The organism is Halovulum dunhuangense (genome assembly GCF_013093415.1).
Lineage (GTDB): Bacteria > Pseudomonadota > Alphaproteobacteria > Rhodobacterales > Rhodobacteraceae > Halovulum > Halovulum dunhuangense.
Genome location: NZ_JABFBC010000007.1, coordinates 1 through 51010, shown reverse-complemented (window position 1 = coordinate 51010; position 51010 = coordinate 1). Strand labels below are relative to the sequence as shown.

Genomic DNA, 51010 nt, shown 5'->3' with positions numbered 1-51010 from the left:
ACCATTCGGCACGCGCGAACTTCGTGCGAGAGTATCCAGCGTTATCCGGCGTCTGAACACACGGCGTCATGTGGCAAATTCGGATTTGCCCGCTACCGTCTCTCCTTCGCCGATTGAAGGGCCGACCCTGCATCTTGAGAACTGGACGATCGATCTTAACGAGAGAGTTGTATTTGACACCGGCAAGAACGTCGTTCACCTGACGCCATCAGAATTTGATCTGTTAAAATACTTTTTGCGCAACGCTGGTCGCGTTGTGAGTCGCGCTGAGATCGTAGCTGCTATCCGGGATGGCAGGAGCGTTGCAGATCTGAGAATCGTGGATGGGTTGGTCGTACGTCTGAGGCGGAAGCTTGTACGTCCCGACGGGACCCCGATCCCCATCAGAAGTGTCCGTGGATCAGGGTACGTCCTCACCATGAAAGGCTTTCGATAGGTAAAGCTCTCAACTGCATTGCCCCTGTTTTAGCCGGTCACTTGTCGATCAGCCGACGACCCGTCTGGAGAAGAGCTCTATGACGACCGCGAGGTAGACCCAGCCTTGCGCCGTCCAGATGAAGGAGATGTCAGCGTCGTTGCATTTCCGGTCTGGTTGCACAGACCGGAAGTTCTACGAGATCAGGTTTGGCGCGACAGGCCAAGCATGTTCGCTGTCCGTGGTCCGCTTAAGCCGTCGTTTCTTCCTTGCCATAAGCGCGTTCTTGCGCGTCAGCCGGGCGGTGCTGTGACGGCCGATCTGATTGAATTCGTCGACCAGCTCTCATTGCATCCGTGGGCTGCAATAGGTGCGGTTCGACATGGCAAATACATTGCGAATGTGGGGGGATTGAGAGGTCCTGTCTCTGGCGCTGGCAGGCCGGACGATCTCGCCAGGCGACGAACTCGCTCTGGTTGACATCCGGCACCCGGCACATGCGGCTGATCGGAAAGCTGGCCTTCTCAGCATCAATAAAGGCAAAGCTCATCGACTTGCGTTTTTTGCGAACAAGGCCGCGGCTTCTTCACGATGCCGCGCACCCGTTTTGGCGCCGCGTTCTACCGCGGAAGCCGTTTTGGTTCGGCATGCAAGTCGGTCGATGCTTAAATAGGCTCTCGACCAGCCAATCCGATGAATGGGTTTACAGCCATCTTCGCGGACTCAGCGGCACTCCCCAGATGAAAGGCTGCCGCCAACAATCAGCTTGTTTGCAAGTACGCGGGTAATTATGGCCTGGGCCTCGCCGATTGCTGGGCCTATTGCGGAAGACGCGTCTATGAGCTTTATGGGGCTGCTAACAGCCACGTTGCCACCGCCACGGTCGAGCGCATGCCTGATCTTTGAGAACTCGAGGCCGAACTGCGGGGTGAAGGCACTGAGGCGCGTGCCGCCGTGTAGCAGGCCATATCGACTCACATCGTTGCCGGGCTGTTCATCCTCTGGCAGCACACCCTCCCGCGCATCTCCGGCAAGTCTAGGCAAACTGAGGCCATCCGCTACGCCAAGGCCCGGTACGAGATTTTTGAACGCTTCCTCACCGACGACCTCTTTGACCCCTAATCCGACATCGTCGAGCCGCCCGCGCCCCCTCGATCCCAGACCATCACGCGCAAGGACAGCCTGTTAGCATGATCGAAAGACGGGGGGCGGAGATCGGCAACCAGCGCCACTCTCCAAGAGACCTGGAAAATGAATAACGTCAAAACAAAGTTTGTCACCGCTGTCTACGACAATATAATCATCGTGTATTTTATAATGATAATTGTATTTTACGATATAAATCTATTAAAAAAATCTGCAATTTATGATAAAGTATTTCATTATATTTCAAAAAATCTGTGAGATTTATATTTATTTTTATAAAAAATTAAAAATAATTTTGCATTCCTATTAGAATTAAAAATAATCGCACTAAAACTTAAGATATTTGATCTCCAAGTCCGATTTTCTTTTCTTTTCAATTGCATATGGTTTTCGAAAAATAGGGAGGATAAGTGTTGACGAATGTAAAAAATATATCTATGCGGTGTAAAAACTACCGTCACAGTTCGCGGGGGGGGGGCGGCCGTTCGTTTTACACCTGGGATGAAAATATATGTGGCCAGAAATGCCGAACGCTCCAACTGTTCTTACGCTGGATGATCAGGAGCAAATTACCACCCTTATAGAAAGCGCTTTGAAGCTTGACGGGTTGAAAGTTTTTGTCGCGAATACAGTGAGAGAGTTTGAAAAAATCAGGTTAAGTGAGCCTATAGATATATATTTATTAGATCTTGTTGTTCCGGAATTTCAAGCACTTGTTGCGGTCAAAGAGATTAGAGAGCTCGAGGACGCCGGAATAATCATGTTGAGTGGGCACAGCTCGGAAGTGGATGTGGTGCTTGGTCTCGAGCTTGGGGCCGACGATTACATAGCCAAGCCCTTTCGCCTTCGCGAATTGCGGGCAAGGGTGGCGGCTGTTCATCGAAGGCGGAAGGAAAGCGCCTTATCGCTAGGGGCCGCAGCCCCAATAGCGCGTGATGCGGTACAGACCACTGATGACGTGCTCAAAATAGGAGCATGGTCGATTAATATTGCGGCGCGTCGTGTCAAACATCAATCTGGTAAGGCGGTTGCACTTACGACATCAGAATACGACGTGTTGGTGTATCTTGTCAAAAATAGAAACAGAGTTGTAACAAGAAATCAAATCATGGATGCCCTTAGGGGCGAAAGTTGGGCGTCATATGACCGCTTGATAGATGGATTTATCTCGAGGCTTCGTGCAAAGTTGATTTCAGTAGATGAAAGTTTCGACTACATCCAAACAGTTAGGGGCGTGGGTTACTGCTTTTCTCACGAATGAAAGAGTGCAAGGCCCGGCAATCTTCCAATATTCGGTTGTAACGTCCAAGTATTCGAAGTCAGAAGTGGCTTGCTTCACAGTTCTCCCTTGTTCCGAAGTTTAGTCTTTTTTCGGTTGCGTGGCATCCAACTTGGATGACTGGAGGCCGGATTCTTTCGGTGCAACACTCCTTTATTGATCTGGCCGCCAACAGCATTTCTAGCCACAGTGGTGGGGGTATGTGAGGCGCATTGCTGCAGCGGATAATGCCCAAAGCGGAACACAGGCCAAAACCTATACGACAATTGTTTAATCCTCCGTTTGGTCTTGTTTTTCCGCCACGCCCAAGACCTCGCGGATCTTTGCGGCCAATTGTCCGCGCCGATATGGCTTGCTCAGCAGCATGACGCCCGGGTCCAATCGTCCTTGGTGGACGATCGAGTTTTCGGTGTAGCCTGATGTGAACAGCACCTTCAGGCCTGGTTGAAGCTTGCACGCTTTATCTGCGAGTTGCCGTCCGCCCATGCCACCGGGCATAACGACGTCGGTGAACAAGAGGTCAATCTCACTGGTCTGGCTCAGGACTTCCAAGGCCTCGGCGCCAGTGGCAGCTTCAAGTACATGATAGCCCAACCCTTGAAGCTGAGCGGTCGCAAATTCGCGCACAGTGTTGTCATCCTCAACCAAGAGTATAGTTTCGGTTCCGCCAGCTATCCTTCGCCCGGGGCTGATTGCTGCAACGCTTTTCCGCTCTGTCTGGCTGCGCGGGAAATACATCTTGGCCGCAGTCCCTTCGTTCAGCTCCGAGTAAATTCGGATATGCCCTCCGGATTGCTTGACGAAGCCGAAGACCATGCTCAATCCCAGCCCGGATCCCTTGCCCACCTCCTTGGTTGTGAAGAAGGGTTCGAACACCCGGGCGAGTACGTCGGGCGGCATTCCAGTGCCAGTGTCAGTCACAACAATCACCACATACTGCCCGGCTCTGACATCCGGTTCCATTGCTACGTAATCGTCATCAAGCTTGGCATTGGCCATCTCGATAGTCAGACTGCCTCCGTCGGGCATGGCATCGCGGGCGTTCACGGCGAGGTTGAGAAGCGCCGCTTCGAGTTGCGACGCGTCGGCCTCAATCTTCCATAGGCCGCCTGACCGGACGATCTCTATATCGATGTTCTCGGGGAGCGTGCGACGCAGCAGTCCGTCCATGCCCTGGATCAAGTGCGCGACGTCGATGACCTTGGGGTCCAAAGGCTGCTTGCGCGAAAAGGCAAGCAAGCGGCTGGTCAAAGCCGCACCGCGGTCGGCGGCGTCCAGAGACATCCTCGCCAGTTTCTGCAGATGCGGTAGATCGCTTAACTCACCTTCAAGGATTTCTGCATTACCCAGAATTATCGTCAGCAAGTTGTTGAAATCATGTGCGACACCGCCGGTCAGGTGGCCGACCGCTTCCATTTTCTGGGCTTGACGCAATCGCTCTTCAAGCAGTTTCTGTTCCGAAATATCGGTCATCGAGCCGAGAACACGGTATACCCTCCCCGCTTCATCGCGCAGGGCGAAGGCGTTATCCTGGACAACCGCCCAGCTTCCATCGGCACGTTGAAAACGGTATTGCAGGCGCAGACTAGTATCTTTGCCTGTCTTCAGGCTACTGATCGCCGCATCAACCCGCGCCACGTCATCGGGATGGACAAACCTGCGCCAGATGGTTGGCACTGCTCCAGACGGATCCACTTCGTGCCCGAATATGTCTTTTAGTCCATCGCTCCACGACAGCTTGTTTGCGGTCGCGTCCCAGTCCCAAATCGCGCTGCCTGCCGCCTTGGCTACGAGGCGAAAGCGCTCCTCGTTGTTTTGCAACGCCAGATCGGCCTGCTTACGTGCGGTGATGTCGCGCTCTACGGCAATCCAGTGAGTGAACCAGCCCTTCTCGTCAGCCAGCGGCACGATGTCCAATTCAAGCCAGAACTCTTCGCCTGACTTGGTGTAATTTATGAGCTCGGAACGCACCGGTTGCCAATTTTCCAGCGCGTGCCGAATCCGATCAAGCTCGTCACGCTGGGTCTTGGGACCCTGCAGGATACGCGGGGTCCGACCCAGCACCTCTTCGCGTGAATACCCTGTGCGCCGCTCGAAGGCGTCATTGACATAAATGATCCTCGGGCCGTCGGGGCTACTGATAGGTTCGGCCTCTGTTATCACCAGGATGTCATTTTGGTGCGAAACCGCGGTTTCAAGCAACCTGAGATGGGCTTCCTGAGCGCGTTGCCGTGTTACGTCCCGGAAGTAGACCGCAAGCCCTGCAGGAGTGGGGTCCGCGCTGATTTCGAACCAGGTATTTAATGGTGGATAATATTCGTCAAAACGAACCAATCGTTTTTTGTAAAGCGCGAGTTCGTAGTGTTTTTTAATATTTCTGGATGCTTCAGGAAATTCATCCCAAGCCACGCGCCCGAGCAGTTCGTCCCGCCTACGTTGGAGAAGCCTCTCCGCTTTCGTGTTGACATATTGGAAGCGCCAATCGTTATCCAACAGATAAAAGCCATCATGCATTCCTTCCAACGTAGCATGGAGGCGCTCGGACAACTGGGCTGCCTCGTCCCGTATCGCAATGAGATCGGTGAGGTCTTGAAATGCGCCTTCGACGGCGACAATCTCACCATCTTCGTTGCGGATAGCTTCGCCGAGCGCGCGCACCCACACCCGCCGCGCCTGTGCTGTCTTGATTTCGAGGGTGTCGTCGAAGGGTCGACCTTTTGTTGCGCACGCCTCGAACTGTGCGCGAATGCGTTCGCGATGCTCGGGGATATAGTAAGCGATTGCCTGCTCCAGAGTCGGCGAGAAGCCTTCAGGCTCGTCGTGAATCATAGCTGTTTCTTCGCACCAAAAGACGTGGGAGCTTCGTAAGTCCACGCTCCAACTTCCCAGACGGGCCAAGTGACCGGCAAGCCTTCGGCGCCGGGCTTGGCGCATCAACGCTTCTTCGTTCTGCTTGACGGCCGTTATGTCCTGCACGAAGCCAATTACTATCTCCTGGCCGTCCACCTGATGTCGCGCGCCGACGCCACGAATATAGGATATTGTGCCATCGGCCCGGATGATCCGGTGCTGGAACTTGATTTCAGGTGCGTTGGTCTCGAAGAAGTGGGCGTAAGTGGAGACCATTTCCTCACGATCGTCGGGGTGAACGAGCGCAACGTAGCCATCGAAGTCGAGTGCGTCCCTGTCACGCGGGACCCCGTAGATTTCGAATACGCGGTCAGACCAGGTCAATGCACCTCGCGCAAACTCGTATTCCCACGACCCTAGATCCAGCAGCATTTCTGCAGTTTTCAGACGCGTCTCGCGTTCCTTCAAGGCGAAGAGAGCGGTGCGCGCCTCAGCCAACTGCAACGACCGGGATTCTGTCGCGTCCAAAGTATCCTTTGCCGCCACGCTTTGGCTGGCTAAAACCTCGGTTACGTCCTCGACCCGGTGGACGATGTAAATAACGTTCCCATCGGCATCAAGGATGGGCTTGTTCCGCGGGAGCCAAAAACGCTCTTGGAAGGTGCCGTCAGCCTGTCGAATCGGATAGCGCTGTGTGTTCATTACATCCGCCACACGCAATGCCTCAACACGTCTAAGCGAGGCTCGAAGATTCCCCGCACCGTCAGCCTGTGGCTCGGCCGGATTGTCAGGAAACAGGTCCAACAAGCGTCCTTTCAGCAGTGTGTTACGATCCACCATGACTGCTTTTGCATATTCATCTGTCACCGCGACGATCTGATACTCACCCGGCGACAGGACCACCATCTTTCCTGGCAGCCCATCTAGCAGGCTGGAGAGATGCGCTGCTGAAAGGCTGGCCTTATGGCGCAGTTTCTCGTTCTCCTTGTTCAGGTTATCTGCCAGCACTTCGACTTTGATGATCTGCGTAATGTCGCGAATGCTCGCGACGATAGCCTCAGCCCCTTCAAAAGTCACCTTGCTCCAGGTGAAGGATGCGGTGCGATGTTCGCCGGACCGAGAAATTATGGTCCAGGTTCCGGCATCGGCCTGGGTTCCATCGAAGCGGCGTATTTGTTCGACGACCCTCGCTTGGTCGCCTTCGGGGCGCAATTCGGCGATTGTCATTTCCTGCAATGTAAGCGCGTCATACCCGACCCAATGTTGCGCTGCCGCGTTCGCGCTCAGAATGCGAAGCGTCTCCGTCGAGAAAACCCAGACCGGGAACGACAGCTGATCATAGGCTTCGATAGCCGTGCGAGACAGTGCTGGAAATTTGGTCATGACATCCTCGCGTGGCTAGTGACGATACATACTCTTTCCGGATATTGACGGAATTCTAGTCATGCAAGTAGCTTCAACCGAAAGCGTGCCGAATAATGGATGTACACAGCAAGCGATGTCAGCTGTGCTTGCGTTCTGCCATGAGGAGCCATGGGTCCGGCGTTAGAGATCGCCGCTCGCACAACGCCGCCGATCAACGACATCTCGATCGATGCTGAAGGCCCGCGCACGACGGCCTACAACCGCTACAACAGATGGGCGAAAGCGGACGCCTGCCTGCTCATCTTCGAGGCACTTGCAGAGAAATCCCCTGGCTCGCTGCCCCGGATCGACAGGTCCATCGTCCGCGCCCACCAGAACCGCCGCAGGCGGAAGTTGGAGGGGCCAGAAAACCGTCCAGTGGGCGGTTTGGGGGTCAGGGCGCCGATGGCGTTCCCGCAAGGGCCGAACCAGCGCCTGAGCCGTGGTTTTGTCTCGGATTATCTGAGCGATGGTCGCCGGTTCCGGATCCTGTGCGTTAACCTTCGCAATTGTCGATTGGGCCGATGGCGCTCCAATGGCTCATCTTCAGCCGGGAATGCCTGGCAAGAGTCGGGAAAACCTTGCTCTCCGGTCACCGGGGCGCCCAGGAGGTGAATCGGACCGTCGAGTGCAGAGGGCGCCCCTGCATGGTGAAAGGCACCGAGCTGACATCGAACGCCATGCCGAAGTGGCAGGAGGAGCGCTAGGTAGAATGGCACTACATTGCGCAGGGAAAGCCGATACGAACCACGGCTTCGTCGAGAGCTTCAATTGCCGCTTAAGGGACGAGTGCCTTAACGAGCACCTGTTCACCAACCTACGCCGCGCCCGCCGTATGATCGCCGTTTGGCGCGAGGACTAGAATCATCACTGCCCCCACAGGAACTTCGACATGCTGACACCGTGGGAGTATCATCAGCTGTCTAAACAGGACCAAGACCGGAACGGTGCTAAACTATAAGCGCGTACTCCAACGGGAGCAGGTCAACGCTCGACCGGCGCGGCTGCATCGGGATTATATGGAACTACATGATCCGGACTCGGTCGGCACGTTGGATTGGTCTCTTGCCAGCGCTTGCAATCGCGCTGCATTCGCTCGGATAATACGCCTCGTCGTTTTCAGAACCGCAAGAAATTCAAGGTAATGAGAGTCAGCTTCAGGACATTGAGGAAGCCCCACCGCACCCCACCGTTCGATTTCCAATGTGTGGGGGTCCAGAAAGGCGGTACGACCTGGCTTTCTCAAAACTGCGCGCAGCATCCTGAGATACGGGTTCCGTTGGTGAAGGAGGTGCAATACTTCTCGCACAAGCACCTTCAGACCTATTATCCGGGGCTTGCGCGCAAGCATGCAGATTTGGCATCGAGGCGGGCGGCCCGGCTGAGAGAGCAAGGGAGGCAAAAACTTGCTGAGCGCTACCAAGCGATCGCCGATGGCTGCGAGCGTCCAACCGAGGAATGGTACCGACAGGTGTTCTCGGTATTCCCCCCGAAGTTCAAGACTGGCGAATTCACACCCGACTACTTTTGCCTCGGTCCGGAAGGCGTTCGCGATCTTAAGCAGATGAACAGAAGCGGCTGCATTATCATCTTCGTCAGGGACCCGAGAAGCCGGATCATTTCCTCGCTCAACATGTCACTTCGGAAGAACCCTGACATTCAGCAAAGTGCCGTGGTCGGCAAGCCGCTGTTTCTGGAGAGAGGGAATTATCTCAAGCACATACCGATCTGGGATGATACTTTCGGGGATCAGGTTCTGTACATTCCCTTCCGCGACATCGCCAAGCGCCCCGAAGATACGATGCGAAGTGTTGAGAAACACATTGGGGTTGGAGAATACAAAAATTACAAAATGATAGATAAGAAATACAATAGTTGGTCAGGAAAATTCAATCTGGATTTTACTGTCATGGATTGGCTTGAAAATCACATCGAGGAGCAAGAAAAATTCCTAGAGAAGCGGTTTGGTCGTGTTTTCTGCAGCCGGATCTGATTTTCGGATAGATAATTAATGCGTGAAATAATCGACTAGAAAACTCTCCGTCAGTCTTGAAATGGTGCGGTTGTAAAAGTGCAATATTATCAGAAACATGATGGGGCATTTTTTGACTACAAGATCACGGAGTCCTTGGGGCACTTGCACCGTGGTCCACTCGGCATCAGCTCGACCGCAAAAATCATCGCGATAGGATCGGCCCACACTTTTGGCCGGTTCAGCCCATCGCCTTACACATCCATAATGACGGAACAGTATGATCTTCCCACCGTGAATTTCGGGATGGGAGGAAAAGGCCCGGCTTTCTTTTTGCGAGAAGAGATCATCGAGGCGGCTTCGAAATTTGAAACCGTCATATATCAACTTCCCTCTGGCCGGTGCGTATCAAACTCATATCTCTCCGGCGACAGCATAATGATGGCAATCACGAAGGGCGGCATGAGGATTCCGAAGGAATCCATCGCCATACTCTTCAGCCAACTGACAGGGCAAGATCTCCAACCCGGAGATCCAGTGCCACTGAACATTCCCGTTCGATCCGAGGTCGCCTACACGATCTTAAGGGCGAACCTGTCAAGCTGGCGTTTCGGGTCATTGCTTCTGGAAACCCGGAGGAACTACGTGAAGTTTGTTCGCGAATTTCTTTCTGCGATGCCTGGGAGGACGATTGTCCTGACACTGTCCGCGCGGAACTTGCCAGCCGGGGAGCTATTGAGCCGCCCTAGGAAACTTGGAAAGTTTCCTGAGCTTCTGACGGAAAGAATGCTGCAAAAGATCAACGCGCAAGCAGATCATTCGATAAAAATCATCGGGGATGAAGGCCTACCAGTCCGTATAGCGCCTATCAAAATAGCCGACACTTGGCCGCCGGGGGCCCGGGAGGGCTTAAATCGTTACTATCCATCAACCTCTCTGCATGCAAAGGTTGCGTCGGAATTGCATCGGGTTATCAACGGTTAATGTTGATAGACTGACTGCGACGTGTGCGAGAATTTGGTGACGTGGGACATCAGCAGTGCAGCAGCGGTGATCGCCTTCACTCCATATTTCCACGCTTTCTGGCGAAATATCGCGCCACCTCGACATCGCCTCTGATGAAATTGATGCGGCGCGCATTCGGATCCGTCCAGAACCGATCGTAGTCCCGCGGCTCCTTTCCATGCCGTTCGGCAAAGCGTGCAGCCACTGACCTGCCTGCACTCTGCTTGCCCTCTGCGGCCCTGGTCTCGATAGGCTCGAAATAAGACCGCACGGCACTCTCCCGCAGCTGCGGCGCGAAGTGGCTGTATGTCATCATCACTGTTTCCGGGCCGTTGTGTCCGAGCTGCTCCGCTACGACACCCATGGCAACTCCAGCTTCGACGAGGCGGCTGGCATAGGTGTGACGCAGACCATGAAAGGTGAAGTCATCCGCGAGATTTGCGCGCGCAACCGCCCGCTTGAAGCGTCCGGCGAACTGAGCCGAGTAGCTTCGTCCGGTGGTGGTGTCGAAAACGAACTCCTCCTCCCGCTTTCCCTCGATCAGGTCGAGGAAGAAACCCATCCCGTCTTCCGACAGGAAAACGAAGCGGGGCCTGTACGTCTTCACCGGGCAGACGTAGATCCCGAAGCCGTCTTTCGCGACATCCTTGACCTGTATCTTCAGGAGCTCGGAGGCTCTGCAGCCGGTGTAGAGCGCTCCACGAACCAGGTTGGCGAGGCTCGGATCGCAGGCGTCTATCAGGGCCCTGACTTCGGGACGGGTCAGGTAGAGCAAGCGGCGACGCTTCACATAGGGCACGAAGCGTAAACCTCGCCAAGCCCGCTCATCGTCGATCTTTCCGTCCTCCCAAGCCATCCGTAGAGCGCTTCGCAAGAGCCCGATCAACATGTTCAGGGTACGCTTGCGTTTTGACAGGGTGACTTCGTCCAGGTCCGCCAGTGATACCCGGGTTTTCGGCGGGACAGAGCCGTTCGCTGCAGGTACCTCGAAGAACGCCTCGATGAATTCCCTGAGCCGTTCGCGCGTCATTTCCGCTGCGGGTAGCTGGCCCAGATGCGGTAGGAGATAATAATTACAGCGGGTTCGAACGCCGAGGTAGTGGGACCACGCGCAAGCGATCCTCACCCATTCCGCATAATCGGCCAGCGCATGGCCTACGGTGTAAACGTTACCCCACGGACAGTATAAGAGATCAAAGCGTCTCTCGAGGTCGCGGGCCTCTGCCGCTATCGAGACGATCGCAGGGTCACTCAGTGCCGCAAGCGCCTTTTCAAGAGCTTGCTCATAGCACAGGCCACCGGTTCCGGCATTTGAGAAGCCTGCGACCGGACCCAGAGGGAACCGCTTGTAGTCGCCGTTCGGCAGGCGGTAGCGCGCCACCCAGTAAGCCTTGTCCAGCTCCGGACGACGCATGCCGATACCGCGGTTGACCTTGAGAGGATGCCAATACGGCGCTTCGCGGGGCGGATGGCTACGGCGCTTTTCATCGGTGGAAAGATCGTAAATGCGGAGCGTCTTCATTTCAGACGCTTCGGATCAGTAGTGATCGCGGAGTAACTCCCAGTGCATCCGCAATCGCGTCGATCCTGTCGACACGGACCCTAGCGGAGCCCTGTTCGTAGGCGGCCAGCAATCGGGCAGGGATCTCTGCCTTTTTCGCTACTTCATCGATGCAAAGGTTTTTGCGCCTTCGGTGCAGGCGGATCGTTCTTCCGATCGAAGCGTCGTCAAGGAAGAACTCTTGCCTCTTACCAAAAACTTGCACGGACGCACCTCGCTGTTACCCCGAAACAGCATGCTTGACGATGGGTTAACAGAAGGTTAACGGGCGTAATTCCCGCCTTATACTTTCAAAATTCATAGTGTATAATTTACCCTTAGATCTTAGTCAGAGCTTGAGTGGGTAGTATCAAATGCTGGAGAAAATGTTTGGTGTGAAGATCTTCAAGCGCCGCCGTTCGGCTGACCCAATCCATTTTCTACACATAGGCAAATGTGCCGGGTCCCAGATAGCGCTACTGTCTAGGCAGATAAATCAAATTGAGGGCAAGAGGCTTATGGTTAAACACTAGCATGATGTATTTCTTAGAAATATACCGAGTAATGCAAGATATTTCTTTAGTATAAGGAGTCCTATAGATCGATTCTATAGTGGATTCTATTCTCGAAAGAGAATGGGAAGGCCTCGCTTGACAAGCAAATGGTCAGAGTATGACAAATATGCCTTCACAATATTTCCAGAGGCCAATGACTTGGCTGAAGCTCTATTTGAAAGCAGCGCTCGGGGCCGTGATGCAGTAGCCGCGATCAAGTCGATACGCCATACGGCCCAAAATCAAGTGGATTGGTTCTATAACAGAGGCTCTTTTCTTCAAGTGCGCCCACCAGTATGGATCATTAGACAAGAGAAATTTGAAGAAGATTTTTACCAATTTCTAGACAAAGCTGGCCTTCATCACCTGAAAAACCGGATAGAGATTGAAACAGATCCCGTCCGCGCTCATGTCGGTTCATATAGCGAGTCTCCAAAACTTACCGAGAAGGCAATTGACAATCTAAGGTGCTGGTACTGTCAGGATATTTGTTTCTATGATATGTGCGAAAACTGGTTAAGTTCGCAATTGTAATCTTGAGCTAAACTTAAGTCTCCCGATAGAGCATCTGCCTTCTCTCTCCGGCTCCACGTTATTCCACTTTACCACCTGGCGGCATTGCTAGTTTACATCTGCATGTGGCGGGTGCCGCTGCCGCGGTGAAACATGCGGGTTGGCGCCCTAGCTTGCCCGGGCGCCTGCCCTGAACTCGTGTTCTAGTTCCAATCATGCGGCCTGCACTATCTCGGAGATCTGCGGACAGAGTAGGGTAGGTCATGACGGTCAGCAAATCGAAAAGGGAGGCGGGGGCAAGAAAACGCATGCTATAAGCCTAGTGGTGCCGATCCCGCCTTATAATCCCATGGCATCTGACCTGAGCCTCACCTTGTTTCCTGTTACTCGGGAAGTCGGCGGGTTGTTTGGGCCGACTGACCTGAGCCCCGCATCTTCTTCTAGTTTGAGGTAGGATCCGCTCCAAACGACGAGACGGACGATGAAGCGGTCAATGTTCAGCGAGGAGCAGATCATCGCGATGCTGAAGGAGCAGGAGGCCGGGATGCCCACGGCTGATGTCTGCCGCAAGCACGGTGTGAGTTCTGCGACCTTGTACAAGTACAAGGCGAAGTATGGCGGGCTCGAAGTTTCGGATGCCCGGCGGCTGAGGACGCTCGAGGAGGAGAACGGCAAACTCAAGAAGCTCTTGGCCGAGGCGATGCTCGACAACGCCATCCTGAAGGATGTCGCGGCAAAGAATGGTAGCGCCCGGTGTGAAGCGGGAGGCGGTGGCGCATGTCGTGGCGGTCCACGGAGTGAGCCAGCGCCGGGCGTGCCAGGCCCTGGCTGTGGATCGGTCGAGCGTGCGCTATCGCAGCGTCCGCCCTGACGATGCCGAGGTAAGGAAGGCTATGAAGGCTGTTGCGGCCGAGCGACGCCGTTTCGGCTACAGGCGCATCCACGTCATGCTGGAGCGGCAGGGGATCGTGATGAACCTCAAGAAGCTCAGGCGGCTCTACCGCGAGGAGAAGTGTCAATCGGCACGCAATCTTGACCCCCTATCGGCGTCCAAAAATGACCCCCTTGGGGCGCACGGTAGCTGGCCCGATGCGGTGTAGCCCCCATACAGCGCAGCCGTATCGGGCCAGCGTGGGTGTCGGTCATTCTCGGGTCTTGAAGCGCCAGCTCTCGTTGCCGGTTTCGACGATGTCACAGTGATGGGTCAGGCGGTCGAGCAGCGCAGTGGTCATCTTCGCGTCGCCGAAGACCGAAGGCCATTCCCCGAAGTCGAGATTGGTCGTCACGATGATCGAGGTGCGCTCATAGAGTCGGCTGATGAGATGGAACAGCAGTTGGCCGCCGGTCTGAGCGAAGGGGAGATAGCCGAGTTCGTCGAGGATCAGGAAGTCGAGGCGGCACAGCAGGTCTGCGGTGCGCCCCTGTCGATCGGCACGGGCTTCGGCATCGAGCTTGTTCACCAGGTCCACGACGTTGAAGAAGCGCCCTCGCTTGCCGCGCCGGATGCAGGCCCGGGCGATGCTGACGGCAAGGTGGGATTTGCCGGTCCCAGTGCCGCCGATGAGGACGACGTTACGCTGATGCCCAAGGAACTCCCTGGCGGCCAGATCGCGCACCAGCGTCTCGTTGACCGGCGTTTCCTCGAAGCTGAACTCGTCGATCTCTTTCGCCAGCGGCAGCTTTGCGATCGTCATCTGGTATTTGATCGAGCGCGCCTGCTTCTCGCTGATCTCGGCGTTCAGCAGGTCGCCGACGATCTGTTGCGGTTCGTGCTGACGCTTTACCGCCGTGGTGATGATCTCATCGTAGGCGGCCTTCATGCCGTAGAGCTTCAGCTGGCTCATCGCGTCCAGCACCTGTGATCTTTCCATGGTTGGGTCTCCTGAGGCTGTCGTAGCGTTTGCAATCGGCCACGGGCTCGCAGGTCAGTCGCAATGCGGCCGGCGTATCGATGGTCAGTGGCGGGGTCGGCTCCCGATGTCGGGCCAGGATGTTGATGACGACCGAGGCCGCGGGAACCCCTTCGTTCAGGGCCTCGGCACAGGCAGCGTCCACCGCATCCAGTCCATCGATTGGGATCATGCTCAGGATCTGGACCATCTGTCGGTCGCCGTTCGGGACCTTGCCAAGCTTGCGCTGCACGCGCCTGATCGATGGCGGCAGGTCCCAGTCCTTGAAGGGCGCGCCATTCTGGAGGGCACCGGGCTTGCGAGCCAGAACCGGAATGTAGTGCAACGGGTCGTAGATGGCCTTGTCGCGCCCGAAGGCTCGGGCGTGCTGCCCCACGATCTTGCCGTCCTGCCAGAACTCGACCCGCTCGGCATAGGCACGGATCTCGACAGGTCGACCAACGGCGCGGCCATCCACGGAGTAGCGGTTCTTGTCGAACCGGACGAGACAGGTCTTCGAGACCGACGCCGGCACGGCATGGAAGCCGTCGAACGGGCCGACGTAGGGCACAAGACTCGCGCGCTCTTCCTGGAACACCTCCCAGATCGTTCGATCCCGAAGCTCCTGATGCGGACTGGCCTTGGCCCAGGCAACGCAGCGATCCTCGAGCCAGGCGTTGAGCTCGGCGTAGCTCTTGAACTTCGGCCGGGGCACGAAGAACCGCCGTCGGACAACGCCAACCTGGTTCTCGACCTGTCCCTTCTCCCAGCCGGATGCCGGGGTGCAGGCGACGGGATCGACAAGGTAATGCCCGCACATCTGCTGGAACCGGCGGTTGTAGGCGCGGTCGCGGCCGACGAAGATCGTGTCTACTGCGGTCTTCATGTTGTCGTAGATGCCCCGCGCGCAGGCTCCACCGAAGAAGGCGAAGGCCTTATCGTGCGCATCAAACACCATCTCCTGCGTCTCGCGCGGATAGGCCCGCACGAACAGCATCCGGCTGTGGCAGAGGCGGACGTGCGCCACCTTTACCGTGGTCGTCGCGCCGTCGATCACTACGATCTCGTGGCTCCAGTCGAACTGGTAGGCCTCTCCCGGATCGAAGCTCAGCGGCACATAGGCGGCGGCAGACGCCTCCTCTTCCTCCTTGGACCACGTCGCCGCGTATCGCCGGACCGCATCATAGCCACCATCATATCCTCGAACCCGGAGTTCCTCGAAGATGCGGATGCGGGTCAGTCGCTCGCGCTTGGGCTTCCGCGCGTTCACCGCCAGCATCTCGTCGAGCATGTCTTTCCAGGGCCCGATCTTCGGCAACGGCTGAATGGTCCGCTCGTAGGTGAGTTCCGTCGCACCGGACCGGATCACCTTGCGCACCGTGTTCCGCGATACCCGCAGCTCCCGGCAGATCTGCTTGATCGACTTCTTGTCCTGAAAATACGCCCGCCGGATCTTCGCTATCGTCTCCACGACCAACATCCCACACTGTGCTCCCCGATGACCTCGGGGGCATCATCCACATCAGTGTAAGGGGGGCATTTTTGGACGCCGATCACCCCGCTACGGGGTCAAAATTGCACGCCTGTTCACAGCCTCGGGCTGAATTCTCTTGTGAAAGCTATCATCGGCACTATGGCGGGGTGCTGTGTTGTCCAACGCGAAACGAATTTTCACACAGTGGCATCTGAAAGTCCAAATCCAAGCGAATAGGCATTCTCGGAACGCTACCCATCTGATCAAGGCCGTCGCCTGCAAGGCGGTTTAGGTGTTCAGTATGCTCTCCATCCAAAGCTTCAAACCAGTCCGGATTGAAAAAAACGTTCTCAACATGCTTCACCACCAACTGGAGGCACGCTGATGCCCGTTCCTCTTCCGCCAGTGCCCAAAGTTGCTCAGCAATAACCTTCCCAGGAGCGCCGTCGCGACTAATCCAAGAGACACAGATCATCGCTCTTTCTTCGCCAGCGAACGAGGAAAAAAATACCTGGTCCAGAACCTCGTCGACGTATCCATCTTGGAGTTTCCCACCATAGAGGTCGGTGAAAGGCGACCACGCTCCAGCAAACATGAATGGCAGGGACGCCGCAGATTCGAAGACTACGGAACTGAGTGCATCAGGCCGTGAATCGACCACCGCTTTGGTCAACACATCATATGTCGCCTTTAGCTCGCGTCGTGCAGCCTCGTTGCTTACGTCGATTTTATCAAGCATCCTTTGCAGCATGACCTGCTCGAAAGTTCCAAAGCCTTTATCGGCGCTGCGCAGGGTTTCACGCAGGTGACTTCCGGCATCCTTCCCATAGAGTTCCCGGCTCATTGTGCGGTATGCTACAGTTAGGCATTGTTCAGGACGACCGGCAAATGCTTCATTCTCGATGCACGAGAAGAGCTCTCGGTCATGCTTGTTGCAAAAACCTTGGAAGACCGATGCATCCCTGATCCCGATCTTCTTCAAAGATAACTTACCGCCGTTCTTTTTCATGTCCGGAATGTTCGCAGCATATTGTAGGACATGTCCATGTTTGGCTATTTTTGAGAGGTTAGAACCGCGTGAGACGGTGTGGGCTCTTATCACACTTCCCTCGCAATCACCCAAGCCTACGCCTCGCGCGCAACACTTCTTCTGAGAAAAAGCCTTTCGGATTACATCAACAGCTGCCCAAGGATTTTCCTTCGCTTGCGCAACCCGACCAAGATGGCATTTCTTATACTTCTTGCCAGACCCGCACCAGCACGGGGCATTTCGGTCTCGTCCTTTCATAATACACTTCTCATCTCAACACAGGGCCTTAGTAGTCAGTGATGGAAATTTCTCGGATCTCGCGAGCTCATCTCGTTCAGGTTACACCCGCTCATGAAATACTTGGCATTGGCCAATTTTGACATGATGCTACTTTTCGATGCGCTTCTTTCGGATGGCCTAGTCGAAAGCCTCTGCGACCACGAACCGTCTGAACGCATATCGCATCACGATCGTTGCCAGTAACCCAATTGACATCAGTGTTAACCAACTGGCCACACCCGCCAGGATCAACGTCGTTCCTAGCGTCATGAACGCAAAGGCTCCAACGCCAAGCGCCATCGACACGCCGAAGAGGATGATGACCGTCTTAACTATGAATTCGATCAAAGCACGACCGAGGAATTCGAAGTCCGCCCGCCCCATCGGTACGAGCTTTGCCGGGAACAGCAAGAAAATCGTGTTCTCGACCGCGTAAATGAGGAGGGTCACCGGGAGCGCGAGCATTCCCAGCGCCACGGCAATGGGGGCGGTGACACTGTCTTCGAAGGTCAGCGCGCTGACGATCATCATGAGCGCTACGACATAGGCCAGGAGCACCTGAACCACGAGTTGACCGGCGCAGATGCGCCACGGTGCGATCGGCAGCATCTTGTATGTTTCCATCCGGCCGAGGTCGCCGCGAAAGTCGCATATCAACGTGCGCGGAAGGATGAATAAGAAGAAGAAGAGGATAATCGCCAAGGCTCGGTCATCCGTGAGCGGTATGCCGACCACTGAAGCAAGAGGTGCCGCGCAGGCGGCGATGACCATGAATACGGCGATGACCTTCGACGAGTTGCGGACCGCCTTGATGGCTTGGCGCCAGGCGATCGGCCCCATGCCTCCCAGCGTGGGGGCCGTTCGGATCGAGCGAACCTCGACGCGCTCGGTGGCCCAGAACGACCCCCCCTGCTTCATACGCTCCCAGCGGTCGCTCAGTCGGGTGCTTTCGCTCAGCGAGCGCTCGGACGTGCGACCGTCTAGCAGGATCACCGCCCACAGCAGCGCGGCGTTGACGAGGACCGCGATAGTCGCCCAAAAGGCCAGATGCGGAAAAAGATTTTTCGCCAGAAAGAGTTCGGTGAAAACGATGTAGGGCATCAGGATGATGGTACCGATCAGCGAGTGGCGCGCGTCCGACAGAAGGTCGAAGACGGTGCGGTCGGGGACGGTCCAGGCGTGGATCAAGGCAACGACCGCAATTACGACGACCATCGCAGTTGCGGGCCACTTTATCCGCGCAAGCCGATTGCCTTCGAACGCCTGCCAAGCCATGCCAGCCGCCGCGCTGTTCAACTGAACAAACAAGAGCGTCAGAAGCGTGGCGGTAAAGGCAGAAAGGCCTGACCCCGTTTGCGCTTGCGCGAAGGGTGCGACGAGTGCAGCGCTCAGGGCGGCGCCGGCCGCATAGGCGATGAACTTGTATATGATCAGGTCGCGCCGGCTGAACGGTCCGACAAAGAGAAAATTGATCTCGGTCGGCGAAAAATGAAACGAAGGCCCCGTCGTCAGCAGCACCGTCAGCAGCGTCATCCCGAGCAGGCTGAGCGGCATGAATGTGTCTATTTGAGCGCGCATGGCCTTTGGATCGAGCTTTGCGACACCGAACAACTGCGCGTTCGGTGCCGGCCCCTCTGCTGCCATTAGCAGCCAGATGATCCCACCGAGCACAAGGAAGAACAGCGCGCCGCGCAGGCTTATTACCTGCATCAGGCGCAGGCGAAGCCCGCCGCGCATGCGCATTGCGAGAAGGCGAAGAAGCGCTGCGTCCATACCTCAGACGTTACCCATCGCTTTGCCTTGCGTGATCGTGAAATAGGCCGCTTCAAGGGCCGAGTTGCTGTCGGATTGACCGAATTCCGCAAGGACATCGCTCATTGTGCCAAACCGGCGGCATTCGCCCAAGTTCAGCACCATGACATGCGTGCACAAGGTCTCGAACAGGCTCAGGAGATGAGAGCTTATGATGATGGCTGCGCCGTCGCGCGCGCGTTCACGTATCGCCTGCTGAATGCCGCGGATACCCTGGGGATCGAGCCCGGTCAGGGGTTCATCGAAAAGGATCGCTTTCGGGTTGTGCAAGAAGGCACAAGCGATGGCCACTTTCTGACGCATGCCGCGTGACAAGTTATGAACGAGCGTGTCGCGCTTTTGCGAAAGCTCGAATGACTCAAGAAGCGCTTCGGCACGTTTCTCAAAGTCTGCGACCTTGTAAGCGGCGGCTGTGAAGGCCAGGTGCTCCCAAACCGTCAAAGTGTCGAACAGCCGTGGATCGTCAGGAATATAACCAAGGTTTCGTTTGGCTGCGATGGGGGCTTTGACGATGTCATGGTTCGCGATCGAGAGGTGCCCGGATGTGGGTGGAACAATACCGCATAGGGCACGCAAGGTCGTCGTCTTACCCGCCCCATTCGGCCCAACCAGTCCAAGGATTTGGCCGGGCGCTACCGTGAAGCTTAAATCCTTGACGGCCGCGAAACCGTTGTAGTGCTTGCTGAAGTTCGTGACTGTGATCATCGCTGTTTGCTCGATAGGCGGTGCACCGCAACATTAACCGCCTGGTGTGGTTTCCAACACTGCTAATGTGGGGATCGAGTTGCCGTACCACCGCATATCGGCAGACGACCCACTCTGACAAATTGCTCGGCCTGCACCTGCGTCCTGCTTGGAAGGGGGCCGAGGGATGAAAGGACTGACGGAGTTGTCGGGCAGATGTCAGTTTCGCGCTATCTGCTACTGGACAGCGAGAAGGTGCGCGAGGGTCTGAAGGAGATCCTGCTCGGGCCGGGACGCCTGTGGGAAGTCTTGCAGGGAGTTGGAGCCAGTCACTAAGGGCGGAAAGCCGCCTGATGGCGGTGCGGCGCAGCAGCTGCAGCAATCTTGGAATAGCGGTCGTTCGCACGGGTCTCAGCGAGATGTCTGAACATGAGCGTCGATGACCTTCGCATCAGTGGAAACTGGCCAGACTCTGATGAAGGCTGAGCTGATCGTCTCCCCGCTCAGATTCTTTCGCAGAGCGGTGCGGGCGGACAGCTTGGTTTCACTTGCTCATGGGCTTTGGGTCGAGACGCGCCAGCAGAACTTCGATGTCCCAACGATCCTTTTCTGTCTCCTGCGTGATCGCGATTTGGCGCTCCATTGGCGCGCGCTTGCGGAGATCCTCGATCAGCGCCAGCAGTTCGTCGCGCAGCGCCGCCAAGGTCGATGGTGCGCACAAGCTCATGTTGGCTGAGGGGTTGGCCTGGGCATGTGCCTTCCCCGCCGGACCGACAAAGACGAGGCCGAGAATGGTGTGGTCGGGATAGGTCTGCGCCATCCATTCGAGATGGTCATGTCCCTGCGAAACGTCTTTCTTGAAGTAGGTTGCCGGATCATTCTTGTCGGTCTTCAGTTCGAACCCGAGCTGGCGCTGCTTCGCGTCATCGCACCACAGTACGTCGGGTCCGGTGTGTCCGTCATTGTCGGGTCTTGTCGCGGTAAAGCCGAGTAGCTCGCCAAGCACACGGACACCGGCTTCCGCCTGCCTGGGATCGCCGTCGTCGATGAGCGCGAGCGCACACGCAAGTTTTTCTACCTCGGCTTCGAACTTGTTTCCGTGGCTAAAGCGCAGCAGGCCATGCAGCGAGCGACCGAAGGCGTTCATCTCGGGAATTGTCTTGTCGCCGGCCATGGGCGTCGGGCGCGGCAAGGTCATGTGATTGCCTAGACGACGCATGGCGAGTCCATAGGCTCCACGCGCGGCATCCTTGTCGCCTTCGCGTTCGAAGGCGGCGCCGAGCCACAATGCATGCCATCCTCCGAGCGGCGTATCGTGCTGCGCTGTTGTGTCAACGGTCTTCTCCAACTCGCGCCGAGCGTTCGTCGGATCATCGTGCCACATCGCCGCAGCGTATTTGGCTTCGCTTAGCGCCGCAGCAACCATATAGGGCTCGGCCGCATTGTGCCTGGCGAGTTGGTCTTCGTCGAGTTCAGCGAGCTTTACCTCGCGCTGGTAATAATCCAGCCAGCCGATGTCTCGCCCTAGCACCAGCTCGATCAGTGCGATTGCCTGCTTGTCGCTATCGATGCCGAACGCTTCCTGCACCTCGCGCCCGATCAGAACCTGCTTCTGCAGGAGCGGCGGCAGCAGCGCGAGATTGCGGTCGTTGCCGAGCCATTTGTCGAGATCGTCACCTTGGACGAGAAACGCGCCATAGTCGTTGCGACCACGATTTATACGCCCGAAAAGCTGCGCGAGCCGGTTGGCGACGCGCACGGCATGGACGTTGTTCATTCGCAGAAACTCCCACTGGTATCGTTCTAGCAGCGAGGTTCCCGAAGGTAGGCCTTCCATGATCATGACTCGGCAGGTGTCGTGCGGCAGATCTATGCCGTCGACACGCGACACCAGCGTGAAGGCGCCATCATCGGCCTTGCGGAATGCAGCGAGCTGCTCCGAAAAATTCTCTCGCCCAGGCGGCTCCGCCACCTTCGCCCAGGATTTGGCGCGCTCATAGTCCGGGACCGCGATCACCACCTTCTGAGACTCGACCAGCTTTTCCGCGAAATCCGGGCCGAAGCCGCCTTTCACCTTGCGCCCGCAGACGATCAGCCGCTCGCCGTTGCCGGCGTCGTTCGACGGCGTGATCGTGACATCCGGTTTGCGGCCGAACGCGCGGATGAAATCTGTCTGGCTCTGCAGCGTCGCAGAGAGGTAAACGCGCCGGACTTTCTGCTGGAAGATGTCGAGTGCCAACGATGGCAGGAAAGGCGGCGTCAGCTCGAACGCTCCGCGGGTGAACACCGCGGCACAGGCATTAATCCTGTCCTCGAGCCAGGCGAACGGATAGGTCAGATCGTTATGATCCTTGATACCGTGCCTCAGCAGGATCTCGAGCAGGCGCTCGCTCCGCTCGTAAAGGCCATGCGGCGCGACGAACGCGGTCGAATGCCTGGACAAATCAAGCGCGTCGCGGAATCGCCCTGCGATGCGGAGCTCCTGAAAATGCGGCTTGAACAGTGCCGCGATCTCCTTGAACAGTTCCTCATGGTCATAGAGGTCAACGCGCAGCGTGAACGCGTCGCGCAGCAGGCTCTCGGCGACATGCGCGTCGTCCAAGATGATCGCCTTCGGGAAGAATCGGTTGCGCAGTGCGCTGTGCCCGTTGAACAGCGCCGCATAGGTCGTGATGCAGAACGCCTTGCCGGTCTCAAACAGGTCGTTCGAGAATTCGCGGCGTACGCGAACCGAATGGTCGATGCCGATGCGATCAGCTTCCTCCGACGTCTGCCGCACTAGATCAATCGTCGAACAGACATAGAGAACGTTCTGCAAACCCTCATTAATGAGGCTTTGCGCAATCAAAAGCCCGACGATCGTTTTGCCCGCGCCGGTGTTGAGCGAGACCAGAACATCTTGCCTAGCGCGGGCGGTATGCCACTCGGTGAGCGCCTTGTCTTGGCCGCGCCACAGATCGTTAAACGTCCCGGACAAGCTCGGCAGTGTCTCGAAGATCCGGATCGGATCAATTGGTGCCTGTGATTTCTTTGCGCTACCAAGCTTAGAAAAGTCCATCAGAAAACCTCTTCTGTGAGTTGCAAAGATGAAGCGCAATCGGCCTATGGCCAATAAATTTATTGTCCGTCGCCTCGAAAAACGTGGGAATCATGCAGATGCCTAGGCGTACAACTGCGCCAACCCAGCTTAGCCTTGACTGAGTGCATGGCGACTTTTCTGCAGCGCTCCGTGATTGGTAGCTTTGGGGCTATGCTGCGAGGCGGCAGGTCGAGAAATTGTAGGCAGGTATGGGCCGAAATGGCGAGAGGCACCCTAGAGTGCCCCTCCTGTCTCCCGGCGGGGCTCGAACCCGCGACCTCCAGTTGCTTACACCGGCGCTCTATCCAGCTGAGCTACGAAAGTTCAGTCGACTATCGTGTACAACCTGCGCTTAAGACTTCAAGAGACTATGAAGGATTTCTGAACGTCCGCTTTGCCAAGGCAGCGCCTCGGCAGGATGCGACCTGCGAGTGACCGCACTGGGCCGCCAAGATCACGCTCCCTCACCGCCCCCGCATTCGCCGCACCTTCCCGCTTGACGCCCCCATCCCAAATGCCTAAACACCGCCTCGGCTTCGGCGGAGTAGCTCAGTTGGTTAGAGCAGCGGAATCATAATCCACCAAGGCCGAACAAAAATCCCATCATATGCCAGCCAAGTATAAGAAACGAGATCTCGATTGATGCGTGGGTACTGCTGCACGCCGAGTGAATTTCAAAGGGCGGCCTGAATTTTGCATACCCAGCAGATCTTGGACTGACGCACTGCCGGGACGATGCGCCATTCTACTGCCCGCCGTTAAGCTGTCAGCGTATCCGCGATCTCGACCGTCGATCCTGCGCGGCATTGCCGCCTGCACCGTGCCGGCCCCAAGCTCGGCCTTGACTTGTACAGGATTCTGCGCACATCTGCCGGTGAGGCAAGGAGGCTTCCATGGATGTGATGACCTATACCGATGCGCGCGCATCCCTGAAGGATGTGATGGATCGCGTGATCAACGATCACGTCGAGGTCGTCGTGACCCGCAAGAAGCGTGAGGCGGTCGTCGTGATCTCGCTCGATGAATACAATTCCATCCAGGAGACCCTACATCTTCAGAAGAGCCCCGAGAACGTGCGGCGCTTGCATGCATCCATTGCGCAGCTGAACGCGGGCGGGGGCAGCGAGCGCGAAGTCGACCTTTGAAGCTGGTCTTCTCCGACCAGGCTTGGGACGACTATCTCTGGTGGCAGTCTCCGGGCAACGAGAAGGGCCTCGATCGGGTCAACGAGCTCATCAAGGGAACGAAGCGCACCCCCTTCAAGGGCACCGGAAAGCCAGAACCGCTGAAAGGCGACCTCACCGGGTGGTGGTCGCGCCGGATTACCGGTGAACACCGTTTTGTCTATCGCGTCAGCGGCAAGGGCGCCGCGCAGAGCCTCGAGATCGCCCAGCTGCGCTATCACTATTGACGCCCCAGCTGGGTGCTTGGCCCGCAGGGCGTGCAAGGTGCCGGTCGGATGGTCGCCCGGCTAATTCTCTGCATGAGAGCGCCAAGTATAAGAAAAGGGCCCCCGAAGGAGCCCTTGATCTGCCAAGCCGCCGGTCAGCTTTTCACGCGGCCATCAGGTCGCGCTCCATCTTCTCGAACAGCGCCACGTCCTCCTCCGGGCTCTCGAACAGGTGACCGTAGACATCCATCGTCATGGTGATCGAGGAGTGCCCGAGGATCGCCTGCACCTTCTTCGCGGGCCAGCCCTGCTCGATGAAGAGGGATGCGGCCGCATGGCGGAGCGCGTGAAAGCCGAAGCGCGGCTTGCCGTCCTCGTCGACGATCCCGTTGTCGACCAGGAGCGGCTTGAACACCCGCTGGTAGATGTTCGAATGGTTCTCGATCCGTCCAGCTCCATTCGGGAAGACAAGGTTGTCGGGCCCGGGAGGGCAGATAGCCTTCCAGGCGCTCAGCTCCTTCACCACGCTCGGTGCCATCGGGATGACGCGCTTGCTGGTGCGGCTCTTGGGCTTGCCGAGTTCGTTGAAGCGGTCCGCGCGCTGGACCACCTCAATCACCCGGCGGTCGAAATCGACCTGGTCCCAGGAAAGCCCCCGCAGCTCGGACATGCGCATGCCGGTGAAGATCGCCGTCACGATGAAGGGGCGGTGACGCTCGGGGGCGGCGGTGATCATCCTGCGGATCTCGTCCTTGGTCGGGATCACCCGCTCGGCCTCCTCCCGGCGGTTGCGCTTCATCTTCACGTCGCTGGCCACGTTGTGCGGGATCCATTCGCGCTCGACCGCCTCGGCGAGCATCGCGCGCAGACTGGCGAGCACCTTCTTGGTCATGGACCGGGAGACCCCGTCGTCCTGCAGCTCGTCGATGAAGTCGCGCACCTCCGCTCGGGTCAGCTCCGCGACCAGCAGACTTCCGATCTTCTTGTCGATGTGGTGGTCGAAATGCCCGCGATAGCTGCGCAGCGTCGCGCGCTCGAGCCCGTTGCGCTCGCAGGTCTTCAGCCAGGCCTGTGCTGCGTCGCGGATGGTCTTGTCGGTCCTGCTCATGGTGTCCTCGTGTCTGTTCGATGCTGCATCTATTATACGACATGTGCAGAGCGCCGTCGGGCGCTTTCCCAAGCGGAAGCGCGGAAAAATCCCATTTATCAGCGTTCTAGCCGTGAAAGGTCGAACCAAGTCGCCTAGGCTGCCCGGTAGCGCGGAGGCGCAGGCTTTGTGGAGCGTGGAGCCTCGCCGTCGAGGTCTCTGGGCCGGCTCCGAAGAAGGCGATCGCCCGCTGGCGACGCCGGTGGGAACGCATCCAGAAATGCGTCCGGGGCCCGTTTTGCCCGGCATAACCCGAAAAATAGAAAATCGCTTCAATCCAGATAGATAGAGGGATTAAATGCGTCCTATCTGCGTTCTATCTACGTGCGATTTTGGCGTTTTTCTCTACGTAGAAGTTTGAGCGTCGGGGGTGCGGGCGGGTTCCTCCGGGGGCGCAAACGGCAGAGGGAGCGGGTGGCGTGGGCTGTGGCGCGGCAGTTCAACTGATGCGGTATCGGAAACAAAGCGGGGCTTCGGTGTGCAGGCAAAAGCGCGCCAGACTCTCTGGGAACTCGCGCGGCTGGCATCGTGAGTGCGGGGGTACGGACCCCTGCGCCCCAAGCTGGACGCCGCCATGGACAGACCCTCGAAGCATTTCGCAAGATAGGTCCCGGAGGGCGTCGAGCCAGCGGTCAGTGTGCGCCAGGCTCTCTGAGGGCGCGCGTGGCTGGTTCCGTGAGTGCGGGGGTACATACCCCTGCGCGCCAAGCTCGACGCCGCCACGGACACTCACTCGAAGCATTTCGCAAGACATGTCCCGGAGCGCGTCGGACCATCGACCAAAGTGCGCCAGGCTCTCTGAGAGCGCGCGTGGCTGGTTCCTTGCGTCAGGGGGTACGTACCCCTGCGCTCAATGCTGCACGCCGCCACGGACGCTCCTTTGACGCCTTTAGCAGAACCAACCCGGAGCGCATCGCGCCACCGCGCCTGCTTGGGCCCCGACGCACGAGGATCTGACTGTCGCGACTATCAAGAAGCGTCGTTAACGCACAACGAAAGGACGCGTCCCGATGACCAGAACCAGCCGCACCGCCGAATTCCTCGAGCGCGCGCTCGCCTTCTCCGGCCTCAGCCAGCGCGAGGTCGCCGCGCGGGCAGGCTTCGACAAGCCCAACATGATCTCCATGATGAAGACAGGCGAGACGCGGGTGCCGATCGAGCGGATCCCCGCCCTCGCGCGTGCCTGTGGCGTCGACCCGGTGCCCTTCCTGCGGACCGCGTTGCGCGAGTACCAGCCCGAGACGTGGCGCGTGCTCGTGAGCTATCTCGGCCAGCCGCTGACCCGGGACGAGGAGGTGCTGATCGACGCCTATGACGAGGCGCGCGAGGGGCGCGACCTCGATCTCAGCCCGGCCATGCGCGACGCCCTCGTCGTGCTCTTCCGCGAGCTCTTCGAGATGAAGGAGACCCATGCCGGCTTCCCCAGGGAGTGAGGCCTGACCACCGCCGGCGTGGGTCTGGGGTGTCGTTCGCCATCGACCGTGCACCCTGATCCATGTTGGCGGGAGCCTGCCCCCACTAGGGGCTGTCGGCTCCGAGGCCGTCATGACGCGGCGAAAAACCGGGGTTGGCGACCCGTGTCTCAGCATCTCCATCAAGTCAGCGCTGACGTGGTTTTTCCGCCGCAGTTTGACTGTCACGCTGGCACATCCCTGCCGGCCTCACCGAACCTCCAAAGCGTGGTATACCCCAGGCTGACAAGGCCCGGTGCTTGCGCACACTGTACGATTTTCGACGCCTCAGCCCCATGGTTCGGGACGCGCCTTAGTAACTTTATAAAGATGAATTCATTCCTGCCTTCATTTTTGGCTGTCAGGTGACAGACGGTTACATCCAGACAGAAGCGTCCAGTGTCCAGGCATACAGAGTCCGAGGGAGAGGAAGACAGGCAGTGAAGACGAGCTGCGTCACCGTTCATTGCTCTTCCTCTGTCTTTGTCCTTGTTTCTCCCCCCCCTATTGAGGTCGCGTCAAACCCGGACGATGGATCGCGCATCTTCTCCCCCAGCGCGGTTCCTGCTCAGCTCAAGCCTGATCCATCTGGGCGTCCTGTTGGCCCTTCCAGGTCGTTGAGAGCCGGTCGAGCGTCTTTCTCGCTCTCTCGTTCAGTTCGGTGAATTTGTTGAACCGCTTCTCGGGCACCGACGGGAGCATCGAGTGGTTCATCAGGTCCATGTCATACTTGCGCGCACGTCTGTTGAAGGCGCGCCGCTGTTCCTTCTCGGCCCACTGGTACATGGCGAGCCCGAACACACCCGCTTTCCGGAATGCTGTCTCGTACCTGGGAACCCGGATCGCCTGTACCAGCTGTTCAACGTTCACCGGCTCCGGCCCGGCATAGACCATCGTCGGGATGTAGAACCGGAAGAAGCGCTTCCTGATCTTCTTGATGGCCGCGGGAAGATCATCGAGCCTGGATACCCGCAGCTCATCCAGCGCCGGTCCTCGCAGCGTGATCTCCATCCGAGCGCGCCGCTCCCCTTCGTCGAGAACGGTTCTGGTTCCCGCCGCACGCTTCTGATTGTCGATGACCTTGTGCATGATCCGGAAGCTCACGCCTGGATGGTCCCCTGTCATAGCGGCTGCGTCCCGCGCCCCGTAGTAGATCGTTCCGTTGGCTTTGGGCCGATTGTAGTTTTTTAGCTCTAGGGCTGCATCGCGTATCGGATCCACCCCGAGCGGGACGCCGTAGCGCTCCGGTTGCTTCGCGTCGTCATGCGTCTTGTCCTCGGAGGGTATCGTCAGCAGGTGTCGCGTTTCCCTGCTGCCACCCCAGCAGCATCGCGGGAAGCTACCGAGGTCCCGCCAGTAATCGGCATCGGGCAGCAGGTGGCGCCACAGCAGCTCTGTCATCAGCCACCGGTCCGCATCGGACTCGTCGTTCGCATACCAGTCGACGCTGATCTCGATCTCCTCGATCGTTCCGGTGCAGCTGAGCCCCTTCTGCTCACCAAGCAACTTGATCAGCGTTTCGGTGAGCGTGCGCGTCGGCTGCTGGATCCTCGCGGTATGCGTATGACCCGAGCTGCCCGGGTGAGTGGGCTCGATCGACACGCTCACACCGATGGCCTCACGAAGGCGCGTCGAGAGCCTCGCGCGGTTCAGATGGCCGGCAGTTGTGAAGCCGATCCGGATGTAGTCCACCTCGGCACTTGCGGTGTAGCGGCTCAGGTCGAAGTCCGGGGTCAGGCGATAGCGCTCCGAGAACCAGGAGGCGTCCGACTTGGGGGGCTGCCAAAGATAGGTCAGGCTCAGATCTTCGGGGGGCGGGTCGCCGAACAGGTCCCGATAACTCTTGGTGTCGGCAAATTTGAGGGGTATTTCGAGCGACATCGGCTTCGATCGATAGGCGTAGTCGTATCGGTTGTTTCTGGATTGTCCGGAGTACATTGGTTGCTCGATCCTTTGGGGATTGCCCTTCTATAAGGCCCGGGTTGGGTGCGGCTGGCTGCAGCTTTGGGCGCATCATTGCCTGCAGCCACACCTTATGGTTGTACCGCTGACGTCTGGCGCATGACCCGCCCCAATACTGCCGCGGGCCTGGGCCGTGTTCCAACCGGAATGGCTGCGGCAGCTTTGCGGTAGCGCCTGCCCTGACCGTCGGCGTTGACCGACGGTCGGCGCGCGACCGGACAGCCTTTGGTTGGCGTGCTGCGTATCTGCCCGCAGAACCGCTCAGGTACGTGGAAGGCGCTCGAGTCGCCTGCTGTGTGCAGAGCGAACGAGCACGCCGTTACCGGACGCCTTCCAGCGAGATGCCTCGCGGTTGCCTGCGACCGCTCCGGTACGGGGGCGCCGACGGTCCGCCTCGGTCGATGCTTCATGCTCGCCTTGGCCGCCACCGGACCGCTTCCATGGACTGCGCCTTGGTTGACTGCATGGGCCGGATCCGGTGCGGGCATCATGCGTTGGCGGGCGTCCCACCACACCACCGTCACTCTGCCCGAGCCTGCCGGACGGCTCTGAGCAGCGCTTTCGACCGTCGTGCTGAAGCGGTCCGATACCGGCACGGATCTGAGTCGGGTGCTCTGCCGGTCTGACCACGGGGCGTCCGTTACCGGACGCCTCCCAGCGCGCCATTCTATGCCGGCGATGCTCCGGGCCGCGATCACCGGACGGCTCCCAGGCGCGTGGTTCGGGTCTGGGCAGCTGGATCGCTCTGGTACTGCCATGGATCCGCAGCAGGCAGTCCATGGCGCGGCGGCCACTGGTGCCGCTGCCGGACCTGCAGTCCCAGCATCCATCGCTACGTCTCGACCGCGGATGCGCTCCAGCATGGACCTGCCATCCCAAGGTGATGCCCATGGCGTACACGTTGGGGCTGGTGCATCGGTGTTCGGATAGGGCGGCACGGCATGACCTCCGCGTTCGCGGCGAAGGCCGCGTCGGGTCTGTTGATCTGTCGGGGGCATCAGGTCTCGATTAGGCTGCGGCGCTGCTGCTGACGCGTGACGGCACGGTCGGACGGCATGACCGGAGCCGCACAGGTCGAAGGTCTTGGCATAGATGTCACGCAGCCACTCATCCTGCTTCCGTATGCCCTCGGGGGCCGGGGCTTATGCTGCCACGTCATGCCGCTGCTCCTGTCCGTTGCGAGCGCGAGCTATGTACTCCCGCAGCGCGTGTCCAGAGGGCGCCCGCGTGAATCCGTCTCCACACGCGCAGACTGCCATGGACCGATCCATGGGCAGCTGCCCGGGATTGGGGAAAGGCTCGTCTCCGCTCTCGAGCGGCATCAGTGGGAAGCGCGTGGGACGGAATCTGGAAGTCCTAGATGCGGCGGGGAAGCCATGCTGCCGGGTGTCGGCAATTCCGGGCGGCCTGGGGGTGGATCCTTATAGTTACGGACGGTCGGGCGGTGTCCGGAGATCCGGCTGTCCCAGGCTCAGGCCGCAGTGCACGCTGAGAGCCTCCAGGAGCGTCGCTGACGGCCGCTAGCGGCGTCCGGCATAGTGACATATACGCAACACGACTCGCGCCTCCTGCACCGGTCTCAGCGCGTCATCGTTATGGGCGGGTGTCACAGTGCGGCTGGTCGCGATGGTGCAGCCGGCAATGCCTGTACCGGGCCCGTGCCTATGCCGCTCCCGGTCAGGGCGTGGGGCCGCTCGGTTACGTCAGGGCCGACTGCGTGACTGGTCGTCACCAGCCCGCGGCTGCTCGGACCTATTGGACGTCTTCCATCCGCATCGGACCGGGCCATGCACTGCAAGCCGTCCGGTACCGGCGAGAGCCCCAGAAAGCCGCGCTGATGGCCGCTAGGGGTGCTGGGTGAGTGCTGATATGGGCAACACGGCTCGCGGCTCCTGCGCCGCTTTCAGCGCCTCTCAGGCCGGTCATCTGGCGTGGTGGGGTGCCCTGCTCCGGCGCCGCGCAGTCTGCTCGAGCTTAGGTGGCCGATCGGGGTGCTCCGCGGCCCAGTTACGGACATCCACCTGACCCATGCGCGGAGCGCCGCCAGTCCATGGTGTGCATTGACATGTACGGCGTTTGCCCGTACATGACGCGCATCAAGGAGGCCAGCCATGTTTGCCATTGGAACCGTCATCCCGACCCCGGGCAAGATGGAAGCGCGCAAGGAGGTGCGTATGCACCGCGCAGATGAGGAGCGCATCAGGGCGGCCGCGGCGGCGACCGGTCTGCAGGAGGCTGACTTCATCCGTCAGGCGGCCCTTCTGCGCGCCGAGGAGGTGGAGCGGCGCGTCTCTCTCTCCCTTTTGCCCGAGGACGCGTTCGGGGCCTTCAGGGCAGCAGTCGAGGCGCCCGCTCAGGTCTTGCCGGGGCTTGCACGCGCGGCGGAAGCCTCCAAGGGCATCCTGAAGGATGCGGGCTGAGGCCGCGGCGGACAGGCCTGCTCTGTCGATCAGCCGGTTCGACAAGGCATTCCATGACCGCACCGCGTTTTCCTGTGGCTACGGTCCCATTGATAATTTCCTGAAGTCGTCGCTCTCGGAGCAGGTGAAAGCGGGGATGGTCGCCGCCTGGATAGCAACCGCAGACGGGGATCCTGCGGTGCTCGGCTTCTATACGCTCGGCGCCATGGCAGTCCGGCCGGACCCGGGACCAAGGAGCTGGCAGAGGGCCAGAGTGCCCGACATCCCGGTGATCTACATTCGCGGGTTGGCCGTGCGGAAGGACATGCAGGGCAGGGGCCTCGGGACGGCTCTCCTTGTCGATGCCATGCGACGTTGTGTGCGCATCTCGTACCAGATGGGCGCCGCGGCCATCGTGCTCGACGTATTGGAGGATGGGAAGTTTGAAGATCGCTGGAACTTCTACGCCGAGCTTGGGTTCAAGCCCCTCGGTGATCCGGGCAACCCGCACCGCGTCTACTTTCCGATGGCAGATGTGCGCGCGACCCTGGGCTGACGGTCCCGGTCGAATTGGAGTAGGGTCAAGCTGGGGTAACATGCGGCCTGCCGCCTGCATGGGCTCCCACCTCAACGCTGGGGCGGCGCCTCGTTACTGTTTCCATATCTGAGATTATACTCGCATGCCTGCCGCCGCCACCGGGTCAAGCCCGGCCTGGGGAATGCTCCGGCACAGAGACGGCGTCTACTCGCGACACGGGTATCCCGGGGCCATTCGGGAAAGGCAGCGCTCGGCGTCACCTGCATAAGCCGGTCCGGGCAGATGCCTTGAAAAAAAGAACGCGTGTCCCGGCCGGCGGCGGTGTATCGGATCAGCGGTTGCGTAAACCCGATGCCGACGTCCTCAGCGATCACACGCGGCGTCCGACCGCTGGTCAGCGCCAGCCGCTCCGCCTCACGCTGAAACTCCGGTGTCGGTCTGTTCCCGTTTCCCATGGATCACCTCCTCGTTCCTCAGTTGGTGCTCTCCACATTCTCCCGACAAGTCCACAGGCCGGCGATGCGATCGAAGCGGAGCTGCTCATGGCAGATGTCGGCTCCGGAGCGACCCTAATAGCGGATCGTGCCTATGAAACAAACTTGGTCCGCGATCATGCCGAAGCCGCCGGGATCCGGGCGAGCATTTCGTGCCGCGCGATCCGAATGCAGAGCTTGGTGTTCAGCAGATAGGTCTACCGCTAACGCTGCCATGGCGCGGTTACTGTAAGATCCCGATGCTTGCCGAGCGTTGGTGAGACTTCGAGCTTTCGATGAGCCGGTCAGGCATATTGAAGGCCATAAGCGCCCGCCAAGATCGGCATCTTGTCCCTCGAAACTTAGACTGCAGGGTTGGACAACCCTGTTCAGCCCCCACATCTGATGCTGAAACCCAGCAGATGATGAAGGGATGTACGGCATGGTGACTGTTCTGACGCTCCTCGCCGGCTTTGCCCTGCTCATCGCAGGCGGAGAGTTTCTCGTCCGAGGCTCGGTTCAGGTCGCGACAAGGCTCGGCGTCTCGCCGCTGGTCATCGGGCTGACGCTCGTGGGTTTCGGTACGTCCACGCCCGAGCTTGTCATCTCGGTGCAGGCGGCGCTCAGCGATGCGCCCGGGATCGCCTATGGCAACATCGTCGGATCCAACATCGCGAACATCCTGCTGATCGCGGGCGTTGCCGCACTCATCAGCCCGATGGCGATCGCCTCGACCGCGCTGCGGCGGGACGGGGCGGTCATGGTGGCCGTCGCTGCGCTCTTTGCCATGCTGTCGCTCGCGATGCCGCTGGGACGGCTGGTCGGGGCGGCGTTTCTCGCGATGCTTATGGCCTATGTCTACCTCGCCTTCCGGCAGGAACGCAGGGCGCCGGCTGCCGACCACACTGCCGATCATGGGGCTGTCTACGACAAGAGCCTCGCGCTGCAGGAGGCCGACCCCGCGCTTGCGCCGCCGCATCCTCCCGCGCGCTCGCTCGGCTGGTCGGCGGCGATCGCGCTCGGCGGGCTTGTTCTCGTCGTTCTGGGCGGTCGACTGCTGGTCAGCGGCGCGGTGACGCTTGCGCGCGACTTCGGCATCTCGGAGACGGTGATCGGCCTGACCATCGTGGCCGTCGGCACCTCGATGCCCGAATTTGTCACTTCGGTTGTCGCCGGGTTGCGGCGGCAGGGCGACGTGGCCTTCGGCAATATTGTCGGATCCAACATCTACAACATCCTCGGGATCGGGGGTGCTACGGCCCTGATCGCGCCCGGAGCCGTGCCGGTCGAGATCGTGCGCTTCGACAACCTGGTGATGATCGGCGTCTCGCTCGCGCTCGTGGCTTTTGCCTGGACCGGCCTGCGGATCTCGCGCCGGGAAGGCGCGGCGCTGCTGGCAGGCTATGGGATCTACCTGTTCGTGCTGTGGCCCTGATCAGCTGCGGCTTAGGTCCGCGGCGCGTTTCGTGGCCAGCAGCTTGTCGATGCGGCGGCCGTCGAGGTCCACCACCTCGATCCGCCAGGGACCCAGGTCCAGATTGTCGCCGAGGGCGGGGAGGCGGCCTATCCGGTCGATCACGAGCCCCGCCACCGTCTCGAAGTCACGATCCTCCTCGAGGGTCAGGCCGATGCGGTCGGCGAACTCGTCGGCCGGCATCCAGCCCGCGACCAGCAGGCTGCCATCCTCGCGCGCAACAAGCCTCGGTTCGGCCTCCTCGCCTTCGGGGAACTCGCCGGCAATGGCCTGCAGGATGTCCATCGGCGTGATGATCCCCTCGAAATGCCCGTATTCGTCATAGACGAGCACCATGTGGGCCGGGGATTTCCGAAGCGTTTCCAGCACGTCGAGCGCGGCCATGCCGTCCTGCACCACCGGCGCCTCGATCATGACCTCGCGAACCCCCGGCGTGGCCGGGCCGGGATCGAGGAAGTCGCGCGACTTCAGCACACCCACGATGTTGTCCGCGCGGCCGTCGCGGACCGGCAGGCGGGAATGCCCGGTTTCGCGGAAGCGGCGGATGACCACGTCAGCACTATCCTTGACATCGACCACCTCGACCTCGTGGCGCGGCACCATGAGGCCGCGCGCGGTGCGGTCCGCGATGCGCATGACACCGGCGATCATCTCGGTCTCCGCCTTCTCCATGACGCCGGCGGAATGCGCCTCCGATAGCACCAGCTTCACCTCTTCGTCAGTCACCCCGCGATCCGCCCGGCCCGATTGGCCCAGAAGTGCAAGCACGGCCCGGCCGGAGCGGTCGAGCAGCCAGACGATCGGGGCCGCGACGATCGCGATCAGGTTCAGAAGCGGCGCGATCCGCACGGCGACCGCCTCGGGCGCGCGCAGGGCGATCTGCTTGGGGACAAGCTCGCCGAACACCAGCGAGAGATAGGTGATCGCGACGACAACGCCGCCCACACCCAGGGTCTGCGCGAGGCCCTCGCTCATTCCAACGCCGGCCAGCGCATCGGCAAGCCGCACGCCCAGCGTGGCGCCCGAAAAGGCGCCGGAGAGAACCCCCACAAGCGTGATGCCGATCTGTCCGCTCGAGAGGAACCTGCCCGGATTGGCTGCAAGCCTGAGGGCAATGGCCGCGCCGCGGCTGCCATTGTCGGCGAGGACCTGCAGGCGGGCCGGCCGCGACGACACGATGGCAAGCTCGGACATGGCGAGCACGCCGTTCACCAGGGTCAGGGCAAGGACGATCAGGATCTCGAGAAGCATGTGATTGCGTTCCGTGGTAAAGCCCGCGCCGCGGCGCGTCAGGCAAAGGTGTTGACCAGCAGGTAGAGCGCGGACTTGACCAGAGCATAGACCACGCCCACCACGATCAGAAGCGACACAAGGCCCAGCAGCGTTCCTAGCGCGATCCACAGGCTGTCACGTTCGAGGATGCCCAGCGCGATCACGCAGATGGCAAGCGCGGGGATTGCGCTGAAAGGCGCAACAATTCCCTCGCAGGAAAGACAAGCGCTCTGCCTCCGCTCCTTTTGCGCTGGCAGGGAGCATCTGTTCTAGCTCCCGTGCTCCGGCGCGAGGCTGGCCTTGAGCACTGCGGCGGTCGCAAGGAATGGCGCGCAGGGACGTGACCCCCGCAGGACGCTCCGCTGGCATGAGCGGCGGAACCGGCCCGGTGGCCTAGTCATCCATGGACCCCGGAGATGCCCCTGCATCAGGTCAGGCTGAGGACGCTCATGAGCGCGACGCTGACGCCCCGAGCCAGCGTCGCGTGAAGCGGGGGGCCATCATACCTTGCCGCCGAGCGCCACACGCCCACAACCACCATGAGATTGAAGGGCAGCGACAGCCCGTATCCAACGGCCAGCGCCGGCAACGGCTGGTCATAGGTGAGCAGAATGAGGAAAACGACGCTCGTGCTGACATTAACGAGCAGGCCGCCTACCACCGTCCAGCCCCAGAATGCCTCGGACAGGGGAAGATTGCCCATCCAGAGGGCGCGGAGCTTTTCCATTCAGTTCTCCTTCCGGCAACATATCGTCCCCGCTAGTCACCGCCTCAATCCGTGGCCGGCTTGGCTTTCTTCAGCCTCTTCGCGTGGTTCGCGATCCAGTCCATCGCCGCCAGCAGCACGCCTGAGACGACGAAGACGAGGTGGATGATGACCATCCAGCGGATCTGTTCCGTCTCGTACTTGCCCACATCCATGAACACCTTGAGCAGATGGATGCCGGAGATCGCCACGATGGAGGCGACGAGCTTGAGCTTGAGTGCCGAGAAATCGACGTCGCCCTGCCAGTCGGGACGGTCCACATGCCCCTCGAGGTCCATCCGGCTCACGAAATTCTCGTAGCCTGAAAAGATCACGATCATCAGCAGGTTGGCGGCGAGGCTCAGGTCGATCAACGCCAGCACGCCGAGGATCGCGTCGTCCACGCTCATCGTCGCAATCCCGGTGACGAAGCGGAAAAGCTCCAGCGCAAAGATCCAGACAAGGACGGCTATGGTGAGAACGAGGCCCAGATACATTGGGGCAAGCAGCCAGCGGCTGGCAAAGAGGCTGCGCTCGATGAGGCGTTCCATAAGGCTGCTCTACGCTCGGGTGATCGCTGAGGAAGGGCCTTACAGCATCCTGCGTGATGCGGCTACACGCATCGACGGGTCATTGAGGCTTGCCTTGCCTTCAGCGGACTGTGGCACTTGTCATCTCGAATTCGCAAACGCCACCAGCGATGAACGCCTTCTGCGCCTCCGTGAACTTCGATGCCTTCATCGTTCTCAGCTCCTCTGCCAGACCGGAAAGCTTAGCCGAAAACTCCAGCTCCAAACGGTCCAGTTCTCAGGGGGCAGAGCACTATCGCGCGTGGTGCCACCGGGCCGGGTTTTAGGGCGCTTTTGCTCCAGCTTGAGGCAGCACGAAGTTGCTGTCTTCAGCGGCTGGATATGATCGTCCGTGGTGGTGTTTCCAATATGGCCGCTACTGCATTGCGAACGCCTGAGCCTGCATTCCAACATCTGCCACTGTTGTCACCGGTCGAGGCGGGCATCCTATCTGTCCGGGCAACGGTAAACCCTGGGATCTGGCAATCTTGATGTGGGTCAAGGCGCCCCTGCGTGATCGCGAATGGGCGTTCAATCATGAAGGATCTGGGGCCAGCACTCGACCTTGTCATGCCGATGATCGCGCAGATTGCCTTCAGCGAATGGAGTAAAGGCGATGCTGGAATATCAAGTCACGGCACGGCGCATCGACCAACACGGCGCGCTCGCACAGGCCGGGAAAGCCGAGATCGCGCTCGATACTGACGTCAAGGGCCGCATGGATGCGTTCAACCCGGCAGAGCTGTTGTTGGCGGCCGTTGCGGCCTGCATGATCAAGGGGATCGAGCGCGTTGCGCCGTTGAACCATTTTTCCTACCGCGGCGTGGAAGTGAAGCTGCGCGGTCTGCGTCAGGACAGCCTGCCCTTCATGGCGGAAATCACTTACGAGCTGATCATCGACACCGACGAGGACGATCGCAAGCTCGCGCTGATGCATCAGAACGTTCGCAAGTATGGTACGATCTTCAACACCGTGTCGGCGGCCACGAAGCTGGATGGGACAATCCGCAGAAAGGCAGCGGTCGATTGAGCTGATGGACCTTGGGCGCGTAAAATAACCAAGAACTTCAGGCGATTGCCGAGGACGTGACAGCGAGGGGCGGGCAGATCCGTCACGAATTGCCCGAGGCGATCAAGAACTGGTGGCGCGCGCAATCGGCGTGGCGCAGGGCGCCAATGCGCTCGGTAGCTCGGGCTGTCATCGGATCGGCGCCTCACGAAGGACATGCCTTCGCGCCATGCCTCTCCGTCCACGCGAGGGAACCATTTACAAAACTAGAATTGTAGTTATGTTGATGCCATGACCACGATCAGCCCCAACGCCCGCGCCCTTGCCGCCCTTGGCCATGATGCCCGCCTGTCGATCTTTCGCCTGCTGGTGAAGGCGGGGGATGAGGGGCTGCGGGTCAGCGACATCGGCGAGCATCTGGGACTGGCGCCCTCGACGCTTGCGCATCACCTGTCCACCCTGGTCGATGCCGGGCTGGTGCTTCAGGAGAGGCAGGGCCGCGAGGTGTTCAACTGCGTCGATTTTCCGGCGATGCACGCGCTTGTCGGGTTCCTGACCTCCGAATGCTGCGCCGGGGTCACGGTCCGCTCGGCGGAGGATGCCGCATGAGACGGGTGCACCTTTTTTTGCGGCATGAAACAACGGCAAATCCGGAGATCTGGTGATGATTGACACGACCCTGCCGACACCGGGCCTCCGGTCCGCGCTGCGCCATCTCTGGCAGGATCAGCGGGTCTGGCTTGCGTCGGCGCTGATCCTCGTGGCGCTGGTGGTGTTCGACACGGAGCAGTCCGCCGAAACTGCGCTTTTCGCGGGCGATGCGCTGCTGGGCACCGCGCCGTTCCTGATCCTGTCCATAGCCATTGCCGCCTGGGCGAACGCGACCGGCGCCGACAACCTGATCGCCCGGGCCTTCACCGGCGCGCCCGTGCTGATGATCGGGTTGGGCGCGCTGGCCGGGGGCGTCTCGCCCTTCTGCTCCTGCGGGGTGATCCCGCTGATCGCCGCACTCCTGGCGATGGGCGTGCCGCTTTCCGCCGTCATGGCCTTCTGGCTGGCCTCGCCGATCATGGACCCGTCGATGTTCGTGCTGACGGCGGGGGTGCTGGACCTCGAGTTCGCGGTCGCTAAGACCATTGCCGCCATCGGGCTCGGCGTGTTCGGCGGCACCGTGGTCCACCTGATGATGAAGGGCGGCGCCTTCTCCGATCCGCTGCGCGACGGCATCGGCAACGGCGGTTGCGGCGGCGCCAAGATCCGCGCGCCCAAGCCCGTGGCCTGGCGCTTCTGGGACGACGCGGATCGCCGTGCGAAGTTCGGAAGGACCGCGCTGAGCACGACGCTGTTTCTGGCAAAGTGGCTGACGCTCGCCTTCATCCTGGAAAGCCTGATGCTGGCCTGGATCCCGGCCGAGACCGTCACCGCGGCGCTGGGAGGCGAGGGGCTGCTGCCCATCGTGACCGCAACGCTGGTGGGCGTGCCCGCCTATCTGAACGGGTATGCCGCGCTGCCGCTGGTCGGCGGGCTGATCGAGCAGGGCATGGCGCCCGGTGCCGGCATGGCCTTCCTCGTGGCCGGCGGCGTCACCTCGATCCCGGCGGCGATGGCGGTCTGGGCACTGGCGCGGCCACAGGTCTTTGCGCTCTATATCGGCCTGTCGCTGACCGGCGCCTTCGCTTCGGGATTGCTTTTCCAGCTCTGGATCTCGATTGCATGAGCCTGTTGCGACCGGGCGCCCCGGCCCGGTCGTTCCCTTCCTGATTGAAACGCCATCATGATCCCAAGACTGTCTCCAGCGCGGCGCGGGCTGATCGTCGCCGCCCTCGGCTCGTCCCTCACGGTCAGCTGGGCGTCCAGCTACTACATCCCCGCGGTTCTGGCGGTGCCGATGGCCGAAGACCTTGGCCTGTCGCCGGTCTGGGTGTTCGGCGCGTTTTCCATGGCGATGGTGGTCTCGGCGATGGTCGGGCCATGGGCCGGGGCGCGGATCGACGGCGCGGGGGGGCGGGGCGTGCTGATGCTGTCGAACCTCGTGTTCGCGGCGGGGCTTTGCCTGCTTGCCGTGGCCCCTGCGCCCCTTGTGCTTTTCGCGGGCTGGGCGGTGATCGGGCTCGGCATGGGGATCGGGCTCTACGAGGCAGGCTTCGCCACGTTGGCGGGGATCTACGGAAAGGAGGCGCGCGGGCCGATCACCGGCATCACCCTGATCGCGGGCTTCGCCAGTACGGTGGGCTGGCCGCTTTCGGGACTGATGCTGGCGACATGGGGCTGGCGCGAGGCCTGCATCGGCTGGGCGCTGATCCACCTGCTTGTCGCCCTGCCACTGAATGCCTGCCTGCCGAAGGGCACCGGATCGAAAGCGGCCCCGACCTCGCCGGTCGAGGACGGGCCGCCACCGTCACGCATGGCGCTTGGCTTGCTGGCCTTCGTCTTTGCGGCGACCTGGTTCAATTCGACCGCCATGGCCGCGCATCTGCCGGGACTGCTGCAGGCCGCGGGGGCGAGCACGGCCGTCGCCATCGCGGCCGGCGCCCTGATCGGCCCGGCGCAGGTCGCCGCAAGGCTGCTTGAGTTCGGCCTGCTGCGCCGGTTCCATCCGCTGATCTCGACGCGTGCGGCTGCCGCGGCGCATCCTCTTGCCGCGGTGGCGCTCGTCACCTTCGGAAGGCCTGCTGCCTATGCCTTCGCGCTGCTGCACGGGGCGGGGAACGGCATCCTGACCATCGCCAAGGGCACGCTGCCCCTGGCGCTGTTCGGCGCAGGCGGCTACGGGCGGCGCATCGGCTGGCTCAACGCCCCGGCGCGCATCCTGCAGGCGGCGGCCCCGCTCATCTTCGGGGCGGCACTGACGGCCTGGGGGCTTTCGGCGATCTGGCTGACCGCGGGGATCGGGCTCGCTGCGCTGATCGCTCTGCTCCTGTTGAAGAAGCCCTAAGCGTCCTTAGTCTCCATCCCTTGCAGCGGTAGCAGATCCCGGAAGAATGGTTGATGGGTGCGGCGGCACATGCTCGCCCTGCATCGAAGTGAAGAACAGCGAAACATCAAAAAAAACCGACAGATTGGCGGCTGTTCTCCAAGGCTTAATCGCCTGCCTGCCGTCAGCGGCGCTCTCAGGAGGTCTCAGGGCCTGATCTGCGACATGCTGCCTGACCTGCCACTGAACTTTCATCCAGTTGCGACCGGAGGCGATCCAATGCTCATAGACATTCTCTCCGAGCCCGCGCACCTGCGCGTGGGTCTTTGGAAACAGGCTGGCCGATGCCAGTTCACCGCCGTGGGAGTACTTCGAGATGATAAGCTTGTCGCCGCAGGGCCTAATCTTTGGGCGCTCCCATGGCAGAAGGCGGGCGACCGTCTCCTGGATCCACGGCGCGCCGGGGTCGGCGGCCAGTTTCGACCGCATCTCCTCGGTCCGGTCCCGCAGCCTCGTGAGCATTGTGGCCGGTCCGACGCAGCGGACCTCCGCACGCATCTCGGGGAAACCGATCGGCTGCTGCAGTCGGTGTCTGGTGTGGGCATAATTGTCGCTGTCACACCCATGTCTGAGTTGCCGGGGATTGGCACAGCCGATTGCTGAAAGATCGCGGCTCTCGCTGGAATTGCAACTAGTGCCCGGGACTGTGGCCAGCGCAACGGAAGACGGCTCTTCGGTCGCGGAAGTGGTCTGCCCCCTGAAAAGTGGTCCTCCCTGAAGTAGGCTTTCGAGCCAGATGGAGGACGAAGGAATGCCCCAGAAGAAGTACAAGCCCGAAGAGATCGTCGCGAAACTCCGCCAGGTCGATGTACTCGTGTCGCAGGGCCAGTCGGTGGCCGAGGCGGTGCGGTCGATCGGCGTGACCCAGTTCACCTATTACCGGTGGCGCAAGGAGTTCGGCGGCCTGAAGACCGACCAGGTGAAGCGGCTCAAGGAACTCGAGAAGGAGAACGAACGGCTTCGGAAGGCGGTCTCCGACCTGACGCTCGAGAAGCTCATCTTGCGCGAGGCCGCGTCGGGAAACTTCTGAGCCCCGCCCGCCGTCGTGCTTGCATCGACCACGCCCGGCAGAAGTTCCGCATCTCGGAGCGGTTCGCCTGTCGCGTGCTCGGGCAGCATCGGTCGACCCAGCGGAAGATGCCGCGCGGAAGGGCCGATGAAGACGCGCTGACCGCGGACATCATCGCGCTCGCCTCGCAGTACGGACGCTACGGCTACCGGCGTATCACGGCGCTCCTTCGGGAGGCCGGCTGGGCGGTGAACGTGAAGCGGGTCGAACGGATATGGCGGCGGGAGGGGCTCAAGGTTCCCCAGAAGCAACCGAAGAAGTCGAGGCTCTGGCTCAACGACGGGTCCTGCGTCCGTCTGCGGCCCGAGCGTCCGAACCACGTCTGGTCCTACGACTTCGTCGAGGCCCGGACCCACGACGGAAGGAAGTTCCGTATGCTGAACCTCATCGACGAGTTCTCACGCGAATGCCTGGCGATCCGCATCGACCGGAAGCTGCGGTCGACGGATGTCATCGACGTATTGTCCGACCTGTTCATCCTGCGAGGCGTGCCCGAACACATCAGGTCGGACAACGGCCCGGAGTTCGTGGCCAAGGCTGTGCGGGACTGGATCGCTGCCGTCGACGCAAGGACCGCCTACATCGAGCCGGGCAGCCCTTGGGAGAACGGATACTGCGAGAGCTTCAACGCCAAGCTCCGCGACGAACTCCTCAACGGCGAGATCTTCTACAGCCTGGCCGAGGCGAAGATCGTCATCGAGAGCTGGCGCCGGCATTACAACACCAAGCGCCCGCACTCATCGCTGGGCTACAGGCCGCCGGCCCCCGAGGTCATCTCGTGTCCGGCTTCGCCATCCGGAGCCACTTCGCCGGCCACGCCAGCCGTAGCGCCAAGACCCGTCATGCACTAAGACTGAAACCGGACCACCCGATGGGGGCAGGCCAGTCCATTGGCTCGAACCAATGGCGCCTCAATGGACGACCCCAGAGCATGTTGGGTGCCGGCACCCGGAACTGGCGGTTCACCTTGTCCAGCGGACAGGGCGCCTTCTTGTCGGGGATCGTCGTCCTGTGCGGCTTGCCCCGGATAATGCCTTGAATACCCATGTCCTTCACCAACCCTGCGACTGTGCAGCGGGCGAGGTTGAAGCCCTCGCGGCGCAATTGGTGCCAGACCTTGCGGACGCCGTAGACACGCCAGTGCCAGGCACCGGTCGGATGAGTTCGGCTGATGCGACGAATTCCTCGGGCCAGGACATCTCGACCCCGAACCCTTGATCCTGCGTTCCGCTCATACACGCCACGGCACTCTGGGCTGATCCATGTCAGCCTTGCTTTATCCGCCGTGGGCTAGTCTCGGCCGTACGGACGGCCTGCCACGGGCCGATCATCAAGCGCGGGGGAAATTGATGAACCAGATCATATACATCGTCGGACTTATCGTGATCGTGCTGTTCATTCTGGGGTTTCTCGGGCTGCGCTGAGCCCGGGCGCCCGGGCATTTCCCGTGAACCGGACCGACGCGACCCTGCCGGCCGGAGCCGCACTGACGCATTTTGGCGCTGCGCGCGCGCCAATGGTCGAAGCTGATGCACACGGGGTCTCCGCCCGTCCGACCGTATGAAGGGCGCGCGGGGATCCAGTATCCACACAGGAGTCACAGTCATGGAGAAGGACCGCATCAAGGGGACCGCCAAGCAGGTCGAAGGCTCGATCAAGGAAGGGCTTGGCAAGGCATCGGGCGACAAGGTGCTCGAGGCCGAGGGCAAGATCGAAAAGGCCGAGGGCTTTTTCCAGAAGGCATTCGGCAAGCTCAAGGATGCCCTGCGCAGGGGCTCGCGCTAGGTTCCGGCTGGGAGTATCCGCGCTTTCCGATTTTCTGGCCCGGGCGGAGGACACCTATCGGAGCCGCCACTCGTGTCGCGTCAGAGGGGACTCGACGGGTCTTGCTGCGGGGTGGATCAGGGTCTGCGGACAGAATTGCCGCCGGCCAGGATGCCGTTGATAAGGGCTGCAACGGCTGCGTGCATCGCGTCATCGCCGCCCGCAGGCGCGTGCATGTGCGCCGCCGCAGCATCCGAGAGCACGCCGACAATCTCGTTTTCCGGCAGGATCTTGCGATCGTTCAGGGCCAGCAGCAACGACTCGCAGATGGAAAGCGCGGCAAGTCCGGCGATGTCGTTGGGAACGGGCATGAGGGGGGTCGCCTCCTGTTTTGCGGCGGTTGGGGCCAGGCTAAGTCAGCCGAGCGATTTTGCCATGATAGCCGCATTCCCGCGGGCAGAACTGACATGCAGCAGCTTTCGGCGCCCGATCCGCGGTATCTGAACAGGGGAACAAGCTGACGCAGATGCAAGGATGAAGGGGGGCGTGTTGAGCCTGGACAGTCCGTTATCCAGAAAACTGTCGGTGTTCGTCGCCCTTTCGGACACCGATCTAGAAACTCTTGCGAGCCTGTACCGACGGCGTCGCAGGTTTCGGTCCGGGCACGAGATGGTGCATGAGGGCCAGAAGAACACATCCGCCTTCATCCTGGCAAAGGGCTGGGCCTGTTCCTACAAGATGCTGCCGGACGGGGCGCGGCAGATCGTGGACTTCCAGGTTCCGGGCGACATTCTCGGGCTGCGCAGCATCCTGTTTCGCACGGCCGATCACAGCATCGAGGCGATCACCGGGATCGAGGTTTCAGAGGTGCTTGCCCCGGACATCATGAACGCGTTCGCGAACGCTCCCCGGCTGGCAACGGCCGTGCTCTGGGCTGCTTCCAGGGACGAGGCGATGGTGGTGGAGCATCTGGTGGATCTCGGCCGTCGCTCGGCCGAGGTGCGCATGGCGCATTTCCTGCTGGAGCTCGGGGAACGGTTGAAGCTGGTGGGCGTGGGGGATGCGAAGGGTTTCAATTGCCCGCTGACGCAGTATCACCTGGCCGATGCGCTGGGTCTGAGCGCGGTCCATGTGAACCGCGTCCTTCGCCATCTGCGCGAGGAGGGGCTCGTGACCTTCAGGAAGGGGCGCGTCGTCTTTGACGATTTCGCCCGGCTGACGGAGCTTGCGGGCTTCGAGCCGGGATACCTGGATCAGGACGGTCCCCGGCTGCGGTGAGGCGTTCTCCCCGGCAAGCCTGCCGGGGAGATGTCGTCATTCGCTTTCGAAGATCAGGAGAGCGCGCGGCGCGCCGCTTCGAGCTCACGGGTGCACTCACCCTCGTTCTTCGCGGCGAGCGCTTTTTCGGCCGCCTTGTAATGCGTCAACGCCTCGTCCTTCTTGGGACCGGCGGGCGCCTTGTCCCAGGCTGCCTTGACGGCCTTCATCTTGTCAGCGGTGCCGGACATCGGGGTCTTGTTTTCCATGTGCTTGTTCCCTTGCTGGTCTGTTCGAACTGACGAAGCCGCCCGGCCGGGCCGGAACGATGCCCGGTCAGCGAACCGGGAAGCTTCGTCGATACTCGATACAAACGACCGACGGCGAAAATTGCTGCCGTCCCGAGGACCATAGCGGGACGGGGCGGCGGCGAAGCTGATGCAGGTTGGTGCGGACATGGATTCTTTGCCCCCTGAAAACGGAATGGACGGGCGCGGGCTTTTGCCCGGCCCGTCCAGCAAGCGCCGCCGGCGATCCCGATCAGTTCGTTGGCGTTATGATGATCTCGACCCTGCGGTTCTGCGCCCGCCCGGCCGCGGTCGCGTTCGATGTGATCGGCTCGTAGTAGCCGCGCCCCGACACGGTCATCCTTGAGGCGGACGTGCCGGCGGCCACAAGCTCCATCGCGACAGCCATCGCGCGGTCCCGGCTGAGTTGGTTGTTGTAGGCGGCCGATCCGACGTTGTCGGTGTGGCCCACGACCCGCACGGTCGAGTTCGGATGGCGCTGCAAGCTGTCCGAGATCGCCCTGAGCGCGGGCCGGAAGCCGGGATCGACAACCGAGGAGGCGGTTCTGAAGGTCACCGCCTCCGGCAGGATCACCCGAAGCTGGGAGCCGGCGTTCAGCACATCGGCGCCGGTTCCGGCCAGCGACTGGCGCAACTCGCGTTCCTGGCTGGCCATCTGGGCACCGATCGCGCCGCCGACCGCTGCACCGATCGCCCCGCCGATCAGGGTCGAGCGGGTATCCCCGCCGATGATCTGGCCGGCCGCAGCCCCGGTCAGCCCGCCGATGACGGCTCCGGTCGCGGGCTGGTTCGCGGTCCCTTCATTGTAGGTGCAGCCGGATAGCCCAAAGGTTGCGGCAGCAACGGCAATGATCACCTTGTCATGATAGCACATCTCGCGTGTCCTTTCCTGGGTGAGCCCTGGACAGTCGCTGCCAGGCGATCACACCGAACTCCTTGGAAAATGGCATGAATCACGATGAGGTATCCTGATCTGTGTTAGGCCCCGTGGCCCCTTACGCCCGCCTGTCGCCACAGGATGGGGCAGGTGTCGGACCTTTGCCGCCGATGCGGCGGCGCATTCCCGCCGAACAGAGGACATATCGAGGAAAGCAGACGCAGATCAGTCGGGGCCGAGTCGTCCCGTGGTAGGTTTGCTTCGGGATACGGCGCCCGGCGAAGCTTTCGGCGCGTCGCGCGTTCGGTCGATCGCGGGCTGTCGCCGACGCAGCGGGCGCCTCCGGTTTCGACGGAAGACGACGTTTTCCCGCGGACCCCAATGCAACCGTGTCGAGGTGAACAGATGCCGACCAATTCCCTGCGAACCACCACGGCGCTTCTTGCCGCGCTGTCGCTCGCTCAGCCGTTTCCGGCGCTGGCCCAGCCCGCGCCGCGCGCCAACGAGAACGCCACCGAAAACGCTGAGGCGCCCGGGCGCGGATCGGGAAACGAGCGCGCGGCACGTCCCACCTTCGTGGAGATCTGCGCCGAGGCGATGATCGACGAGGCCCGCGCCTGCGAACAGCATCTCGCGGAGCTTCTGGTCGCGGCCGAGGCGCGCGTGACGGATGCGGTGGAGGCCGCTGATCGCGCCAGGCTCGAGGCAGAGGCGGCCGCACGTGCATCCGCCGAAGCCGACGCCACCGGGAAGACCAAAGCCGAGGCAGAGAAGCTGGAACGCGCCGCCGCGGATGCCGAATTGCGCGCCACCGAGGCGGTCGATACGGCCAGCTGGCTTGCCGCCGAAGCCGAGGCGGCCGCAGAGGCTGCAGCCGAGGCGGAAGCGGCTGCCGCAGACGAGGCCGAGGCGCAGGCGGAAGCGGCGGCTGAAGCAGAGGCGGCGGCTGAAGCGGAAGCGGAGGCTCAGGCCGAAGTAGATGCGGCGGCAGAGACACAGGCCGCGGAAGAGGCCGCGAAAGACGCCGGAGTGGCAGAGGCAGAAGCAGCGGCAGAAGCCGAAGCGACGGCTGAAACAGAAGCTGAAGCGGCGGCTGAAGCAGAGGCAGACGCCGAAGCAGCGGCAGACGCCGAAGCAGACGCAGCGGCCGAACCCGAGGCCGATGCCGCCGCTGCCGAAGAGGGCGCGCCCTCGGAAACGGAGGCCGCCTCGGGAACGACCGAACCGTCCGCTCCCGTTGCGCAGGACTGTGCAGCCGAGATCGTCGATGCCGACGGAACCATCCGCTGTGTCGATGAGCTGACCCCGGAGACAATCGACGCCATCGCTGCCGACACCGAAACGAGCACCGGGGCCGCGAGCGAGGCTGAAGTCGCCATCGAGGAAGTCGACGAAGGCGACCGCCGCTCGAGCAGCGAGGAATTCGTCGAATGGCGCCGCGATGCACAGACCGATCGCAGTGACACGGAAGCCGCCGATACGGCCGCAACGGCGACCGCGGACAGCGACTCCGGGCTGAGCAACCTCGAGAAGGCGGGCCTCCTGGCCCTCGGCGCGGTAGTGGTCGGCGCGATCCTGTCCAACGGCCAGCGGGTGGAGGCCAATACCGGCGACCGTGTGATCGTGGTCGATGACGATGGCACCTACAGCGTGCTCAAGGATGACGATGCGCTTCTTCGAGAGCCAGGCGCGGAAGTGCGCACCGAGCGCTTCAGCGATGGCTCGTCGCGAACCGTCGTCACCCGCGACGATGGAACCCGTATCATCACGGTCCGGGATTCCACCGGGCGCGTCCTGCAGCGCCGGCGGGTGGACCCGGACGGGCGCGAATACCTGCTGATCGATGATACCCGCGTGTTCGAGCCGGTGAACTTCGCGGATCTGCCAAGGCCAGCCTTTGACGACTACGACTACCGGGCGGCGTCCGACCGGGAAAGCCTGCGCCAGGCGCTGTTGGCGGCCGATCAGCGGATCCTTGGGCGCAGCTTCAGCCTGCGGCAGGTCCGGGAGTATGCCGATGTGCGCGAACTTGCGCCCGAGATCAACCTCGGCGCGATCACCTTCGCCACGGACTCTGCCGCGTTGCAACCGTCGCAGGCCGAACTCCTCGAGGAGATGGGCCTGCTGATGCGCGACCTGATCCGTGAAGATCCCACCGAGCTGTTCCTGGTAGAGGGCCATACCGACGCGGTCGGAAGCGCCGGACACAATCTGCTTCTGTCGGATCGCAGGGCCGAGTCCGTGGCGCTCGCGTTCAGCGAGTATTTCGGTGTTCCGGTCGAGAACATGGTCGTGCAGGGCTATGGCGAACGCTTCCTGAAGATCCAGACGCAGGCGGCCGAGCGGCTCAACCGGCGCGTCGCCGTCCGCAGGATCACGGCCCTGGTGCGGTAGTGTCGCGGCCACGGGCCACCGCCTGGCTAGAGGGACGAGCGCGCAGCAAGCGCAGGAAAAAGGATGAAACCTACCATGACGACACCCCTGCCGGAGACCACCGAACTGGAGCGGCGGGTGCTTGCCCATGAAAGGGTGCTGCAGGCCCTCATCGCCTACATGGCCCGCACCGAGCCGCGGTTCATCGACCACCTGAAGGAACGCTTCGTCGAACCGATGCGCATGGCGCATCACGAACAGGACCACCTTGAAACCGACGACTACGCGGAAGAGTTCATCCGTTCCATCATGCTCATGGGAGAGGCGATGGCGCCCCGGAGGCGGGAGCCTCTGGGCGCGGAAGAGCATCCGGAGGGGACTGGATCGCGTGGCCCGTCCGCGCAGTACCCGGCAAAGCAGGGCCGGGTCCAGGTGCGCGAGCGAAGCGGGATCTGGGAGGTGCGGCTCGACGGCAAGTTTCGGGGCGACTACCACCGGAAGGAACACGCCCTCGCAGCCGCGGCCCTGCTGAAGCAGTCACTGTGATGACCGGTGGCGGCAGGGCGACCGTTCCGTAGGGTTTCGGGATCCGGAGTGCTGCAAACAACGCCATGTCGCCGGGATCTGACAAGCGTGATGCCGATCCGCGCGTACGAGAGTGACCCTGGAGGAATTGTCACCAGGCACAAGGCGATGGTCGCGCCCACATGATGGCAAACTTGGACATGGCCGTTGCAGCGTCACCAGGGTCAGACCAGGGGCGATCGGCTTTTCCACAAGCCCGCAATGCGAGCAGGCGCCCCTTAAACAGACCTGTATCAATCCCGCGCCTGTCGTCTCGTGTCATGTTGCCATCGGGATACGGCATCCATGGGGCGTGTCGGCCCGTTTGCTGTTCGGGTGCTGCTGGTGGATGCGGGCTGATCGACGCCCTCCTGCAGGCAGATAACCCGCAAGGCTTGAAGGAGTTCTTTCATGAGCCGCCTTTCGCATTCCGAAGTCCACATGGTGCACAGGATAGGCTGGCTTCGTGCGGCCGTTCTGGGCGCAAATGACGGGATCGTCTCGACATCGAGCCTGATCGTCGGGGTTGCCGCCGCAGGCTCGGGCAAACCCGAGGTGCTTGTTGCCGGGCTTGCCGGGCTGGTTGCCGGCGCGATGTCGATGGCCGCCGGTGAGTACGTCTCGGTCAGTTCCCAGACCGACGCCGAACGGGCGGACATCCTGCGCGAGACGGGCGAACTGGCAGAAACACCGGCCCGGGAACTGGAAGAGCTGACGCAGATCTACGTTGCGCGCGGGCTCGATCGCGACCTTGCCGGAAAGGTCGCCCATCAGCTGACCGCGCATGACGCGCTCCGCACGCATGCCCGCGACGAGTTGGGCATTTCGGAAACGGTGATGGCGCATCCGATACAGGCCGCGGTGGTGTCCGCGCTGACCTTTGCGGTCGGGGCCGCGGTCCCGCTAATCATAGCTCTCCTGTCACCTGCCTCGCAGGTCACCGTCATGGTGGCGGCGTCCACCCTTGTTGCCCTGGCGGTGCTGGGCGCATCAGGTGCTTCCGCCGGCGGTGCGGGGATTGCCAGGGGCGCTGCAAGGGTGACTTTCTGGGGCGCCCTTGCGATGGCTGCGACGGCGTTGGTCGGGATGCTTTTCGGTGTGACGGTCGGGTAGGGGAATGGCCTGCGGGGGATGGCAGAACGCAGGGGCCGAGCCGCGCACGGCCCCGGGCCGGCATTTCGGGCGGCGTCTCCGCGCCCTCGGGGAGGCGCTTTCGGTTGACTTCCGTCAACTCGCATCCGGCTGAAGTTGCTAGCTTTCAGGCATCCTGCACCTTTCAGAGGCGCATTCGCGGCGGACGGGGATCTCGGGGGTGGGTTCGGCAGGCGGAATGGCCGCGCGAAAATTCGGCAATGGAGGCTGACCGCGTGCCTCGGTCGGGCACCAGGGCGGCCGATACGCAATTCTCGAGGGCAAGCGCTGCGAGGTAGCGGCGTGTGAAAGGTGGATCACCATGGGTCGCAGCGGAATGTTACTGGTCATCGCCGTGCTCGTCGCGGGCCTGCTCGTGATCGGCTACCTGTACTACCAGGAAAGCCAGAGCGGCATCGACATCGAGATCGGCGAGCAGGGCGTCACGATCGAAGGAAACTGATCAGCCGGGGCCGCCGCGGGGCGTGCGGTCGCGGCCAGCAGGTCACAGAAGCGCGTCGATGGAGGAAACGTCATGACGCTCGGCACCATTCTCGTCATCATCCTGATCATCTTCCTGCTCGGGGGGTTCAGCGGTCGCTTCGGCGGCTATGGCTATGGCTACGGGCATGGCGGCGTCGGCGTGATCGGCGCCATCCTCATCATCGTCCTGGCGCTGGTCCTGCTTGGCCGCCTGTGATGCCGCGTGCCCTCGCTACTCCACCCGGCTGAGGTGGAGTTCCGGGCGAGACCGGCCGGCCTGCGTCAGGCGGCGGCGTAACTGGTGAAGACGTCTGCCGATCCGTCCCGCTGCACCAGCAGGACATCATAGGCGTCGCGCGCGCTTTCGGGGCCCATGCCGGGCGAGCCGTAGGGCATGCCGGGAACCGCGAGACCGACGGCCTCGGGGCGTTCGTCAAGCAGTCGGCGAATGTCTGCTGCGGGAACATGGCCCTCGATCATGTAACCCTCCACCCTCGCGGTGTGGCATGAGCCCAGTTCCGGCGGGATGCCGTTCTCCAGCTTGTAGCGCATCAGAGCCGTGCCGGCAGCGGCCTCGGTCGTCACGGCAAAGCCGTCCTGCTCGAGGATCTCGATCCAGGCCGAGCAGCAACCGCAGTTGGGATCCTTCACCACGTGGATCGCCGGTCCGGCGGCTTGCGCAAGGCGGCCGAGCGGCGAGGCCACCACCAGCGCGGTGCCCCCGGCCAGAAGCATCCGGCGCGACAAGGTGTTCGGGGTCATCTGGTTCTCCTTCCGGGACTTCATGTGTGTCCCGGCAGGTCAGAGGTCAACCTGCCTGAGCCGCAGGGCATTCGCGATCACCGACACCGATGAC

44 protein-coding genes and 4 pseudogenes are annotated in these 51010 nt (G+C 61.0%); 26 read left to right on the top strand and 22 right to left on the bottom strand.

Going from position 1 to position 51010, the window contains the following annotated elements:
- Both HMH01_RS17305 and HMH01_RS17300 read left to right on the top strand, forming a co-directional pair.
- Positions 1-436: winged helix-turn-helix domain-containing protein (locus tag HMH01_RS17305; protein ID WP_216366914.1), on the top strand; the 436-nt coding region annotated here is incomplete at its 5' end.
- Positions 437-2084: 1648 nt separating this feature from the next.
- Positions 2085-2822, top strand: coding sequence for a winged helix-turn-helix domain-containing protein (locus HMH01_RS17300; protein WP_171327058.1), 738 nt, complete (start codon positions 2085-2087; stop codon positions 2820-2822).
- A 288-nt stretch (positions 2823-3110) separates the two neighbouring features.
- Here the strand turns inward: HMH01_RS17300 and HMH01_RS17295 are convergent, their stop codons facing one another.
- A complete protein-coding gene (locus HMH01_RS17295) occupies positions 3111-7073 on the bottom strand; it encodes a PAS domain S-box protein (protein WP_171327057.1) in 3963 nt (1320 codons plus the stop codon).
- 378 nt (positions 7074-7451) lie between these two features.
- Here HMH01_RS17295 and HMH01_RS18065 point away from each other — a divergent pair.
- From HMH01_RS18065 to HMH01_RS17280, 3 genes and pseudogenes are all read left to right on the top strand, one after another.
- Positions 7452-8055, top strand: a pseudogene (locus HMH01_RS18065) (integrase core domain-containing protein); the annotation flags it as partial.
- 183 nt (positions 8056-8238) lie between these two features.
- The gene (locus HMH01_RS17285; protein WP_171327055.1) at positions 8239-9087 is read left to right on the top strand and encodes a sulfotransferase; all 849 of its coding nucleotides are present in this window, start codon (positions 8239-8241) and stop codon (positions 9085-9087) included.
- A gap of 78 nt (positions 9088-9165) precedes the next feature.
- Positions 9166-10050, top strand: a complete 885-nt coding sequence (locus HMH01_RS17280; RefSeq protein ID WP_343035394.1) for a DUF6473 family protein — start codon at positions 9166-9168, stop codon at positions 10048-10050.
- 76 nt (positions 10051-10126) lie between these two features.
- Here the strand turns inward: HMH01_RS17280 and HMH01_RS17275 are convergent, their stop codons facing one another.
- Together HMH01_RS17275 and HMH01_RS18060 are read right to left on the bottom strand one after the other, a co-directional pair.
- Positions 10127-11593, bottom strand: a complete 1467-nt coding sequence (locus tag HMH01_RS17275) for a tyrosine-type recombinase/integrase (RefSeq protein ID WP_171327053.1) — start codon at positions 11591-11593, stop codon at positions 10127-10129.
- A 1-nt stretch (position 11594) separates the two neighbouring features.
- Positions 11595-11837, bottom strand: a complete 243-nt coding sequence (locus tag HMH01_RS18060; protein ID WP_171327052.1) for a helix-turn-helix domain-containing protein — start codon at positions 11835-11837, stop codon at positions 11595-11597.
- 424 nt (positions 11838-12261) lie between these two features.
- Here HMH01_RS18060 and HMH01_RS17265 point away from each other — a divergent pair, with 424 nt between their 5' ends.
- Together HMH01_RS17265 and HMH01_RS17260 are read left to right on the top strand one after the other, a co-directional pair.
- Positions 12262-12699 (top strand): hypothetical protein, encoded by a 438-nt coding sequence (locus HMH01_RS17265; protein WP_171327051.1) that lies wholly within the window; start codon positions 12262-12264, stop codon positions 12697-12699.
- 460 nt (positions 12700-13159) lie between these two features.
- Positions 13160-13691: pseudogene (locus tag HMH01_RS17260) on the top strand (transposase); the annotation flags it as partial.
- Positions 13692-13820: 129 nt separating this feature from the next.
- Here the strand turns inward: HMH01_RS17260 and istB are convergent.
- From istB to HMH01_RS17225, 7 genes and pseudogenes are all read right to left on the bottom strand, one after another.
- Positions 13821-14549 (bottom strand): IS21-like element ISPkr1 family helper ATPase IstB, encoded by a 729-nt coding sequence (istB, locus tag HMH01_RS17250; RefSeq protein WP_171327048.1) that lies wholly within the window; start codon positions 14547-14549, stop codon positions 13821-13823.
- Positions 14479-16047 carry an IS21 family transposase gene (gene istA, locus HMH01_RS17245; protein WP_171327047.1) on the bottom strand — a complete coding sequence of 523 codons (1569 nt, stop codon included), beginning with the start codon at positions 16045-16047 and terminating at the stop codon, positions 14479-14481. Before istA ends, istB begins: the two co-directional genes overlap by 71 nt.
- A 151-nt stretch (positions 16048-16198) precedes the next feature.
- Positions 16199-17050 (bottom strand): hypothetical protein, encoded by an 852-nt coding sequence (locus tag HMH01_RS17240; protein ID WP_246237471.1) that lies wholly within the window; start codon positions 17048-17050, stop codon positions 16199-16201.
- A 210-nt stretch (positions 17051-17260) separates the two neighbouring features.
- Positions 17261-17329 (bottom strand): annotated as a pseudogene (locus tag HMH01_RS18055) (SEC-C metal-binding domain-containing protein); the annotation flags it as partial.
- Between the two features lie 159 nt (positions 17330-17488).
- Positions 17489-19087, bottom strand: coding sequence for a hypothetical protein (locus HMH01_RS17235; RefSeq protein WP_171327045.1), 1599 nt, complete (start codon positions 19085-19087; stop codon positions 17489-17491).
- Between the two features lie 39 nt (positions 19088-19126).
- Positions 19127-19867 (bottom strand): ABC transporter ATP-binding protein, encoded by a 741-nt coding sequence (locus HMH01_RS17230; RefSeq protein WP_171327044.1) that lies wholly within the window; start codon positions 19865-19867, stop codon positions 19127-19129.
- A 523-nt stretch (positions 19868-20390) separates the two neighbouring features.
- A complete protein-coding gene (locus HMH01_RS17225) occupies positions 20391-22904 on the bottom strand; it encodes a DEAD/DEAH box helicase family protein (RefSeq protein WP_171327043.1) in 2514 nt (837 codons plus the stop codon).
- A gap of 914 nt (positions 22905-23818) precedes the next feature.
- Here HMH01_RS17225 and HMH01_RS17220 point away from each other — a divergent pair.
- Both HMH01_RS17220 and HMH01_RS17215 read left to right on the top strand, forming a co-directional pair.
- A complete protein-coding gene (locus tag HMH01_RS17220) occupies positions 23819-24070 on the top strand; it encodes a type II toxin-antitoxin system Phd/YefM family antitoxin (protein WP_171327042.1) in 252 nt (83 codons plus the stop codon).
- Positions 24067-24336 carry a Txe/YoeB family addiction module toxin gene (locus tag HMH01_RS17215; RefSeq protein WP_171327041.1) on the top strand — a complete coding sequence of 90 codons (270 nt, stop codon included), beginning with the start codon at positions 24067-24069 and terminating at the stop codon, positions 24334-24336. The genes HMH01_RS17220 and HMH01_RS17215 overlap by 4 nt, the downstream gene beginning before the upstream one ends.
- A gap of 142 nt (positions 24337-24478) precedes the next feature.
- Here the strand turns inward: HMH01_RS17215 and HMH01_RS17210 are convergent, their stop codons facing one another.
- The gene (locus HMH01_RS17210) at positions 24479-25423 is read right to left on the bottom strand and encodes a tyrosine-type recombinase/integrase (protein WP_171327040.1); all 945 of its coding nucleotides are present in this window, start codon (positions 25421-25423) and stop codon (positions 24479-24481) included.
- 1049 nt (positions 25424-26472) lie between these two features.
- On the opposite strand from HMH01_RS17210, the gene HMH01_RS17205 reads away from it, so the two are divergent.
- Complete coding sequence (locus tag HMH01_RS17205; protein ID WP_171327039.1) at positions 26473-26895, top strand: helix-turn-helix domain-containing protein; 423 nt, start codon at positions 26473-26475, stop codon at positions 26893-26895.
- Between the two features lie 591 nt (positions 26896-27486).
- On the opposite strand, the gene HMH01_RS17200 is transcribed toward HMH01_RS17205, so the two are convergent.
- Positions 27487-28851 carry a hypothetical protein gene (locus tag HMH01_RS17200; protein WP_171327038.1) on the bottom strand — a complete coding sequence of 455 codons (1365 nt, stop codon included), beginning with the start codon at positions 28849-28851 and terminating at the stop codon, positions 27487-27489.
- A gap of 2135 nt (positions 28852-30986) precedes the next feature.
- Here HMH01_RS17200 and HMH01_RS17195 point away from each other — a divergent pair.
- The 3 genes from HMH01_RS17195 to HMH01_RS17185 all read left to right on the top strand — a co-directional run bounded on the left by HMH01_RS17195 (position 30987) and on the right by HMH01_RS17185 (position 33720).
- On the top strand, positions 30987-31295 hold the full coding sequence (locus HMH01_RS17195) for a type II toxin -antitoxin system TacA 1-like antitoxin (protein ID WP_171327037.1): 309 nt from the start codon (positions 30987-30989) through the stop codon (positions 31293-31295).
- Positions 31285-31830, top strand: coding sequence for a GNAT family N-acetyltransferase (locus tag HMH01_RS17190; RefSeq protein ID WP_171327036.1), 546 nt, complete (start codon positions 31285-31287; stop codon positions 31828-31830). Before HMH01_RS17195 ends, HMH01_RS17190 begins: the two co-directional genes overlap by 11 nt.
- Before the next feature lie 897 nt (positions 31831-32727).
- Positions 32728-33720, top strand: coding sequence for a calcium/sodium antiporter (locus HMH01_RS17185; RefSeq protein ID WP_171327035.1), 993 nt, complete (start codon positions 32728-32730; stop codon positions 33718-33720).
- Here HMH01_RS17185 and HMH01_RS17180 read toward each other — a convergent pair whose 3' ends face one another.
- From HMH01_RS17180 to HMH01_RS17165, 4 genes are all read right to left on the bottom strand, one after another.
- Entirely contained in the window at positions 33721-35010 is a 1290-nt protein-coding gene (locus tag HMH01_RS17180; RefSeq protein WP_171327034.1) for a hemolysin family protein, read from the bottom strand.
- A 38-nt stretch (positions 35011-35048) separates the two neighbouring features.
- Positions 35049-35216 (bottom strand): exopolysaccharide biosynthesis protein, encoded by a 168-nt coding sequence (locus HMH01_RS17980; RefSeq protein WP_343035395.1) that lies wholly within the window; start codon positions 35214-35216, stop codon positions 35049-35051.
- A gap of 242 nt (positions 35217-35458) precedes the next feature.
- Entirely contained in the window at positions 35459-35758 is a 300-nt protein-coding gene (locus HMH01_RS17170) for a hypothetical protein (RefSeq protein ID WP_171327033.1), read from the bottom strand.
- A gap of 44 nt (positions 35759-35802) precedes the next feature.
- A complete protein-coding gene (locus tag HMH01_RS17165; protein WP_171327032.1) occupies positions 35803-36327 on the bottom strand; it encodes a TIGR00645 family protein in 525 nt (174 codons plus the stop codon).
- 634 nt (positions 36328-36961) lie between these two features.
- Here HMH01_RS17165 and HMH01_RS17160 point away from each other — a divergent pair.
- The 4 genes from HMH01_RS17160 (at position 36962) to HMH01_RS17145 (ending at position 40289) form a co-directional block, all read left to right on the top strand.
- Positions 36962-37375: an OsmC family protein gene (locus HMH01_RS17160; protein ID WP_171327031.1), complete on the top strand. Its 414-nt coding sequence runs from the start codon at positions 36962-36964 to the stop codon at positions 37373-37375.
- A 270-nt stretch (positions 37376-37645) separates the two neighbouring features.
- On the top strand, positions 37646-37963 hold the full coding sequence (locus tag HMH01_RS17155) for an ArsR/SmtB family transcription factor (protein WP_171327030.1): 318 nt from the start codon (positions 37646-37648) through the stop codon (positions 37961-37963).
- A 55-nt stretch (positions 37964-38018) separates the two neighbouring features.
- The gene (locus HMH01_RS17150) at positions 38019-39071 is read left to right on the top strand and encodes a permease (protein WP_171327029.1); all 1053 of its coding nucleotides are present in this window, start codon (positions 38019-38021) and stop codon (positions 39069-39071) included.
- A 57-nt stretch (positions 39072-39128) separates the two neighbouring features.
- A complete protein-coding gene (locus HMH01_RS17145; RefSeq protein ID WP_171327028.1) occupies positions 39129-40289 on the top strand; it encodes an MFS transporter in 1161 nt (386 codons plus the stop codon).
- Positions 40290-40295: 6 nt separating this feature from the next.
- Here the strand turns inward: HMH01_RS17145 and HMH01_RS17140 are convergent, their stop codons facing one another.
- Complete coding sequence (locus HMH01_RS17140) at positions 40296-40757, bottom strand: hypothetical protein (RefSeq protein ID WP_171327027.1); 462 nt, start codon at positions 40755-40757, stop codon at positions 40296-40298.
- A gap of 322 nt (positions 40758-41079) precedes the next feature.
- Between HMH01_RS17140 and HMH01_RS17135 the strand changes: the two genes are divergently transcribed.
- A protein-coding gene (locus tag HMH01_RS17135; protein WP_171327026.1) for an IS3 family transposase occupies positions 41080-42248 on the top strand; the annotation gives its coding sequence in 2 pieces (ribosomal slippage) (positions 41080-41344 and positions 41344-42248; 1170 coding nt in all).
- 73 nt (positions 42249-42321) lie between these two features.
- Here the strand turns inward: HMH01_RS17135 and HMH01_RS17760 are convergent.
- Positions 42322-42591, bottom strand: a pseudogene (locus tag HMH01_RS17760) (IS3 family transposase); the annotation flags it as partial.
- A gap of 68 nt (positions 42592-42659) precedes the next feature.
- Between HMH01_RS17760 and HMH01_RS17125 the strand changes: the two are divergent.
- Complete coding sequence (locus HMH01_RS17125; RefSeq protein WP_171327014.1) at positions 42660-42821, top strand: hypothetical protein; 162 nt, start codon at positions 42660-42662, stop codon at positions 42819-42821.
- A gap of 181 nt (positions 42822-43002) precedes the next feature.
- A complete protein-coding gene (locus HMH01_RS17120; protein WP_171327024.1) occupies positions 43003-43182 on the top strand; it encodes a CsbD family protein in 180 nt (59 codons plus the stop codon).
- A 116-nt stretch (positions 43183-43298) separates the two neighbouring features.
- Here the strand turns inward: HMH01_RS17120 and HMH01_RS17115 are convergent, their stop codons facing one another.
- The gene (locus HMH01_RS17115; RefSeq protein WP_171327023.1) at positions 43299-43532 is read right to left on the bottom strand and encodes a hypothetical protein; all 234 of its coding nucleotides are present in this window, start codon (positions 43530-43532) and stop codon (positions 43299-43301) included.
- Positions 43533-43695: 163 nt separating this feature from the next.
- On the opposite strand from HMH01_RS17115, the gene HMH01_RS17110 reads away from it, so the two are divergent.
- Positions 43696-44439 carry a Crp/Fnr family transcriptional regulator gene (locus HMH01_RS17110; protein ID WP_171327022.1) on the top strand — a complete coding sequence of 248 codons (744 nt, stop codon included), beginning with the start codon at positions 43696-43698 and terminating at the stop codon, positions 44437-44439.
- Between the two features lie 53 nt (positions 44440-44492).
- On the opposite strand, the gene HMH01_RS17105 is transcribed toward HMH01_RS17110, so the two are convergent.
- Both HMH01_RS17105 and HMH01_RS17100 read right to left on the bottom strand, forming a co-directional pair.
- Positions 44493-44687, bottom strand: a complete 195-nt coding sequence (locus HMH01_RS17105; RefSeq protein WP_171327021.1) for a hypothetical protein — start codon at positions 44685-44687, stop codon at positions 44493-44495.
- 271 nt (positions 44688-44958) lie between these two features.
- Positions 44959-45600 (bottom strand): YiaD family glycine zipper/OmpA-like lipoprotein, encoded by a 642-nt coding sequence (locus tag HMH01_RS17100; RefSeq protein ID WP_171327020.1) that lies wholly within the window; start codon positions 45598-45600, stop codon positions 44959-44961.
- 408 nt (positions 45601-46008) lie between these two features.
- On the opposite strand from HMH01_RS17100, the gene HMH01_RS17095 reads away from it, so the two are divergent.
- The 5 genes from HMH01_RS17095 to HMH01_RS17080 all read left to right on the top strand — a co-directional run bounded on the left by HMH01_RS17095 (position 46009) and on the right by HMH01_RS17080 (position 50371).
- A complete protein-coding gene (locus HMH01_RS17095) occupies positions 46009-47997 on the top strand; it encodes an OmpA family protein (RefSeq protein ID WP_171327019.1) in 1989 nt (662 codons plus the stop codon).
- Between the two features lie 75 nt (positions 47998-48072).
- Positions 48073-48522, top strand: a complete 450-nt coding sequence (locus tag HMH01_RS17090) for a hypothetical protein (RefSeq protein WP_246237470.1) — start codon at positions 48073-48075, stop codon at positions 48520-48522.
- A gap of 429 nt (positions 48523-48951) precedes the next feature.
- Entirely contained in the window at positions 48952-49653 is a 702-nt protein-coding gene (locus tag HMH01_RS17085; protein WP_171327017.1) for a VIT1/CCC1 transporter family protein, read from the top strand.
- Between the two features lie 355 nt (positions 49654-50008).
- On the top strand, positions 50009-50134 hold the full coding sequence (locus tag HMH01_RS17975; RefSeq protein ID WP_281365988.1) for a hypothetical protein: 126 nt from the start codon (positions 50009-50011) through the stop codon (positions 50132-50134).
- Positions 50135-50206: 72 nt separating this feature from the next.
- Complete coding sequence (locus HMH01_RS17080) at positions 50207-50371, top strand: DUF3309 family protein (protein ID WP_171327016.1); 165 nt, start codon at positions 50207-50209, stop codon at positions 50369-50371.
- 65 nt (positions 50372-50436) lie between these two features.
- Here HMH01_RS17080 and HMH01_RS17075 read toward each other — a convergent pair whose 3' ends face one another.
- Positions 50437-50916, bottom strand: a complete 480-nt coding sequence (locus tag HMH01_RS17075; RefSeq protein ID WP_171327015.1) for a DUF411 domain-containing protein — start codon at positions 50914-50916, stop codon at positions 50437-50439.
- Positions 50917-51010: the final 94 nt, after the last annotated feature.

What these genes read in the sequence shown, in the direction of transcription:
- HMH01_RS17300 (WP_171327058.1), top strand. Translation starts at nt 2,085, where the DNA reads ATGCCGAACGCTCCAACTGTTCTTACGCTGGATGATCAGGAGCAAATT.
- HMH01_RS17295 (WP_171327057.1), bottom strand. Translation starts at nt 7,073, where the DNA reads ATGACCAAATTTCCAGCACTGTCTCGCACGGCTATCGAAGCCTATGAT.
- HMH01_RS17285 (WP_171327055.1), top strand. Translation starts at nt 8,239, where the DNA reads ATGAGAGTCAGCTTCAGGACATTGAGGAAGCCCCACCGCACCCCACCG.
- HMH01_RS17275 (WP_171327053.1), bottom strand. Translation starts at nt 11,593, where the DNA reads ATGAAGACGCTCCGCATTTACGATCTTTCCACCGATGAAAAGCGCCGT.
- istB (WP_171327048.1), bottom strand. Translation starts at nt 14,549, where the DNA reads ATGGAAAGATCACAGGTGCTGGACGCGATGAGCCAGCTGAAGCTCTAC.
- istA (WP_171327047.1), bottom strand. Translation starts at nt 16,047, where the DNA reads ATGTTGGTCGTGGAGACGATAGCGAAGATCCGGCGGGCGTATTTTCAG.
- HMH01_RS17240 (WP_246237471.1), bottom strand. Translation starts at nt 17,050, where the DNA reads ATGAAAAAGAACGGCGGTAAGTTATCTTTGAAGAAGATCGGGATCAGG.
- HMH01_RS17235 (WP_171327045.1), bottom strand. Translation starts at nt 19,087, where the DNA reads ATGCGCGGCGGGCTTCGCCTGCGCCTGATGCAGGTAATAAGCCTGCGC.
- HMH01_RS17230 (WP_171327044.1), bottom strand. Translation starts at nt 19,867, where the DNA reads ATGATCACAGTCACGAACTTCAGCAAGCACTACAACGGTTTCGCGGCC.
- HMH01_RS17225 (WP_171327043.1), bottom strand. Translation starts at nt 22,904, where the DNA reads ATGGACTTTTCTAAGCTTGGTAGCGCAAAGAAATCACAGGCACCAATT.
- HMH01_RS17220 (WP_171327042.1), top strand. Translation starts at nt 23,819, where the DNA reads ATGGATGTGATGACCTATACCGATGCGCGCGCATCCCTGAAGGATGTG.
- HMH01_RS17210 (WP_171327040.1), bottom strand. Translation starts at nt 25,423, where the DNA reads ATGAGCAGGACCGACAAGACCATCCGCGACGCAGCACAGGCCTGGCTG.
- HMH01_RS17205 (WP_171327039.1), top strand. Translation starts at nt 26,473, where the DNA reads ATGACCAGAACCAGCCGCACCGCCGAATTCCTCGAGCGCGCGCTCGCC.
- HMH01_RS17200 (WP_171327038.1), bottom strand. Translation starts at nt 28,851, where the DNA reads ATGTACTCCGGACAATCCAGAAACAACCGATACGACTACGCCTATCGA.
- HMH01_RS17195 (WP_171327037.1), top strand. Translation starts at nt 30,987, where the DNA reads ATGTTTGCCATTGGAACCGTCATCCCGACCCCGGGCAAGATGGAAGCG.
- HMH01_RS17190 (WP_171327036.1), top strand. Translation starts at nt 31,285, where the DNA reads ATGCGGGCTGAGGCCGCGGCGGACAGGCCTGCTCTGTCGATCAGCCGG.
- HMH01_RS17185 (WP_171327035.1), top strand. Translation starts at nt 32,728, where the DNA reads ATGGTGACTGTTCTGACGCTCCTCGCCGGCTTTGCCCTGCTCATCGCA.
- HMH01_RS17180 (WP_171327034.1), bottom strand. Translation starts at nt 35,010, where the DNA reads ATGCTTCTCGAGATCCTGATCGTCCTTGCCCTGACCCTGGTGAACGGC.
- HMH01_RS17170 (WP_171327033.1), bottom strand. Translation starts at nt 35,758, where the DNA reads ATGGAAAAGCTCCGCGCCCTCTGGATGGGCAATCTTCCCCTGTCCGAG.
- HMH01_RS17165 (WP_171327032.1), bottom strand. Translation starts at nt 36,327, where the DNA reads ATGGAACGCCTCATCGAGCGCAGCCTCTTTGCCAGCCGCTGGCTGCTT.
- HMH01_RS17160 (WP_171327031.1), top strand. Translation starts at nt 36,962, where the DNA reads ATGCTGGAATATCAAGTCACGGCACGGCGCATCGACCAACACGGCGCG.
- HMH01_RS17155 (WP_171327030.1), top strand. Translation starts at nt 37,646, where the DNA reads ATGACCACGATCAGCCCCAACGCCCGCGCCCTTGCCGCCCTTGGCCAT.
- HMH01_RS17150 (WP_171327029.1), top strand. Translation starts at nt 38,019, where the DNA reads ATGATTGACACGACCCTGCCGACACCGGGCCTCCGGTCCGCGCTGCGC.
- HMH01_RS17145 (WP_171327028.1), top strand. Translation starts at nt 39,129, where the DNA reads ATGATCCCAAGACTGTCTCCAGCGCGGCGCGGGCTGATCGTCGCCGCC.
- HMH01_RS17140 (WP_171327027.1), bottom strand. Translation starts at nt 40,757, where the DNA reads ATGCGGTCGAAACTGGCCGCCGACCCCGGCGCGCCGTGGATCCAGGAG.
- HMH01_RS17125 (WP_171327014.1), top strand. Translation starts at nt 42,660, where the DNA reads ATGTCAGCCTTGCTTTATCCGCCGTGGGCTAGTCTCGGCCGTACGGAC.
- HMH01_RS17120 (WP_171327024.1), top strand. Translation starts at nt 43,003, where the DNA reads ATGGAGAAGGACCGCATCAAGGGGACCGCCAAGCAGGTCGAAGGCTCG.
- HMH01_RS17115 (WP_171327023.1), bottom strand. Translation starts at nt 43,532, where the DNA reads ATGCCCGTTCCCAACGACATCGCCGGACTTGCCGCGCTTTCCATCTGC.
- HMH01_RS17110 (WP_171327022.1), top strand. Translation starts at nt 43,696, where the DNA reads ATGAAGGGGGGCGTGTTGAGCCTGGACAGTCCGTTATCCAGAAAACTG.
- HMH01_RS17105 (WP_171327021.1), bottom strand. Translation starts at nt 44,687, where the DNA reads ATGGAAAACAAGACCCCGATGTCCGGCACCGCTGACAAGATGAAGGCC.
- HMH01_RS17100 (WP_171327020.1), bottom strand. Translation starts at nt 45,600, where the DNA reads ATGTGCTATCATGACAAGGTGATCATTGCCGTTGCTGCCGCAACCTTT.
- HMH01_RS17095 (WP_171327019.1), top strand. Translation starts at nt 46,009, where the DNA reads ATGCCGACCAATTCCCTGCGAACCACCACGGCGCTTCTTGCCGCGCTG.
- HMH01_RS17090 (WP_246237470.1), top strand. Translation starts at nt 48,073, where the DNA reads ATGACGACACCCCTGCCGGAGACCACCGAACTGGAGCGGCGGGTGCTT.
- HMH01_RS17085 (WP_171327017.1), top strand. Translation starts at nt 48,952, where the DNA reads ATGAGCCGCCTTTCGCATTCCGAAGTCCACATGGTGCACAGGATAGGC.
- HMH01_RS17975 (WP_281365988.1), top strand. Translation starts at nt 50,009, where the DNA reads ATGTTACTGGTCATCGCCGTGCTCGTCGCGGGCCTGCTCGTGATCGGC.
- HMH01_RS17080 (WP_171327016.1), top strand. Translation starts at nt 50,207, where the DNA reads ATGACGCTCGGCACCATTCTCGTCATCATCCTGATCATCTTCCTGCTC.
- HMH01_RS17075 (WP_171327015.1), bottom strand. Translation starts at nt 50,916, where the DNA reads ATGACCCCGAACACCTTGTCGCGCCGGATGCTTCTGGCCGGGGGCACC.